The 45,950-nt window shown below is 63.0% G+C and carries 50 protein-coding genes and 1 tRNA gene (1 of these 51 only partly in view); 26 read left to right on the top strand and 25 right to left on the bottom strand.

Annotated elements, in window-relative coordinates; translation table 11 throughout:
* Positions 1-194: 194 nt before the first annotated feature.
* Both secB and NKH04_RS15710 read right to left on the bottom strand, forming a co-directional pair.
* On the bottom strand, positions 195-698 hold the full coding sequence (gene secB, locus NKH04_RS15715; RefSeq protein WP_352453643.1) for a protein-export chaperone SecB: 504 nt from the start codon (positions 696-698) through the stop codon (positions 195-197).
* Between the two features lie 113 nt (positions 699-811).
* Positions 812-1,303, bottom strand: coding sequence for an FxsA family protein (locus tag NKH04_RS15710; protein ID WP_352771329.1), 492 nt, complete (start codon positions 1,301-1,303; stop codon positions 812-814).
* Between the two features lie 198 nt (positions 1,304-1,501).
* On the opposite strand from NKH04_RS15710, the gene NKH04_RS15705 reads away from it, so the two are divergent.
* Genes NKH04_RS15705 through NKH04_RS15690 form a run of 4 tightly spaced genes read left to right on the top strand, consistent with a single transcriptional unit; the run spans position 1,502 to position 4,294 of the window.
* Positions 1,502-2,209: a Tim44/TimA family putative adaptor protein gene (locus tag NKH04_RS15705; protein ID WP_352686562.1), complete on the top strand. Its 708-nt coding sequence runs from the start codon at positions 1,502-1,504 to the stop codon at positions 2,207-2,209.
* Between the two features lie 23 nt (positions 2,210-2,232).
* Positions 2,233-3,339, top strand: a complete 1,107-nt coding sequence (mltA, locus tag NKH04_RS15700; protein WP_353044512.1) for a murein transglycosylase A — start codon at positions 2,233-2,235, stop codon at positions 3,337-3,339.
* Complete coding sequence (locus NKH04_RS15695) at positions 3,336-3,872, top strand: Smr/MutS family protein (RefSeq protein ID WP_352473990.1); 537 nt, start codon at positions 3,336-3,338, stop codon at positions 3,870-3,872. Before mltA ends, NKH04_RS15695 begins: the two co-directional genes overlap by 4 nt.
* A gap of 53 nt (positions 3,873-3,925) precedes the next feature.
* On the top strand, positions 3,926-4,294 hold the full coding sequence (locus NKH04_RS15690; RefSeq protein WP_352473989.1) for a helix-turn-helix domain-containing protein: 369 nt from the start codon (positions 3,926-3,928) through the stop codon (positions 4,292-4,294).
* A 9-nt stretch (positions 4,295-4,303) separates the two neighbouring features.
* On the opposite strand, the gene NKH04_RS15685 is transcribed toward NKH04_RS15690, so the two are convergent.
* The 3 genes from NKH04_RS15685 to NKH04_RS15675 form a co-directional block, all read right to left on the bottom strand.
* Positions 4,304-4,921, bottom strand: coding sequence for a transglutaminase-like cysteine peptidase (locus tag NKH04_RS15685; protein WP_352473987.1), 618 nt, complete (start codon positions 4,919-4,921; stop codon positions 4,304-4,306).
* 212 nt (positions 4,922-5,133) lie between these two features.
* Positions 5,134-6,411 (bottom strand): polyhydroxyalkanoate depolymerase, encoded by a 1,278-nt coding sequence (locus NKH04_RS15680; RefSeq protein ID WP_352771336.1) that lies wholly within the window; start codon positions 6,409-6,411, stop codon positions 5,134-5,136.
* 255 nt (positions 6,412-6,666) lie between these two features.
* Positions 6,667-7,026: a septal ring lytic transglycosylase RlpA family protein gene (locus NKH04_RS15675; protein WP_352473985.1), complete on the bottom strand. Its 360-nt coding sequence runs from the start codon at positions 7,024-7,026 to the stop codon at positions 6,667-6,669.
* Between the two features lie 305 nt (positions 7,027-7,331).
* On the opposite strand from NKH04_RS15675, the gene NKH04_RS15670 reads away from it, so the two are divergent.
* Positions 7,332-7,517: a hypothetical protein gene (locus NKH04_RS15670; RefSeq protein ID WP_352473983.1), complete on the top strand. Its 186-nt coding sequence runs from the start codon at positions 7,332-7,334 to the stop codon at positions 7,515-7,517.
* Positions 7,518-7,576: 59 nt separating this feature from the next.
* Here NKH04_RS15670 and NKH04_RS15665 read toward each other — a convergent pair whose 3' ends face one another.
* The 4 genes from NKH04_RS15665 to tauA form a co-directional block, all read right to left on the bottom strand.
* Entirely contained in the window at positions 7,577-7,765 is a 189-nt protein-coding gene (locus NKH04_RS15665) for a hypothetical protein (protein WP_352453651.1), read from the bottom strand.
* A gap of 19 nt (positions 7,766-7,784) precedes the next feature.
* The gene (locus NKH04_RS15660) at positions 7,785-8,648 is read right to left on the bottom strand and encodes an ABC transporter permease subunit (protein ID WP_352473980.1); all 864 of its coding nucleotides are present in this window, start codon (positions 8,646-8,648) and stop codon (positions 7,785-7,787) included.
* Positions 8,645-9,418 (bottom strand): taurine ABC transporter ATP-binding protein, encoded by a 774-nt coding sequence (locus NKH04_RS15655; RefSeq protein WP_352686551.1) that lies wholly within the window; start codon positions 9,416-9,418, stop codon positions 8,645-8,647. Before NKH04_RS15655 ends, NKH04_RS15660 begins: the two co-directional genes overlap by 4 nt.
* Before the next feature lie 108 nt (positions 9,419-9,526).
* Positions 9,527-10,540, bottom strand: a complete 1,014-nt coding sequence (tauA, locus tag NKH04_RS15650; RefSeq protein ID WP_352995942.1) for a taurine ABC transporter substrate-binding protein — start codon at positions 10,538-10,540, stop codon at positions 9,527-9,529.
* 339 nt (positions 10,541-10,879) lie between these two features.
* On the opposite strand from tauA, the gene NKH04_RS15645 reads away from it, so the two are divergent.
* From NKH04_RS15645 to NKH04_RS15630, 4 genes are all read left to right on the top strand, one after another.
* Positions 10,880-11,071: a hypothetical protein gene (locus tag NKH04_RS15645; protein WP_352458582.1), complete on the top strand. Its 192-nt coding sequence runs from the start codon at positions 10,880-10,882 to the stop codon at positions 11,069-11,071.
* A 147-nt stretch (positions 11,072-11,218) separates the two neighbouring features.
* On the top strand, positions 11,219-11,671 hold the full coding sequence (locus NKH04_RS15640; protein ID WP_023675902.1) for an RrF2 family transcriptional regulator: 453 nt from the start codon (positions 11,219-11,221) through the stop codon (positions 11,669-11,671).
* Positions 11,672-11,720: 49 nt separating this feature from the next.
* A complete protein-coding gene (locus NKH04_RS15635) occupies positions 11,721-13,067 on the top strand; it encodes an FAD/NAD(P)-binding protein (protein WP_352473976.1) in 1,347 nt (448 codons plus the stop codon).
* Positions 13,068-13,395: 328 nt separating this feature from the next.
* On the top strand, positions 13,396-13,749 hold the full coding sequence (locus NKH04_RS15630; RefSeq protein WP_352771345.1) for a winged helix-turn-helix transcriptional regulator: 354 nt from the start codon (positions 13,396-13,398) through the stop codon (positions 13,747-13,749).
* 114 nt (positions 13,750-13,863) lie between these two features.
* Here NKH04_RS15630 and NKH04_RS15625 read toward each other — a convergent pair whose 3' ends face one another.
* Positions 13,864-14,511 carry a cysteine hydrolase family protein gene (locus NKH04_RS15625; RefSeq protein ID WP_353044511.1) on the bottom strand — a complete coding sequence of 216 codons (648 nt, stop codon included), beginning with the start codon at positions 14,509-14,511 and terminating at the stop codon, positions 13,864-13,866.
* Positions 14,508-14,837 carry a hypothetical protein gene (locus tag NKH04_RS15620; protein ID WP_352458586.1) on the bottom strand — a complete coding sequence of 110 codons (330 nt, stop codon included), beginning with the start codon at positions 14,835-14,837 and terminating at the stop codon, positions 14,508-14,510. Before NKH04_RS15620 ends, NKH04_RS15625 begins: the two co-directional genes overlap by 4 nt.
* Before the next feature lie 155 nt (positions 14,838-14,992).
* On the opposite strand from NKH04_RS15620, the gene NKH04_RS15615 reads away from it, so the two are divergent.
* The 8 genes from NKH04_RS15615 (at position 14,993) to NKH04_RS15580 (ending at position 24,783) form a co-directional block, all read left to right on the top strand.
* Entirely contained in the window at positions 14,993-15,391 is a 399-nt protein-coding gene (locus NKH04_RS15615; protein WP_352458587.1) for a RidA family protein, read from the top strand.
* 187 nt (positions 15,392-15,578) lie between these two features.
* A complete protein-coding gene (locus NKH04_RS15610) occupies positions 15,579-17,003 on the top strand; it encodes a pyridoxal-phosphate dependent enzyme (protein WP_353044510.1) in 1,425 nt (474 codons plus the stop codon).
* Entirely contained in the window at positions 17,000-18,181 is a 1,182-nt protein-coding gene (locus tag NKH04_RS15605; protein WP_352458589.1) for a cystathionine gamma-synthase, read from the top strand. The genes NKH04_RS15610 and NKH04_RS15605 overlap by 4 nt, the downstream gene beginning before the upstream one ends.
* A 327-nt stretch (positions 18,182-18,508) precedes the next feature.
* Complete coding sequence (locus NKH04_RS15600) at positions 18,509-19,486, top strand: GlxA family transcriptional regulator (RefSeq protein ID WP_352458590.1); 978 nt, start codon at positions 18,509-18,511, stop codon at positions 19,484-19,486.
* Between the two features lie 326 nt (positions 19,487-19,812).
* The gene (locus NKH04_RS15595) at positions 19,813-21,117 is read left to right on the top strand and encodes a M24 family metallopeptidase (protein ID WP_352539769.1); all 1,305 of its coding nucleotides are present in this window, start codon (positions 19,813-19,815) and stop codon (positions 21,115-21,117) included.
* Between the two features lie 20 nt (positions 21,118-21,137).
* Positions 21,138-21,815: an isochorismatase family protein gene (locus NKH04_RS15590; protein WP_352539770.1), complete on the top strand. Its 678-nt coding sequence runs from the start codon at positions 21,138-21,140 to the stop codon at positions 21,813-21,815.
* Positions 21,816-21,831: 16 nt separating this feature from the next.
* The gene (locus NKH04_RS15585) at positions 21,832-22,824 is read left to right on the top strand and encodes an alpha/beta hydrolase (RefSeq protein WP_352771353.1); all 993 of its coding nucleotides are present in this window, start codon (positions 21,832-21,834) and stop codon (positions 22,822-22,824) included.
* A 318-nt stretch (positions 22,825-23,142) separates the two neighbouring features.
* Positions 23,143-24,783: an ABC transporter substrate-binding protein gene (locus NKH04_RS15580; RefSeq protein ID WP_352771355.1), complete on the top strand. Its 1,641-nt coding sequence runs from the start codon at positions 23,143-23,145 to the stop codon at positions 24,781-24,783.
* Between the two features lie 139 nt (positions 24,784-24,922).
* Here NKH04_RS15580 and NKH04_RS15575 read toward each other — a convergent pair whose 3' ends face one another.
* A complete protein-coding gene (locus tag NKH04_RS15575) occupies positions 24,923-25,324 on the bottom strand; it encodes a hypothetical protein (protein WP_352683973.1) in 402 nt (133 codons plus the stop codon).
* A gap of 761 nt (positions 25,325-26,085) precedes the next feature.
* Between NKH04_RS15575 and NKH04_RS15570 the strand changes: the two genes are divergently transcribed.
* The 7 genes from NKH04_RS15570 to NKH04_RS15540 all read left to right on the top strand — a co-directional run bounded on the left by NKH04_RS15570 (position 26,086) and on the right by NKH04_RS15540 (position 31,982).
* Positions 26,086-26,475 carry a hypothetical protein gene (locus tag NKH04_RS15570; protein ID WP_352614715.1) on the top strand — a complete coding sequence of 130 codons (390 nt, stop codon included), beginning with the start codon at positions 26,086-26,088 and terminating at the stop codon, positions 26,473-26,475.
* Between the two features lie 78 nt (positions 26,476-26,553).
* On the top strand, positions 26,554-26,949 hold the full coding sequence (locus NKH04_RS15565) for a hypothetical protein (RefSeq protein ID WP_353044509.1): 396 nt from the start codon (positions 26,554-26,556) through the stop codon (positions 26,947-26,949).
* Positions 26,950-27,092: 143 nt separating this feature from the next.
* On the top strand, positions 27,093-28,058 hold the full coding sequence (locus NKH04_RS15560; protein WP_353044508.1) for a Do family serine endopeptidase: 966 nt from the start codon (positions 27,093-27,095) through the stop codon (positions 28,056-28,058).
* A gap of 37 nt (positions 28,059-28,095) precedes the next feature.
* Complete coding sequence (locus tag NKH04_RS15555) at positions 28,096-30,408, top strand: lysozyme inhibitor LprI family protein (protein ID WP_352771359.1); 2,313 nt, start codon at positions 28,096-28,098, stop codon at positions 30,406-30,408.
* Positions 30,409-30,508: 100 nt separating this feature from the next.
* Positions 30,509-30,916: a lysozyme inhibitor LprI family protein gene (locus NKH04_RS15550; RefSeq protein WP_352771361.1), complete on the top strand. Its 408-nt coding sequence runs from the start codon at positions 30,509-30,511 to the stop codon at positions 30,914-30,916.
* 115 nt (positions 30,917-31,031) lie between these two features.
* Complete coding sequence (locus NKH04_RS15545) at positions 31,032-31,532, top strand: hypothetical protein (protein ID WP_352614725.1); 501 nt, start codon at positions 31,032-31,034, stop codon at positions 31,530-31,532.
* A gap of 78 nt (positions 31,533-31,610) precedes the next feature.
* Complete coding sequence (locus NKH04_RS15540) at positions 31,611-31,982, top strand: DUF4087 domain-containing protein (protein WP_352473554.1); 372 nt, start codon at positions 31,611-31,613, stop codon at positions 31,980-31,982.
* A gap of 129 nt (positions 31,983-32,111) precedes the next feature.
* Here NKH04_RS15540 and NKH04_RS15535 read toward each other — a convergent pair.
* The 9 genes from NKH04_RS15535 to NKH04_RS15495 all read right to left on the bottom strand — a co-directional run bounded on the left by NKH04_RS15535 (position 32,112) and on the right by NKH04_RS15495 (position 40,798).
* Positions 32,112-32,196: transfer RNA gene (locus tag NKH04_RS15535), tRNA-Leu, on the bottom strand.
* A 73-nt stretch (positions 32,197-32,269) separates the two neighbouring features.
* Complete coding sequence (locus NKH04_RS15530) at positions 32,270-32,890, bottom strand: 2,3-bisphosphoglycerate-dependent phosphoglycerate mutase (RefSeq protein WP_352473555.1); 621 nt, start codon at positions 32,888-32,890, stop codon at positions 32,270-32,272.
* A gap of 59 nt (positions 32,891-32,949) precedes the next feature.
* A complete protein-coding gene (gene dapB, locus NKH04_RS15525) occupies positions 32,950-33,783 on the bottom strand; it encodes a 4-hydroxy-tetrahydrodipicolinate reductase (RefSeq protein ID WP_352683980.1) in 834 nt (277 codons plus the stop codon).
* Complete coding sequence (locus NKH04_RS15520) at positions 33,780-35,639, bottom strand: ABC transporter ATP-binding protein (protein ID WP_352771485.1); 1,860 nt, start codon at positions 35,637-35,639, stop codon at positions 33,780-33,782. The genes dapB and NKH04_RS15520 overlap by 4 nt, the downstream gene beginning before the upstream one ends.
* Positions 35,640-35,758: 119 nt before the next feature.
* Complete coding sequence (locus tag NKH04_RS15515) at positions 35,759-36,784, bottom strand: glucokinase (RefSeq protein ID WP_352771364.1); 1,026 nt, start codon at positions 36,782-36,784, stop codon at positions 35,759-35,761.
* Positions 36,785-36,905: 121 nt separating this feature from the next.
* Complete coding sequence (gene mepA / locus NKH04_RS15510) at positions 36,906-38,003, bottom strand: penicillin-insensitive murein endopeptidase (protein ID WP_502911472.1); 1,098 nt, start codon at positions 38,001-38,003, stop codon at positions 36,906-36,908.
* Positions 38,004-38,059: 56 nt separating this feature from the next.
* Complete coding sequence (locus NKH04_RS15505; RefSeq protein ID WP_352683987.1) at positions 38,060-38,968, bottom strand: SDR family oxidoreductase; 909 nt, start codon at positions 38,966-38,968, stop codon at positions 38,060-38,062.
* Positions 38,965-40,125, bottom strand: a complete 1,161-nt coding sequence (gene queG, locus NKH04_RS15500) for a tRNA epoxyqueuosine(34) reductase QueG (RefSeq protein WP_352683989.1) — start codon at positions 40,123-40,125, stop codon at positions 38,965-38,967. Before queG ends, NKH04_RS15505 begins: the two co-directional genes overlap by 4 nt.
* On the bottom strand, positions 40,106-40,798 hold the full coding sequence (locus tag NKH04_RS15495; RefSeq protein WP_023678968.1) for a glutathione S-transferase family protein: 693 nt from the start codon (positions 40,796-40,798) through the stop codon (positions 40,106-40,108). The genes queG and NKH04_RS15495 overlap by 20 nt, the downstream gene beginning before the upstream one ends.
* Positions 40,799-40,959: 161 nt before the next feature.
* Here NKH04_RS15495 and NKH04_RS15490 point away from each other — a divergent pair, with 161 nt between their 5' ends.
* Both NKH04_RS15490 and NKH04_RS15485 read left to right on the top strand, forming a co-directional pair.
* Complete coding sequence (locus NKH04_RS15490; RefSeq protein ID WP_352473563.1) at positions 40,960-41,766, top strand: undecaprenyl-diphosphate phosphatase; 807 nt, start codon at positions 40,960-40,962, stop codon at positions 41,764-41,766.
* 94 nt (positions 41,767-41,860) lie between these two features.
* On the top strand, positions 41,861-43,111 hold the full coding sequence (locus tag NKH04_RS15485; protein WP_352771371.1) for a flavin-containing monooxygenase: 1,251 nt from the start codon (positions 41,861-41,863) through the stop codon (positions 43,109-43,111).
* 322 nt (positions 43,112-43,433) lie between these two features.
* Here NKH04_RS15485 and NKH04_RS15480 read toward each other — a convergent pair whose 3' ends face one another.
* The 4 genes from NKH04_RS15480 to rsmI form a co-directional block, all read right to left on the bottom strand.
* Entirely contained in the window at positions 43,434-43,670 is a 237-nt protein-coding gene (locus NKH04_RS15480) for a metallothionein (protein WP_352926009.1), read from the bottom strand.
* Between the two features lie 82 nt (positions 43,671-43,752).
* Entirely contained in the window at positions 43,753-44,724 is a 972-nt protein-coding gene (locus NKH04_RS15475) for a complex I NDUFA9 subunit family protein (RefSeq protein ID WP_352614734.1), read from the bottom strand.
* A gap of 192 nt (positions 44,725-44,916) precedes the next feature.
* Positions 44,917-45,294 carry a YraN family protein gene (locus NKH04_RS15470; protein WP_352451879.1) on the bottom strand — a complete coding sequence of 126 codons (378 nt, stop codon included), beginning with the start codon at positions 45,292-45,294 and terminating at the stop codon, positions 44,917-44,919.
* On the bottom strand, positions 45,287-45,950 hold the 3' portion of the coding sequence (gene rsmI, locus NKH04_RS15465; RefSeq protein ID WP_352771378.1) for a 16S rRNA (cytidine(1402)-2'-O)-methyltransferase. 263 nt of this gene lie beyond the right edge of the window; only the last 664 of its 927 coding nucleotides appear in the window; the start codon falls outside the window, past its right edge; it ends in the stop codon at positions 45,287-45,289. The genes NKH04_RS15470 and rsmI overlap by 8 nt, the downstream gene beginning before the upstream one ends.

Raw genomic sequence — 45,950 nt, 5'->3', positions numbered from 1 at the left:
CGCTCCTTCGCTCAACTGCCTCTCCAAAGAATCCTTTCTCAGCCTAAACTCAACCCCAAAATCGCCATATGCGATTCCCCTGCCCCTCGAGGGGGAGATGGCCGGCAGGCCAGAGGGGGGTACTGCCCCGCCGGCGTCTCAAACAAAAAACCCGGCTTCGCGCCGGGTTTTCAAACGCTGCGAGCCAACCAGCCTCAGCTCACCTTGACCTTGGCGGCGGCAGCCTGGTCCTCGGCCAGCTTCTGCTGGAACATCTGCGCGAAATCGATCGGGTCTAGCATCAGCGGCGGGAAGCCGCCGTTGCGTGTTGCCTCGGCAATGATCTGCCGGGCGAACGGGAACAGCAGCCGCGGGCATTCGATGAACAGGATCGGCAGCATGTGCTCCTGTGGGAAGCCGCTGATGGAGAAGACGCCGCCATAGACCAGCTCGACGTTGAACAGCACTTCCTGGTCGAACGACGCTTTTGCGTTCAGCGTCAAATTGACGTCGAACTGCTTGTCCGAAAGCGGGTTGGCGTTGACGTTGACATTGATGGCGATGCCCGGAGCCTTGTCGCGGCCGCGCAACGAGTTCGGTGCGCCGGGGCTTTCGAAGGACAGGTCCTTCACATATTGCGCAAGCACGTTGAGCGAAGGCTGCGCCGCATTTCCATTACCGTTGGCTGCGCCGGTCGGCGCGTCGTCGTTGCTGGCCATAAGCTGTGGTCCTTTTGCCTGGGCAGCGTTGCTGACCGGATTGAAATTCGGGCGTTCGCTATCATGGCCGGCCCGACAAGACAAGTTTGCAAAAGACACCGGTTGCCTTGCAGCTACTCGTCCTTGAGGCGGCGCCAGGGAGAACCCGGTCCGCGCGTATGGTCGTCGGCCCGCGAATAGTCTCCGTCGTCGAGATCGATGGTCTTGCCGCGTTGCCTTGCCCGCAAACCACCGCTGAAATCGGTGGCCAGCACGATGCGGCCTTTCAGCATCCGCCAGGCAAGATCGCGCACCGGCGGCAGGAACAGCAGAAGGCCGAAAATATCCGAGATGAAGCCGGGGATGATCAAAAGGATCGCGGCCAGCACGATCATGGCGCCATGCGCAAGCTGGCCGCTCGGATCACGCCCGGCATCCATTTCGGCACGGATCCTGGCCATCACGCCAAAACCCTGGTGTCGAAGGAGCAAGGCGCCGGCAATGCTCGAGGCCAGCACCAGCCCGACCGTCGCCAGCGCGCCGATCTGGCGGCCGACAATGACGAAACCGGCTATCTCCAGCAGCGGAAGCGCGAGAATGAACAGGGGAAACAGCGAGATACGCAAATCTTGACCGATCGTTTCGATGTTTTGCCGGCCGGCGAGCAATCGCCGCTGGCACCAGAGCTGTTAGATAGGTATGGCTGCCTTTGATTTGAATGATTGCGCCATGCGTTCTATATGCTTTGGATACCGAACGCTATGTGATCGCGGCCCTTGCTTGGCCGCTGGTCCGGCCAAAGCAGGGATTGATTGGCGCAAGATATGGGCTTCTTCGACTTCGGCACGATTTTCTTTCTGATTGCGGCGGTGGTGATCTTCTTCCAGCTGCGCAACGTGCTTGGCCGACGCACGGGCAACGAGCGCCCGCCCTTCGATCCATATACGGCAGCGCGCAAAAACGACAAGGATGCCGCCCAGAAACCCGAGAACGTGGTTTCGCTGCCGCGCAAGCGCCTGACAGGAGAGCCGGCGGCCGACACCTATGTGGCGATCGATGCCTTTGCCAAGCCCGACACCGATCTCAACCGGGGCCTGCGGGCGATCAAGGACAATGATCCGACCTTCGACCCGAAGACCTTCGTCGACGGCGCCAAGATGGCGTACGAGATGATCGTCATGGCCTACGCCGATGGGGACCGCAAAACGCTGAAGAACCTTTTGTCGCGCGAGGTCTATGACGGCTTCGTCGCGGCCATCGGCGACCGTGAGGCGAAAGCCGAAAAGATCCAGTCCTCCTTCGTCGGCATCGACAAGGCCGACATCGTTTCGGCCGAGATGAAGGGCAGCGAGGCCCACATCACGCTGCGCATTGTCAGCGAACTGATTTCGGCGACCCGCGACAAGGCCGGCGCTGTCATCGACGGCGATCCCGAGACCGTCGCCGAGGTCAAGGACGTCTGGACCTTCGCCCGCGACACGCGCTCGCGCGATCCGAACTGGAAGCTCGTCGCCACCGAAGAAGAAGACTGAACTGGACGGCGGCGGAGGCTGTCGTGTCGCTTTCTCGAGCCTTCAGCGAAAAATCCTTTGGCGAATTGCCGGGCTGGGGTGAGGACGACCATCTCCCTGCCTTTGACGCCTTTCGCCGCTCAGCCTTTCATATCCTGAGCAAACCCTACCGCTCCGGCGCGCTCGGCGTCGACTACAATGGCTTTGCCGACGCCTATGCCGAAGCGCGCACCGTTTCGCCGGCGAATCGGTCGCAGGCTCGAAGCTTTTTCGAGCGCCATTTCGTTCCGGCCCGTATCGATGCCGAAGATGGTGGTCCCGGCCTGGTCACCGGCTTTTATGAGCCGGAGGTCGAAGCCTCGCCGGTACGCACGCAACGGTTTTCGGTGCCGTTGCTGGCGCGCCCGGCCGACCTAGTCGACATCGACGACGGCAATCGTCCTTCAGCCTTGGATCCTTATCTCGCCTTTGCTCGTGCGGCGCCGAACGGCCCGGTCGAATATTTCGACCGCGGCGAGATCGAACGCGGCGCGCTTGCCGGAAAAAGGCTGGAAATCGCCTGGCTCGCCGACAAGGTCGACGCCTTCTTCATTCACGTGCAGGGCGCGGCACGCCTCAAGATGACCGACGGCAGGCTTCGCCGCATCACCTATGCCGCCAAATCCGGCCAGCGCTTTACCGGACCGGGCAAGATCTTGAGCGAGGAAGGCGAGATCCCGCGGGAGAAAGTGACGATGCAGTCGATCCGTGCCTGGTTCAAGGCGCATCCGGAACGCGTCGACGAGATCCTTTGGCGCAACCGCTCCTACATCTTCTTCCGCGAGATGGGCGTCGACGACCCAGAGCTCGGCCCGATCGCTGCCGCCAAGGTGGCGCTGACACCCGGCCGCTCGATCGCCGTCGACCGGCTGCTGCATACGTTCGGCACGCCCTTCCATATCGATGCGCCGTCGCTGACCGCTTTCGACGGAAAACCGTTCCGGCGGCTGATGATCGCGCAGGACACCGGCTCGGCGATCACCGGGCCGGCCCGCGGCGATCTGTTTGCCGGGTCGGGCGATGCTGCCGGCGAGATCGCCGGCGTTATCCGCAACGCCGCAGATTTCTATGCGCTGGTCCCCCGGCCGCTGGTTTCAGGAGCAGGCCGATGACCCGGCGCATCGATAGGCTGAGCGAGGACGACCGGGTGCTGTGGAACCTGGTGGCGCACACGGCAAAACCGCTGAAGGGCAGAACCGCCGTCGAAATTCCGCACGTCGGGCCGGAGATCGACGAGACCAGGCAGGCGCCGCCGCCGGCACAGGTCGCGGGCAATGCTGCCACGGCCGCAAAGCCGAAGGCGCAGCATGTCTCCCACGCACTCGACGAACCGACGCTGGACAAGCTGTCGAAGGGCCGGCTGCCGATCGAGGGCCGCGTCGACCTGCATGGCCTGACGCAGGACGAAGCCTATTCGCTGCTGTTTTCCTTTCTGCACCGGGCGCATGCCGGCGGCATCCGCTACGTCCTCGTGATCACCGGCAAGGGCTCTTCGTCGGGCGGCGATGGCGTCTTGCGGCGCGCCGTGCCGTCATGGCTGTCGACACCCGCCTTCCGGCCCCTCGTCTCCAGCCACGACCATGCCGCCCGCAAACATGGCGGCTCGGGTGCGCTCTATATCCGCTTGCGGCGGGCGCGCTCATGAGGAAACGCCGATGAGGGACGCACCTATGAGGATGCACCCATGAAGGTGCGCTTGTGACCCCATTCGGCGAAAAGCTTCGCGTGCTGCGAAACGAGCGCGGCGTCAGCCAGAAGGACATGGCCAAGGCGATCGGCGTCAGCGCAGCCTATCTCTCGGCGCTGGAACACGGCCGCCGCGGTGCGCCGAGCTGGACGCTGATCCAGAAGATCATCGGCTATTTCAACATCATCTGGGACGACGCCGAGGAACTGGCGCGGCTGGCCGAAACCTCGCATCCGCGTGTCAAGCTCGACACGTCGGGCCTTAGCCCGGCGGCGACCGAGCTTGCCAACCTTCTGGCCGACAACATCGAAAAGCTTGACGAAGCCGAGCTTCGCCGCATCATTGCGTCGCTCCGCGCCGCACTGGCACGACCGAAATGAGCTGCCTTGTTACTGGACAGAGCCGACCAGCACCTGCTGGCCGCCGCGGATCGACACCCAGCGGCCGGTATTGTCGATCGCCTGCCGCTTGAGGAAACGATAGCCGGTCTGGTCCCAGGAACGGACCTGGTCGGTCAGATTGTCGAGGATGTAGTCGCCCTTGTCGGTGCGCACCGTCAGCACCGCGTGGCCTTCGCCATCCGGCTTGCGCACGACGGTCATCAGCAGATCGGAAAACGAGACGCCCAGCCGGTTCAGCTCACGGCGCTTTTCCAGGACATAGTCCTCGCAATCGCCGACGCCCTTGTCGGGATAGGCCCAGACCTCGTCCTTGCCGTAGATGTCGAAGTCGCTCTCCGGCTTGACGGCGGCGTTGACCCTTGTCGTGACGCTGAGCAGCTTGCGCCACAGCGAGCCGGTCAGGCTGGCGGGCGACAGATCCTTCGGGCGGATCGAACATTCGGACGCGTAGCTCTTGCAGAAATCATAATGGCCGATCGGCTGCGAGGTCGGGCCACCTGTTATCATCGGGCTGGCTGCCGAGGCCGAACCGGCCCAACCTGCCGCCACAGTAAGTCCGGCCAGCGCACACAGGCGCAGCGTTCTCGCCATTGGTGAGGAAATCATTGTCCCCGCTTGTCCCTTGTTGTTAACGAAACGTTAAGGGGTATTTACAGTCCGTGTCAATTATGAGGATGGATTGATTTTTGCGGCATGGTTACCCGCGTGGCGCCAACGCGACTATTGTGCAACAGGTCGACCGGCCGCACGGCCCCGCCAACCGATGATTTTGGCATTGACCGACCTGATGCGGATTGACGGGCATCATCACTGGTCGCCTATTTCTTGCCGGTCCTGACCAGCTTGGGCTTGACCGCAACACGGTTCTGACGGCCGTAGCTGGTAATGAAGTCGACGATGCGCGGCACGATTTCGGAGCGGAAGCGCGAGCCGTTGAACACACCATAATGGCCGACCGCCGGCTGCATGTAATGGGCGTGCCTGTCGGCCGGGATGTTGATGCACAGGTCGTGCGCAGCCTTGGTCTGGCCGAGGCCGGAGATGTCGTCGTTCTCGCCCTCGACCGTGAACAGGGCGACATTGCGGATCGCCGAAGGGTCGACCGCCACGCCGCGATGCGTCATCGTGCCCTTGGGCAAGGCCTGGCGGACAAACACGGTGTCGACGGTCTGCAGGTAGAATTCCGCCGTCAGATCCATCACCGCCAGATATTCGTCGTAGAACTCGCGGTGCTTCTCGGCATTGTCGCCGTCATGCTTCACCAGATGCATGAAGAAGTCCTTGTGGGCGATGATGTGGCGGTCGAGGTTCATGCTCATGAACCCCGAAAGCTGCAGGAAGCCGGGATAGACCTCGCGGCCGAAGCCCGGCACCGGCCAGGGCGCGCGCATGATGACGTTGCCGCGGAACCAGTCGATGCCCTTTTCCTGCGCCAGCAGATTGACCGCCGTCGGATTGCGGCGCGTGTCGATCGGCCCGCCCATCAGCGTCATCGTCGAGGGCACGAACGGATCACCCTTGGCTTCCATCAGTGCCGCCGCCGCCAGCACCGGCACCGAAGGCTGGCACACCGCCATCACATGGGTGTCGGGACCCAGCGCATGCAGCATGTCGACGATGTAGTCGATATAGTCGTCAAGATCGAAGCTGCCGTCGGCCAGCGGCACCATGCGGGCGTCGACCCAGTCGGTGATATGCACGTCGGCATAGGGCAGCATCGCCTCAACCGTGCCGCGCAGCAGCGTCGCGTAGTGGCCAGACATCGGCGCGACGATCAACAGTTTCGGATCCGGTCGGCGCCCAGCAGGAACCGCCCGCTCGAAACGGACCAGGTTGCAGAACGGCCGCGACCAGACGGTATGTTCGCTGACCTCGACGGTTTTCCAGTCGACCACGGTCTTGGTCAGGCCGAATTGCGGCTTGCCGTAGCGGCGCGTCGTGCGCTCGAACAGTTCGGCCGTTGCCGCAACCGAGCGACCCCAGGACGTGTGTGAGACCGGGTTGAGCGGATTGGAGTAGAACAGGCGCACCGCATCGGCATAGAGGCGCGCCGGCTGCAAGGCGGCGTGGTTCAGTTCGTAGAGCTGGTAGAACATCGAGAACCCCGCTGCCGACTGCGATCGAAGGGCCGACGAGCAGCGCCGAGCCTTGAATGCCTTGCGGGGAAGTTAGCAACAATCTGCTGCGATGCAATACGTCAACTTGCGTGATTTAGGCTCGTTCTTTCGTCCAAGGCGTTGAGAATCCGCCTGGAACGGCAACAGCCGGCTCAATGTGCACCTGCGAAGGCCAGGCAGGCAGCACGGCTATTGGGGACGAGCGTCGGAGGCGGTGTCCGGCCGTGGCGGCCGTTAGACCCGTGCCATGCAGACAGCGGTGTGACCCGAGCTGATGAAGCCAAGCTGACTGGCGGCGCCCTTCGACAGATCGAGCATCCGCCCCTTGATGAACGGGCCGCGGTCGTTGATGCGCACGACGACACTGCGGCCATTGTTGCGATTGGTCACCTTCAGCTTGGTGCCGAACGGCAGGCTGCGATGCGCGGCAGTCAGCGCCGACGGGTTCATGCGTTCGCCGGAAGCGGTTCTGGAATGCAGTGAGTACCAGGACGCACGGCCGCACTGAGCGGCGGCGCTGGCAGTGGATGCGCCGACCATCAGGCCAGCCGCGATCGTGGCCGCGACAAGCGCGGTCTGGTTGCTTTTGTTCATGTGTTGGGGACTGGCTCCGTTGACAGACCCGCAGCGGTTAGGGACGAATGAGGCAGCAAATGCGGCAATGATCTGTCGGTTCCATGGCAATGTTACACGTTTGGAGTCGACGCGAAACAATTTGTCAGAGATTTCCCGCAGCGCGGCACAGCTTCCTTGATGATCTTTTCACCGATCTCCGCATGTCTTGCGCAGGATCAGAGGTTAGCATCTAAGTAGAAGTTGGCGTAATTGGGCTGCTTCTTTTAGCTGTTCCATTTCGGCCGGAATGCGGCTGATGATCGACTTGGAAGGGAGTTCTAGCGATGAGATTGATCAAAAATCTGCTGGCCTTGATTGTGCTCGCCATCGGCGTGCTGTGGTCATTGCAAGGCATCGGTTGGGTCCAGGGCAGCTTCATGACCGGCCAGTCGCAATGGCTCTATGCCGGCATCGTGACCGCGCTGGTCGGCCTGGTCGGTCTGGCCTGGGCAAACCGTTCGCGCGGTTGAGCAGGCGTCCATGCTCAGGCGCCCGCCGGAGCAGCACACAGCGGACCCGTGGCGGCCGCTCACCGCGACCAGTACTGCCAGCCCCAGTAGAAACTTTCGTCGCGCGGCGGCAGGCGGTTGCGCTCGGCATCCAGCTGGACCGGCGTCGGCGTTTTGCGTTCGCCGTCAGGCGGCTGTTTGTCTCCGGCCTTGATCAGGCGGAGCCAATGGCCGAAATGCGCAAACAGTACAGCGGTGGAATGGGGCATCGTCACGTCTCCGGTCCGGTTACTCCCGCCCCGCCCACGGGACGAGAACCCGCTCGATCCTGCGGATGATGAATTCGAGCACGAAGGCAATGGCAGCGATCACCAGTATGCCCATCACCACCACGTCGGTGACGAGGAACTGGGCAGCGGACTGGATCATGAATCCAAGCCCGCGCGTCGCGGCCACCAGCTCGGCGGCGACCAGCGTCGACCAGCCGGCGCCGAGCGCGATGCGCAGCCCGGTCAGGATCGAGGGCAGCGCGCTGGGCAGGATGACGTGCCTGATCACCTGGCGCTGCGTGGCGCCAAGCGAGCGCGCTGCATTGATGCGCTCCTGCGAGACGCCGCGAACACCCGATGCCGTCGACAGCGCAACCGGCGCCAGCATGGCAATGGCAATCACCAGGATCTTGGACGGCTCGCCAATGCCGAACCAGATAATGATCAGCGGCAGATAGGCGAGCGGCGGGATCGGCCGCAGGAATTCGAGCAGCGGATCGAAGATGCCGCGCCCGATCGTGCTGATGCCGATAGCCAGCCCGATGGGAACGCCGACGAAAACGGCCGCGACCAGCGCCGCAAACACCCGCCACAGGCTGGCGGCGATATGCTGGAGCAGCGTTGCGTCGACAAAGCCGTCACGGGCGACGACGACAAATTTGTTCCAGACTGCCACAGGCGACGGCAGGAAAACCGGCGACACCAATTGCAGGCGGGCCGATGCCGTCCACGCCGCCAGCATCATCAGAATGGTGATCGCGCTAACCACGCGGGCCGAAACGCGGCTGCGTCTCGGCCGCGGCCGCGACCATGGCACCGACAGCGCGTCGGCTCCGTCGTCGACCTTGCGCTGCGGCCGCTCGGTATAGGAGGTAACGGTCATGCTGCCTCCCCTTCGAAGATCGCGTCGGTCAGCTCGCCGCGCGCTGCGGCGAAGGCGGGATCGGCCTTGATGCTGCGAATGGCCTCGCCGGCTGCATAGCGCCGGCTGAAGCCGGTCTCGAAGCTCCACACCACCCGGCCAGGGCCGGGAGCGAGCACAATGATACGGGTTGCCAGCACCAGGGCTTCCTCGATGCCGTGCGTGACCATCAGCACGCCGACCTGGCTCGCCGTCCACAGATCGAGCAGCGTTGTCTGCATGCGTTCGCGTGTCAGCGCATCGAGCGCGCCCAGCGGCTCGTCGAGCAGCAGGAATTGCGGCTCGGCCGCCAGCGCCCGGGCCAGGCCGACCCGCTGGCGCATGCCGCCGGAAAGCTCCCAGATGCGCTTGTCGCCGGCGCCGTCGAGTTTCACCAGCGCCAGAAGGTCGTCGGCAGTCCGCGCCCGTTCCGCGGCCCTGACACCGCGCAGCCTGAGCGCAAAGGCGACATTTTCCCGCGCGGTCAGCCACGGAAACAGCGCGTCGTTCTGGAACACGACGGCGCGGTCAGAGCCTGGCGCCGTGATCGGCCGGCCGCCAATCGTGGCGCGTCCGCGCACAGGCTCGACCAGGCCCGCAGCGACGTTGAGCAACGAGGTCTTGCCGCAGCCGGAGCGGCCGACCAGGACAACGAAGTCATCCTTGGCGATCTCAATCGACACATTTTCGACCGCCGGCGCCGGCTGACCGTCATAGTGGACCGAGACCTTGTCGAGCACGAGATGCGTCATGGGAACCTCGCCGATATTCCGAATCTGTCTGCCCCGAAGCCGCTCCTCGCAAGCGGTTCGGGGCAGGGAGCACGCGGCGTCAGGGAAGGAGAACCGCGCGCGTTGGCGTCAGTTCGAGGCAAGCGCTTCGCTGACATATTTCGACGATACGTATTCCGAATAATCCGGCAGCACGGCGTCGATCTTGCCCTGCTCCTTGAGGAAGGCCGATGTCGCCTCGACCGCTTTGACCGTGCCGCCACCGAGGAACTTGTCCGAGGCTTGCTCCTCGAGCGTCGGGAAGACATAGCCCCTCAATAGTTGCGGCACGTCCTCCAGCTTGGCCCCGGTGATCGTGGCGATCTTCGCCGCTTGCGGCGACGTCACCGACCAGGCGTCCGGCTTGGCCAGGAACTCGGCATAGGCCGCGCCCGTCACCTTGACGAAGTCGCGCACCGCTTCCGGGTTCCTTTCGGCGAAATCGGTGCGCACGATCCAGGCGTCGAAGGTCGGCGCGCCCCAGGCGGCGACCTGCGAGGAATCCAGCACGACCTTGCCCGAAGTCTTGATCTGGCCGAGTGCCGGATCCCAGACATAGGCGGCGTCGATGTCGCCGCGCGCCCATGCCGCCGCGATCTCCGGTGGCCGCAAATTGAGAATATCGATCGACTTCGGGTCGACACCCTCATGCTTCAGCGCGGCAAGCAGGCTGTAATGCGTCGTCGAAACGAAGGGCACCGCCACCTTCCTGCCGGCAAGGTCGGCGGCCTTCTCGATGCCGGCGCCGTTGCGGGCGACAAGGGCCTCGGATTCGCCGATCAGCCCGACAATGAAGATTGTCTGGATTGGAAGCTCGCGGCTCGCCGCCGCCGCCAGCGGGCTCGAACCGACATAGCCAATGTCGACCGATCCGGAAGCGATGGCGGCGATCACGTCGGCGCCGGAATCGAATTTCCGCCAGTCGATTGCCGCCTTGGTCGCGCTCTCATAGGCGCCGTCGGCCTGCGGCACCTTCGAGGGCTCGACGACCGTCTGGTAGCCGATAGTGATCTTGAGGTCCTGCGCATCGGCTTGGCCGAGAAAGGCGGCGCCAGCCAAGGCCGCCGAGGACAAGAGAACGATACGTCGCGAAATGGTGGACATGAAACGCTCCTTGGAAACGAGGAAAACCCGGATTGCGTTTCATAGTCATCTAACTCTATCGTTCTTGTAGAGTTAAATCCTTCCAATCGGTGCGGTCTTGTTAGAAAAAGTCATCTGGCTATGGCAGTTCGCGCGCTTCTGGGTGACGGCTCGGGTGAGAACCATCGTCCTTGCCCGGGAACCTCTTCCACGTCGTCCTTGCGCGCAACAAGGATTTTCCCGTTTTCGCCCCTGCATCGGCAAATCCATACTGTGGATAGCCAAGAAATTGGAAACAAGTTCCCTGTGTTCGCGGTTAAGTCTAGTATCCTTATCGACATTGAAGGATTGGAGAGGACGATGAGCGACGCCACCCTCCTTGTTGCCGCGCGCGGCATGCTTTGGCCTTCAAATTCAGGGGCAGAAGCTGCTGTTGGTATTCTCGCCGATCGGGACATTCCTGCCGCCGGCCAGTTTGCCGGTGTGTCATTCGCGGTGGCTCCTGTGCTCGCAAGAGCACAAGCCCCGGCCAAAATGGCCATTGCGGCGTGAAAACGAAGCAAAATCAACGTTTCTCGGCTTGTATATCATGTCACTAGAATTTATCTGTAGTGACAGCTTGGACGCGGCGGGGAGGCACGCCAGGCGTTTCGCAACCGGTGGCCTTGCGCCATCGCATGACAGAGAAACGTGCGGGTTATGCTCACGAAAAAAGGTAAATACGGCCTCAAGGCGCTCGTCCATCTGGCGCGCCTGCCGGTTGGACAGCTCGCCTTCGTCAACGACATCGCCACAGGAAACAATATTCCGAAGAAGTTCCTCGATGCCATCCTTGGCGAATTGCGCAATGCCGGTTTCGTTCAGAGCCGCAAGGGCAAGGAAGGCGGCTACCGGCTGGCACGCCCAGCGGACGAGATCAAGGTCGGCCACGTCGTGCGCGTGCTCGACGGGCCGCTTGCCCCCATTCCTTGCGCCAGCCGCACCCAGTATCAGCGCTGCGAAGACTGCAACGAGGCGACATGCCAAGTCCGACACCTGATGCTGGAGGTCCGGCAGGCCATCGCCGAGGTGCTGGATCAGCGCAGCCTCGCGGAAATGCGCGACATCGCCGGCGACGAGGATTTTTCGGCGGCGTTGAAAATCCAGGCCTGAACCAATCTCTCCTGAGCCGGCGACGATCGCCAGGACAGCTGGTGTGCGCATGACCGGGCGCGCTACGCCAAGTTCGATCATCATTGTCGGCGGCGGCGCCAGCGGTGTCGTGCTTGCCGCTCATCTGCTGAAGTCGCCCAATCCCGATCTACGTGTCAGCCTGATCGAAAAACGCCCGCATTTTGGGCAAGGCATGGCCTATTCAACGCTGCTGTCGGCGCATGTGCTGAATGTCAGCGCGTCGGGCATGAGCGCCTATGCCGACGATCCCGGCAATTTCTCGCGCTGGCTGCTTGAACGCGGCCTGGCAACGCCGGAACAGGCGCCGGTCTATGCGCCGCGCAGCGTCTACGCCCGCTATCTCAAGGAGTTGCTCGACGAGCTCGAGGCGCGTGAGCAGCAGACGGGCCGGCTGCGCTTGATCCGCGAGGAGAGCCTGTCGATCTCGCCGACCGCGTCAGGCGTCGAAGTGGCGCTGGCCAACGGCACCAGCGTGGTTGCGCATCTTGCCGTGCTCGCCACCGGCCACGACGAAGAGCCGGGGGCGGGGCAGGGGCATGCGATCAGGATGGGATCCGAGGCGGACACTGCGCTCGACCCCGAAGCCCGAGTCCTGGTGCTGGGCACCGGCTTGAGCATGGTCGATGCCTTCCTGTCGCTCGAGCAGCGCGGCCACCGCGGCGCGATCGTCGCGGTGTCGCGGCGCGGCCTGCTGCCTTCGCCGCATCGCAAGGGCAATCCGATCAAGCTCGACGTTGCCGACATTCCGCTCGGCACCCAGCTTTCCTATTTCGTCGGCTGGTTCCGCGACCTGATCCGGGAAAACCAGAAGGCCGGCATCGACTGGCGCGACGTCGTCGACGGTCTGAGACCCTTCAACCAGAAGATCTGGCAGAACTGGCCGTCCTCGGCCAAGCGCCGCTTCGTCGAGCACACCAAGGCCTGGTGGGACATCCACCGCCATCGCATGGCGCCGGAAGTCTACGCCCGCGTTGCCGAGGCGGTGCAAGCGGGCCGCATCCGCCTTGTCGCCGGCCGCGTCGTTGAGATCGCCGCCGGCGACGGCTTCAGCCTACAGGTCCAGTCGCGCCACACGCAGCAGCTCGAAAGGTTCGACGTCACCCGCATCTATGATTGCACAGGCATCGCCAGGGACATCTCGACCACCTCGAACAGCGTGGTGCGGTCGCTGGTCGAGCGTGGGCTGGCACGGCCGGATCCGCTGCGCCTCGGCCTCGACGTGACCGCGAACTGCGAGGTCATCGCCGGCGACGGCACGGTATTCGCCAATATCCTCGCCGTCGGTCCACTGACGCGCGGCACCTTCTTCGAAATCGACGCCATTCCCGATATTCGCGTGCAGTGCGCGCGGCTGAGCAAGCGCTTGCTCGGATGAGGCCGCCTCTGTCTTGACGCGATCTCGGATGCAAGACCGCTGTCGCCGGGTGAAAAGATCTCGACCGCATAGCCGCGTTCGGTGAAGGCGAACCAGGGTGCGGGAGCTCGCTCCACCAGAGCCGACCAGCAGCCTGTGGTGGTCGAGACAGCCAGGCGATGACGCCACACGTTTCGGCCGTCTCGCATCGACCGGATTGATGTCGCGCACGCTCGTCTTCGTTCTCCTCCATGGATTTTGTAGTCGGCGAGGCCGTGAGCCGCGACCCTGGCCAGATGGCCGGGCAAATTCTGCTTTCGTCGTCACCGTGCCTTGCCTACCATGGCGCATGACCCAACGCGGAAGACTCTACGGCTGTCCGGTCGAGTTCGCGCTCGACGCGCTCGGGGGCAAATGGAAGACGGTGATCCTGGCGCGCATCAAGGAACAGCCGATGCGCTATTCCGACCTGCGCCGGCTGATTCCCTCACTCTCGGACAAGATGCTGACGCAGCGCCTGGCCGAGCTTGTCGAGATCGGCTTCGTCACGCTCCAGACGTCGCCCGACGGCAAGGGGCGCTACGCCTTGACCGGGCGCGGTGAAGATCTCGCCGCCGCGCTCCAGGCGCTCTACGACTGGGGCAGCGTGCACGGTCGCGCCGAGGGCGTGCGTTTTCGCACCGACAGCGCAGCCACCATCTAGATCAATTCCGGGAAAGGCGCGGAGCGGTTTTCCGTCCGTAATGTGTGAAGACAAAGCGATGGAGCGGTTCGGCGTTGCCGTGAAACGGTAGGTCGCGCGGCAAGCCGATTGCCCTCAACCCGCGCCGGCAAGCGCGCTGCAGAAGCTTGCGACGTCGGTGACGACGGCTTCGCCGAGGAAGCGTAGCGTTGCCATCGAGCGGTCGCGCGCTTCGCGGTTGCCGAAGCCACAGGCATCCTCGATTACCACGGCGACAAAGCCATTGTCGGTCGCCTGGCGAACGGTCGGCTCGATGCCGATCTCCATGGCGATGCCAGCGAGCGCTATCGTGCGCACGCCGCAATCGCGCAAGGCAAAGCCGAGCGCGGTGGAATCGAACGCCGACATCGTGAGCTTGTCGAATACCGCCTCGTCCGCGCGGGGGTCCAGCTCGGGCACGATCCGCGTCGCTTCGGCGTCGCGCGGGAACCACGGCTCGACCGTGTCGGGGCTGTCGCGCCGCTGCCAGGCCATGGCGGTGCGCAGCTGCGTCGCGCCCATCCATTTGCGCGGCAGCGACAGGTGGCGCGTGAACGCCACCCGCATTCCGGCCCCGCGCGCCGCTTCTAGCACCGTACCGGTACGCTCGACGATGGTCGCGGCGCCGGCCACCTGCCGGCAGATGCCGACCTGCATGTCGTAGACCACCAGCGCCGTGCGGCGCGGATCGCCCCACTCAGCCAGGCTGGCCGGGATTTCGATCCCGTCGCTCGACCGGATCATGCCGCAGTCCGGTCCCATGGCTTGGCGATATCGACCGTCGGATCGAACAGGAATTCCAGCGGCAATGGCGCGTCGAAGGCGATGAAGTGCCATTCTAGCAGCCCGGCCTTGGACAGCGGGAAGTCCTCGGTGTAGCGCCGCGCTTCCGCGACGCTGTCGAGCTCGAAGACGATGATGACGCCGCCAATATCGGCGCGCGCATAATTCTCCCGCACGATCCCCGCCTTCCAGAGCCGCCAGACATTCGACACTTCGTCGCGCAGATAAGGCCGCAAATCGTCGAGCGTGACGCCGGGCTTGAAATTGTCATAGGCAAGAATCTTCATCGGCCGTTCCTTGCATTGCTGTTCGCCCAGCGCCGGGTAGCATGGCGGAATCGGCGGCCGCAACGAACGAGATGGTGCGTTGAAACGCCCGCACGATTGCCGTTGATCCTATGGGCGGCCGCAGGATAATTTTTGCTGAAGAGGAGAAAAGCGCGGTGACCATCGAAAGGCTGAACCCCGAGGGCATGCACAGCAATCCGGCCTATTCGCACGGCGTGTCGCTGCCGGCATCCGCGCGCATCGTGCTGGTCGGCGGCCAGAATGGCGTCGACGCGCAAGGCCGGACCGTCGCCAGGGACGATCTCGCTGCACAGACCGCTCAGGCGCTTTCCAACCTGGCAAAGGTGCTGGAAGCCGGTGGGGCAAAGCCTGAAGACCTCGTCAGCCTCTCGGTCTATATCGCCGGCGACCTGGACATAGGGCCGGCCTTCGGCGCCTGGATGGCGTTCTGGGCAAACCGTGGCGCGCCGCCGATCATCAAGGTGCTGCGCGTCGCCGGCCTCGGCAATCCGGATTTTCTGATCGAGATCGAAGCCCAGGCCGCGATCGCCTGAACCCTAAGCGGGTTCTGCAAATCTTTTGCCCCTGCCTGCAGGCCGACGAAGCTTTCGCGAAATTCCATTCCCCTGCTGGCGGCCGGATTGGCACGATCTATCTTCTTTCCAACTGCAAACGGCTGGAAAAGACGGTAGGTTGCCGTCTTCCAGGGCGGTTGCTCATTCTGGCAACGGAGCATCTGACATGAGCAAGCACAAGATCGTGACATCGGACGATGCATCGTCCCGCCTGCGCCCGCCTTATGCCTCGGTTCTCGACCTGATCGGGCAGACGCCGGTCGTCGAGCTGACCAAATTCGACATCGGCAAGTGCCGGCTGTTCATCAAGCTCGAAAGCCAGAATCCCGGCGGCTCGATCAAGGACCGCATCGCGCTGTCGATGATTGCCGCCGCCGAAAAACAGGGCAAACTGAAGCGCGGCGGGACGATTGTGGAGGCGACCGCCGGCAACACCGGTCTTGGTCTCGCCCAGGTCGGCATCCCCAAGGGCTACCGCATCATCCTGGTCGTCCCCGACAAGATGTCGCGCGAAAAGATCCAGCATTTGCGGGCGCTCGGCGCGGAGGTGCGGATGACGCGTTCCGATGTCGGCAAGGGTCATGCCGAATATTATCAGGACATGGCCGAAAAGATCGCCGCCGAGCTGCCCGGCGCCTTCTATGCCAACCAGTTTGCCAACCCGGCCAATCCGCTGGCTCATGAAACCACGACCGGACCGGAAATCTTCCAACAGCTCGAAGGCGACGTCGATGCGGTTGTCGTCGGCGTCGGGTCCGGCGGCACGCTGACCGGGCTCGGCCGCTACTTTGCGAAAGTCTCGCCAAAGACCGAGATGATTTTGGCCGATCCGGTCGGCTCGGTGCTGGCGCCGTTGATCAAGACCGGCAAGATGATAGAGGCCGGGAGCTGGACCGTCGAAGGCATCGGCGAGGATTTCGTCCCGCCCAATGCCGATCTGTCGCTGGTCAGGAAGGCCTATTCCATCCCCGACAAGCAGAGCATGCTGGCGGTGCGCGACCTGCTTTCGAAGGAAGGCATCCTCGCCGGCTCGTCGTCCGGCACGTTGCTTTCGGCAGCGCTCCGCTATTGCCGCGAGCAGACCGTGCCGAAGCGCGTCGTCACCTTCGTCTGCGACAGCGGCAACAAGTACCTGTCGAAAGTGTTCGACGACTTCTGGCTGGCCGAGCAGGGCCTTGCCGAGCAGGAGCAGCATGGCGATTTGCGCGATCTGGTGATGCGTTCGCACCGCACCGGTGACACCGTGTATGTCGGTCCGGACGAAAGCCTGCTCAACGCCTATGGCCGTATGCGCCGCTCGGACGTCTCGCAGCTGCCGGTGCTGGACGAGGGCAAGCTCGTCGGCATCATCGACGAAAGCGATATCCTCGCCAAGGTCGAAGGCCCCTATGACAGCCGCTGGGACCGCTTCAAGGCTCCGGTCAGTACGGCCATGACCTCTACCCTGCACACGCTGCAAGCCAGCCAGACGCTGGACGCGTTGCTGCCGGTGTTTGATCGCAACGAGGTCGCCATCGTCTTCGACGGCGACGAATTCATCGGGCTGATAACACGCATTGACCTGATCAACCATCTGAGGCGCGCCCGATGACCGTCAAAGCCACCGTATCGGGCAAAAACCGCCTCGCCTTTTCGACGCGCACCATCCATGGCGGCCAGAGCCACGACCCGACGACGGGCGCGGTGATGGTACCGATCTATGCCACTTCGACCTACGGTCAGCAGAGCCCGGGCGTGCACAAGGGCTTTGAATATGCCCGCAGCCAGAACCCGACCCGCTTCGCCTTCGAACGCGCTGTGGCCGATCTCGAAAGCGGCACAGCCGCCTTCGCCTTCGCTTCGGGGCTGGCAGCGATCGCCACTATTTTCGAACTGCTCGATTCCGGCGCCCACATCGTCGCCACCGACGACATCTATGGCGGCACGTTTCGGCTGCTCGAGCGGGTGCGCAAGCGCTCCGCCAACCTCCAGGTCGACTTCGTTGACTTCACCGATCTTGCCGCGGTCGAGGCGGCGATCCGCCCGGAAACCAAAATGCTCTGGGTCGAGACGCCGACCAACCCGCTGCTGCGTGTCGTCGACCTCGAAGGCGTCGCAGCACTTGCCAGGCGCAAAGGCGTGCTCTCAGTCGCCGACAACACTTTCTGCAGCCCCTATCTGCAGCGGCCGCTGGAGCTCGGCATCGACATCGTGGTCCATTCGACGACAAAATACCTCAACGGCCATTCCGACATGGTCGGCGGCGTCGCCGTGGTCGGCGACAACAAGGATCTCGCTGACCGGCTGAAATTTCTGCAGAACGCCATCGGCGCCATTTCCGGGCCGTTCGACAGTTTCCTGGCGCTGCGCGGACTGAAGACGCTGGCGCTGAGGATGGAGCGTCATTCGTCGAACGGCCAGAAGATCGCGCACTGGCTGGAAAGCCGTCCCGACATCCGCCGTGTCATCTATCCCGGCCTGCCCAGCCACCCGCAGCACGCCATCGCCAGGCGGCAGATGCACGCCTTCGGCGGCATGATCACGGTCGAGCTCGACCGCGACCTCGCCGGCACCAAACGCTTCCTCGAACATACGCAACTGTTCACGCTGGCCGAAAGCCTCGGCGGCGTCGAAAGCCTGATCGAGCACCCGGCGCTGATGACGCACGGCTCGATCCCGGCGAAAAAACGCGCCGAGATCGGGATTTCGGATTCGCTGGTAAGGCTGTCGGCCGGGATCGAGGATGGCGACGATCTGATCGCGGATCTGGATCAGGCGCTGGCGAGCTGAGCCCGCCAACAAGAACCTGCGAGACGTCGGCAGGACAGTGCCCCCCTCTGCCCTACCGGGCATCTCGGCCACGAGGGGGGAATTTGGCCGTCATCTTGCGCTTTCGCCAACCTCCAACGCTGAAACACGCACGGGACGGCGAAGCTGCCGATCTCCCCGCTTGTGGGGGAGATGTCCGGCAGGACAGAGGGGGCGTGAAGGATCGCGAACGAGCGGCGCTTATTCTGCACCCATATCCATGTGTCTTACATTCTATTCCGTTGACCTTGGCGCCATCTGGCAGAATTGTAGCTTCCAGATCCACCTTGCTGCCTGGCTCCGGAAGCTATGAACAACCGACAACGCAACCAACCGACGGCAAGCGATACCCCGCTCACCTTCGCCATCCTGGTCTTCCCAGGCTTTCCGATGATGGCGTTCAGCTCGGTGATCGAGCCGCTGCGCGCGGCGAACGTGCTGGCCAAGCGGGACTGGTACCGCTGGATCATCGTCGGCGCCGCCGAAGGCCCCGTCGAGGCCTCGAATGGCGTCGTCATTCAGCCCGGCTTTTCCGCCCATGACGCGCCGAAGGTCGATCGCATCGTCGTCTGCTCAGGCGGTGACGCCGATCATCTCGTCGCCGAGGATGCCGTGAGCTGGATCCGCAAAAGCCTGCGCGGCGGTGCCCATATCGGCGCGGTGGCGGATGCCGCCTTCTTCCTAGCTCGGGCCGGCCTGCTCGACGGTCATGCCTGCACCTTGCACTGGACCAGCCAGGCTGCCTTCACCGAAGCGTTTCCGGACATCGAGCTGAGGCGCGATCTCTATGTCATCGACCGCAAGCGCTTCACTTCGGCCGGTGGCGTCGGCAGCCTCGACATGATGCTGGAGATCATCACCGGCGATTATGGCGCCGAACTGGCCGCCGGCGTCGCCGAATGGTTTGTGCACAGCCCGCTACGCTCCAGCGTCGACCGCAAGCTGATGCCGCTCAGGCTGCGGACCGGCGTGCAGAACGAACTGGTGCTGTCGGCCATCGCCATCATGGAGGATGCGGTGGAGGAGCGGCTCGGCATGGCGGAACTGGCGGGGCGACTTGGTATCTCCTCCGATAAGCTCGAACGCAATTTCCGCTCCGAACTCAGTATCTCGCCCAACGGCTATTACCGCCGCCTGCGGCTGAAGCGTGCCGCCGACCTCCTGGCGCATTCGACGCTGATGGTGCGCGACGTGGCGCTGGCCTGCGGCTTCGCCTCGATGTCGAGTTTTGCGCGGGCGTTTCGGGAGGAGCATGGCCATGCGCCGAAGGTGATGCGCAGACATTAGGTATTTCGGATGTTGGCGGGACAGCGCCCCTCTCTGCCCTGCCGGGCATCTCCCCCACAAAGGGCCACAAAGGGGGGAGATTGGCCGTCGCCTCCGCTTTCGCCAATTGCCAACATCGCGTGCCAACATCGCGAGAGTAGCGCCATCGGCGAAGCTGCCGATCTCCCCCCTCGTGGTCCCTCGTGGGGGAGATGTCCGGCAGGACAGAGAGGGGCGCGAAGGATCGCCGGCGCGTCGGGGCTGCGGCATCCGGCACAACATCTGCGGTATCGCGCACAGCCTCTACGCGGCGCATGGCCCATCCTCGCCGCTTCCAGGAGGCACCCATGAGCATCGTCGTTTTTGACCCCGACAGCACCGAGGATGTCGACTTTAGGGATCGCATGCGCCATCCGGCGGCGGCGGATCCGGCCGGCGGTATGTGGCTGTCGGACACCGAGCCGTCCTTCATCGACGCCGACGCGCTGCGCAAGGGCCGGCTTGCCAGGCTGCGCGCCTGGATGCGCGAGGCCGGCTATGGCGGCGTCGTTTTGTTCGATCCCTACAACCAGCGCTACGCCACCGGTTCGCGCAACATGTTCGGCTATTTCCTGCGCAACTCGACGCGCTATTTCTTCATACCCACCGAAGGGCCGATCGTGCTGTTCGAATATCCGCAGAGCTACCATGTCTCGATGGTGCTCGACACGATCGACGAGGCGCGTCCGTCCAAGCTGGTCTGGTCGTCGGTGTCAGGCCGCGACGACGAGACCGCCGGCCCGTTCGCCGATGAGATCGCCGAATTGCTCAAGGTGCATGGCGGCGGCTCGATGAAGCTCGGCCTTGACCGCTGCAGTCATCTGCAGGCACTGGCGCTCGAAAAGCGCGGCTGCGAGGTGCGGGATTGCCAGGGCGAGATTTTGGCGGTGCGCGCGGTCAAGACGCCCGAGGAAGTAAAATGCCTGCAGGTGTCGATGGCTGGTGCCGAGGCTGCGGTCTATGCCGTGCGCGAGGCGATCAAACCTGGCGTTTCCGAAAACGAGCTGTTCGCCATCATGTATGGTGAGGTCATCCGGCAAGGCGGCGAGTTCATCGAGACCCGGCTGCTGACCTCGGGCCAGCGCACCAATCCGTGGTTCAACGAGGCGAGCGGCCGCAAGATCAGGCCGGGCGAACTCTTGGCGCTCGATACCGATACGATCGGCTGCTACGGCTATTATTCGGACTTTTCGCGCACCTTCCGTTGCGGACCGGGCAAGCCGACGGATTATCAGAAGTCGCTCTACCGCATGGCGCACGACCAGGTTCAGCACAATATCGGGGTCGTCAAGCCGGGCATGGCGTTTCGCGAGATTGCCGAAAGGGCCTGGAAGATACCGGACCGCTTCGTCGACCAGCGTTATACCTCGGTCATGCACGGCGTCGGCATGCATGGCGAAACGCCGTTCATAGCGCACGCCATGGACTACGAGACCTATGGCCGCGACGGTTTCATCGTGCCCGGCATGGTGGTCAGCGTCGAAAGCTATATCGGCGAGAAGGGCGGCCGCGAGGGCGTCAAGCTGGAAGACGAGATCCTGATCACCGAGACCGGCACCGAGCTCCTGTCGCGCTTCCCCTATGAGGATGATTTCCTTGACAGACACGTTTGAGTGCTGACAGGCAGTTTTGCATGAAAAGCCCGATCTCGATCAAGCGCGGCAAGGCGGCGGCGGTGTTTATCGATCTCCAGGAGGAGCATCGGCGGGACAAGCGCTATCTGGTCGAAGGCTATGGCGATATCCTCGCCAACGTCCAGCGCCTGCAGACAGCAGCACGGGCCAATCATGTGCCTTTGTATCACTGGGCCTATATCGTCGATCTCGCCACGGCGCGGCCGTTCCACCCGGTCGAGGCCAGCGGCAAGTCGGCATTTTCCGACAAGGACGATCCGCTGACTGCGATCTGCGCGGAAGTGGGCCCGGCGACAGGCGAGATGATGTTGGTCAAGACCGATGCCAGCGCCTTCCGCGCGGGGCCTGCCGCCGAGCGGCTGAAGGCCGATGGCATCGAGTGGCTGGTCGTTGCCGGCGTCTGGACCGAGGCCTGCATCGATGCCACCGTCAAGGATGCGGTGGCGCTCGGGTTTCGAGTGCTGCTGGTCAAGGATGCCTGCGGCAGTGGCAGCACGGCGATGCACCAGACGGCCATCCTCAACCTTGCCAACCGGCTCTATGGCGGTGCCGTCACCACCACCGACGGCGCCTGCCGGCTGCTGGCAGGCGAGACGGTCGAAGCCTGGCAGGTCGAGGGCTCGGTGCCGCTGCGCTTCAGCTATGAAAATGCTGCCCGGCTCTACGCCGAGCTCTGAGCGGGATCGCGCAGCGATGATCACCGAGGCCGAGCGACCCGGAACGAGAGGGCGCGGAAAATACCAGACGCTGCTCGATCCGGAGCTGTGGGCCTATATCGATCGGGTCAACGAGTGGTATCCGCCCGAAATCGTCTACATGCCGATCGACAGGCAGCGGGCGGTCTATAATGCCATGTGCCGGACGTTTCGCGAGCCCTATCCACCTGGTGTCAAGGCCAGCGACAGCGCGGTTCCTGCCGGCGACCGTGCGATCCCGGTCCGACGTTACCAGATGGCGGGCACGGCGCCGCAGGCGATGGTTGTCTATTATCACGGCGGCGGCTTCGTCCTTGGCGGGCTCGACAGCCATGACGACATCTGCGCCGAGATATGCGCCGGCACCGGCTTTGCCGTGCTGTCCGCCGATTACCGGCTGGCGCCCGAGCATCTGCATCCGGCCGCCTTCGACGATGCGCTGGCCGTATTCGAATGGGCGACGGCGACGGCCGGCCTGCCGATAGTGCTCTGCGGCGAAAGCGCCGGCGGCAATCTGGCCGCTGCGGTGGCACAGGCGACACACCGTCATCCTCGCCATGCGATCGGCCAGGTGCTGATCTATCCCGAGCTCGGCGGCCCGGAACCAGTTGGCAAAGAGAGCGCCGGCTCCTGTGTCGAGCACGCCGAAGCGCCGCTGCTGACGTTGCGCGATATCGAATTCTATCGCAACGTGCGCTCCGCAAAGGCACAGTCGCCCGACGATCCGACCTTTTCGCCGCTCCGAGGCAGCAATTTCTCCGGCCTGCCGCCGACCTTCATCATCACGGCCGAGTGCGATCCGCTGTCCTCCGACGGCGAGGCCTATCGCGACTGCATCCTCGCCGCCGGCGGCCGCGCCTGGTGGCGCGAGGAGCCGCGTCTGGTGCACAGTTTCCTGCGCGCCCGCAAAACCGTTCCGCGCGCCGGTGAAGCCTTCGCCCGCATCATTGCGGCCATCGCCGCGCTTGGCAAAGGCGACTGGCCTTACTGAGGTTGCGAAGGCCCCCTCATCCGGCGGCTTCGCGTCCACCTTCTCCCCGCTGGCGAGAAGAGCCTGGCATCAACGCAGGCGACCTCCTCTCCCCCGGGGGCGAGGTCGGATTGCCCCGAACTGCCCTTCGCAATTCGGTTGGCAATCCGGGTGAGGGGACCTCCCGCTTGCGGAACAGCGCACAAGAACTGCGGAAGTCCGAACACTCCCCCACGGGCGCTCGCCCTATCATCCCCAAGGCAATGGCGCTCCGGCGATCGCATCCGTCCCCCGCGTTTGGCGATCGGCAGAGGTGCCAACAACAGGGGAATGACGACAATGAAGTTCATGCTGACCGATCGAAAACTGCATCCGCAGGCCGAGCCCGTCGCCGATGGCTTCAAGAAAGGCCAGATGAACCGGCGCGAATATCTCGCCACCATGGCTGCGCTCGGTGTCAGCGCTGCCGGCGCGCTGGCGCTTGGCGGGCTTGCGCCGTCACCGGCCAGGGCCGAGGAGGCGAAGCGCGGCGGCGTCTTGCGCGTTGCCATGAACGTCAAGGGCTGGAAGGATCCGCGCACCTTCGACGGCGTCGAGATGTCCAACGTCGCCCGCCAGTGCAACGAATATTTGGTGCGCTGGAAGCGCGACTTCACCTTCGAGCCATGGCTGCTCGAGAGCTGGGAGACCAGCGACGACGCCCGCGTCCTGACGCTGCATGTCCGCAAGGGCATCACCTGGTCGAACGGCGACACCTTCAACGCCGACGACGTGATCCACAATCTGACGCGCTGGTGTGATGCGTCCGTCGCCGGCAATTCAGTCGCCGCGCGCATGGGCGCACTGGTCAACGCCGATACCAAGAAGCCCGTCGACGGCGGCATCGAGCGCGTCGACGACGTCACCGTGCGGCTCAATTTGCCGAAGCCCGACATTTCGCTGATCGCCGGCATGGCCGACTACCCGGCGCTGATCATGCACCGCAGCTATGAAGGCGACGGCGATCCGCTGAAGGCATTGGCGATCACCACCGGGCCTTGCGAACTCGTGGCATGGGACGCCGAGGTCGGCGCCGAAGTCCGCCGCAAAGACAAGCCATGGTGGAAGGGCGAGTTCTACCTCGACGGCATCAAATGGGTGGACTACGGCTCCGACCCCAATGCGATGCTGTCGGCCTTCGAATCGGGCGAGATCGACACCGATCACGAAACCGCCTCCGACACGGTTGCGCAGACCGACTCCATGGGCCTGAGCAATTCGGAAATCGCCACCGGCTCGACCATCGTCGCGCGGTTCAATATCGGCAATCCGCCCTATGACGACATCAAGGTGCGCCGCGCCGCCCAGCTCGCCGTCGACAACGCCGCCGTGCTGAAGATCGGCATGGACAACCGCGGCAAGCCTGCCGAGAACCATCATGTCGGGCCGATGCATCCCGAATATGCCGATATCGGCCCGGCCGTCCGCAACATTGATCAAGCCAAGGCCCTGCTCGCCGAGGCCGGCAAGGCCGACCACGAATACGAACTCATCTCGGTCGACGTCGACTGGCAGAAGAGCTCCGGCGACGCCATCGCCGCGCAGATGCGCGAGGCCGGGCTGAAGATCAAGCGCACCGTGCTGCCGGCCGCGACCTTCTGGAACGACTGGAGCAAATATCCTTTCTCCTGCACGGAATGGCTCGGCCGGCCGCTCGGCGTCCAGGTGCTGGCGCTCGCTTATAAGTCTGGCGCCGCGTGGAACGAGACCGCCTACGCCGATCCGGAATTCGACAGTCTGCTCGACAAGGCGCTGGCGATGCCCGATCCCGGCGCCCGCAAGGAGCTCATGGCCAAGATCGAACAGAATCTGCGCGATTCCGGCGTCATCATCCAGCCCTACTGGCGCTCGGTCTACCGCACCTACCGCAAGGGCGTGCATGGCTGCGAGCAGCACCAATCGCTCGAGCAGCATTTCGAGAAGGTCTGGCTCGAGGCGTAGCCTTGCAGACGACCAATTGTCGGGGCCAGCGCCGCTCTTTCTTCCTTCTCCCCTTGTGGGAGAAGGTGGATTGGCGCGCAGCGCCAAGACGGTTGAGGGGTGCGGACGGAGTGCCGTCAGTATCAAGCTGGAACACCCCTCATCCGGCCGCTTCGCGTCCACCTTCTCCCACAAGGGGAGAAGGAAGAGCCACGCCAGGCCTTGAAATCTCCAGTCCAAGCCGCACGGTCTCCCGCACCAGCAGGTCCAGATCGTCGCGCCGGGTGCGGTGGTTGTTGATCGCCACCCTGAGGCTATGCTGGCCATGCACCGTCGTGTCGGAAATGGCGGCGATGCCTTCTTCCTGCAGCCTCAGCATGATCTCGGTATTGAGCGCTTTCAGGCGCTCCCCGCCCAGTCCGTCCGCGCGGTAGCGAAAGCACACGATGTTGATGCTCACCGGCGCTACCAGTTCGAGTGCCGGTTCGGCCGCGATCAGCGCGCCGAGATAATGCCCTTGCGCGATGTTCTGGTCGATCAGCCGGCTCCCAAAATCGCGCAAGCTGTGTGCGCTGCTCGCCTATCTGGCGCTGGCGCCGCATCCGGTCGGCCGCAGCCGCCTCTGCGAGCTTTTGTGGGATGTGCCGCCCCCACTGTGCCTCTATTTGGCACTCCGCAGCGTTGAAAAGTCGGGCAAAGGGCACGTTTCTTTCGGCCCTCGCAAGGGTTGGCTGGGTTCGAAAAAATACCACAATAGATCGCGATTGGGGTGGGTTCGTCGCGCCCTTTTTGTAGAGCTGGCGCAAAATTCACAACAGCATAGAATATTGCTTGTACTAACTCGGCTTAATGAGAACAAACCTAAGGAAGCATTCCGGAATCTTGCTGCTGGTCACATTTCAGTATCTGCTAAGATAGCCCGTGCTGATTCCGAATTATTAAGCATTTGCAAAATTCAATCCTGCGATATTGGGATTTGTCCTTGTCATAGGCTGACTTGGATGCATTTCTTGGAAGCACAGCCGCGTCAGCGGATCGTTGAAACATGCTTGGGCGGACGGGGCACTAAGCATGGAGAGGAATATTGACACTCGCTAATGCGGCGGCCCCGGCCGGGAGCGTTCGACCCGACGCAAGAGACTACGGCAACCGTCGGCTAAGTCGTCGAATGCATCGCCCACAGCCTGGCTCTCGTTTGATGGCCGGCGAAGCTTTGCCCTCCTCCGATTGGCGCCAGCCTTCGCGGCAAAAGCGGGGATCGCCGCCTGCAATGGCCTTCCGATATGGACGATGTCCGCCGCCAGCCAGTCGGAGGAATGAATCATGAAATTCGTAATCTATGCGACCTTGGCCACTGCTTTGATGGCGATCGCCGGTTGTACCACCGACGACTACGGCGGTTGTCGCGGAAAGGGCTGCCTGGCTGATCGGCCCCATAAAGGTGGCCGACAGATTGACTATCGGCCGCAGTTCGACAGGAACGGCAATCCCAACTTCGATACCAGGGGCCGTTACATCGGCTGCCATGGGCTCGGATGTAAAGTCGACGATCCTGATGACGGGGATCAAAGTATCGACGACAGACCGCAGTACGACAGAGAAGGCAATCCCAACTTCGATACGCAAGGCAACTACCAAGGCTGCCGCGGCATCGGCTGCGAGGTCGATACACCGGACGATGACAATTCATCCGACGATGACGATTCCGATTAACGGACTCGGGGGCGAACAAGGAGGAAGCCAATCATGTCTGAATTCAGCGGCCTGGTCCGGCGACATGCCAAAATCGTTATGGTCGGCCTTGCGGGGTTGGGAATGGCGCTGACGTCCGCTTTCGCTGCGAATAACGCCTGTGACGGTATAAAGGTCGAAGTGACGAAGGCGCGCAAGCAGGAATATGCCCCTCTCGTCGTCTCGGCGATGACCAATAAGTTCAAGCCCGCTCAGGCAAAGTTCTTCACGATCATGGAGAGCGGCAGCTGGAGCGCCGCCTACGTCTCCACGCCGGTGAGCGACGACGGCGTGATGTTCTTCCAGACAGTCGACGGAAAGAAGCAGTTTCGCGACGTGTGGGGCGGCTATGCCGAGCCGTCGGAAAAACCTGAACTGGTATCCTGGGCGAAGAAGCTCGGAGCGCCGCAAGACCTGGCAAAGTGTTTTGCCGAGGAAGTTACGGAACGACGGTGATGATCGCTGGAAATTGCCGCTGACCGTTGGTGCAGGGGGAGAATGATTGGTGAGCGCTCCGGGGCGCCGGGGCTCTGAGATCGACTCCAATCATCAGCTGCAGGATGTGCAAAATGCAAACCGTTCGAAAATCCAGACTGATAATGCAGCTCGCCCGTGCATTGGCAACTTCAGTGAAAATGACGGCTGTTGTGAGTGTAGCTGTCCCGCACACGATCAATGTTGCGTATGCCAGCAAATATGATCTGCCGAAACCCTATGTTTCCCGGGCTCTTAACGCGGTTCTGATACCGATCAATCACGCCTCTCGGCACCGCTACCAGATCCCGCCCAAGCTTCGCGGCGTGTATGTCCTGGCCGTTGCACCCCACGGTGTTGCCGCGCGGCAAGGCATCCGACCGGGTGACGTGCTTGCCACAGTGCGGCATCAACCGATTTCGACGCCGCGCGATGTCGATAGGTTCGTTTGGGCCGCCCTTGCCGCGAGTGCCACCAGTTTCCTGTTTGGCGTGAATCGCGGGACAGAAGTCGCAGATGTCGTCGAGGTCAACACCAACATCACCGTCAACAACTTCAACACCAACATCTCGGTCAACAATATCTCCCAATGGACGAGCGTCGACAATCGAGAGGAATGGACGCAGATCGTCGATGAGTATGACGAGGAGATGGAGACGGGCCTCAATGACACAAGCTATCGCGGGGACGAGTCGCTGCCCGGCGACGCCAGTCCAGACGCAAATGTGTCTTCTCCCGATGCTGACGACGACGATACCAGCACCGACACTGACGACAATAACCCGGCCGACAGTACCGACGACAACAGTTCCGATCAGGACGATTCGAGCGATCAGAACGACGATGAAAACTCAACAGACGGTGATGATGACAAGAACAGCACCGACACCGACGACGATAGCACGGATGACGATGCGTCGGATGACAGCACTGACAACAATGATTCCGATGATCAGGACGATTCCAGCGATCAGAATGACGATGACGACCCGTCGGCAGATGGTGAAGACGAAAACAGCACCGACAGTAATGACGACACGTCGGATGACAGTAACGACGCTGACGGATCGGACGATGACAATGCCAACTAGCGGCGACCGTGCCGGCAGTTCTAGACCGAGGACATCGATGAAAACCGCGATGCTGACCGCTGCCATCGTTCTGGCCATGCCGGCTTTCGCATTTGCCCAGGACAAGTGCAACGACGCAGCCAAGGATCAGTCCGCCCCGAACGAGTGCGCCGATGCCGCGTCCAGGAAATCCGACAAGAAGCTCAACGAGCTTTACAAGCAGATCGAAGCCCGCCTGAACGACGACGCGGATATCAGGACGCTTCTCGTTCAAGCACAGCGGGATTGGGTCAAATTTCGCGACGCAGAGTGCAGTTTCCAGACCGCAGGAGCGGCCGGAGAAAGCGCAATTCCAACGCTCATCGCGGAGTGTATGGACGGCCTGACGCAATCCCGTGTCAAAGATTTCGAGGGTTACCTGCAATGCAGGGAAGGCGATGCGAGCTGCCCCGTTCCGGCAGCGAACACATCACATGCCGTACCTGCCGTGGCCGAGGAGAACGGCCAGACCGGCCTTGCCCAGGCTGCCGACCCGATACCCATTCCATTGCAACATGTTGTTGGGCACCTCGGAACCGGCAGCGATGAAGTCATCTACCACAAACTCGGGATTGCGTTGGGCATCAATGGTGCCAAGCCTCGTCTGTTCGAATTCGACACCGGGTCGGATGAGTTCAACGCTGAGATCGATTCGAGTGTCCCTGGCGTAGAGCCGGTGCGCGGCAGCAAGCCCGAAATGTACCCTTATGGAAACGGCACCTATGGAGGTTGGGTACAACAGGCCCGGGTCGACAGCCTGTCCTATTACGATCCAGATGATCCCTCGGAGCCTGCCGTAACCTTTGACGGCGGCTTTAGCGTAGGTCGGGTGGTGGATTACGTCTTCACCAAGGATTTCGGCGACTTCGAGGATGCGAATGTGACGCAAAAGCCCGTGGGCCACCATGGCGATACGCCGGTTTATGCGGATCTTGATGCGCGCAAGAGCATGAAGAATGGCGAACCCGGTAACGAGGCGCCGTTTTACGGCGTCTTTGGAGCCGGCGATTTTATCGATAAGGGGGACCAGACCGCCGCTCCTGGCAGTCAGACGCAAAGCGGCTATGTGGTCTCCGCCAATGCAAATCTTGGAAAGAGGACGACACCGGGCTGCGCTCCCTGCCTGACGCTGAATTTGTCCCCCAGTCTGAGATCCCAGTTTACGGCCCTGATACCGTGGGGCGAACTGGATTACGAATTCCTCCAGAGACGATTCCCGCGATCAGGCGCGAATGCATCCAGTCAGTACGAAGGGTCTTACCGTTATAAAATTTCCTTTGATCATAAGGGAAAGAAGCAATCGGTTGATTTCAGTGGACCTGTTTTATTGGATACAGGCACGACAAGCTTTATTTATATTACAACGGAATCTATTTTGAATAAGCTTCAGTCGAGAGGATTTCATATTGCTGAATTTGGTGATGAGATAGTCGACTTCAAGTTTTTTGGATTCGATGATGGTATAAATAACCGTGAATATGATGATGTCGACATTCTCCGCCAAAGCGATGAGATGAAAGTCGGCGGTCTCATTCTCGGTCTGCCATTCTTCGAGTCCAATTCCATAATGAATGATCTGGAAAACAGGACGACCGCATATTCACCCTATTTTGTCAGCGCTGCTAACTTTACGACAGACGCGGCTGCCAAGGATCAAGTGCAGTTGAATCGCGCGACCAGCGATGCTGGAAGCAACGGATGGCTCGGACTGGCCGGCATCGTCTCCGGCGCCGGCGACTTCACGATCGAGAAGGACGCGGACGTGCGCATGACCGGGGCCAATACCTATACCGGCACAACCCATATCGCGGCCGATGGGTATCTTACCCTGGCCGGTCCGGCCAGCATCGAGCATTCATCGCGCGTCATGGTCGACGGTGTGCTCAACCTCGACCAGAAAGGAAACCAGCTGAAGCCCTGGGGGGTGGCGCACTCCCTGAACGATACGGCCATTCGCAACCTTGGCGGTAAAGGCGAGGTCTATCTGGGCGCGGGCAGACTGATCCTGACAGCAGCCGACGGGCAATTTGATGGAACCATCGCGGACTTTGATGACGCCGGCGACAGCGGCGGCCTCGTTGTTGCCGGTGGCAAGCTGACGCTGAGCGGCAAGAACAAATATTCGGGCATGACGGAAGTGGTGGCGGGAGCGGAGTTGCACGTGACCGGCTCTTTGACCGGTGACGTTTCCGTCTCGGGACTGCTTGTCGTTGACGGAGAGGTCTCCGGCGAAGTCATGGTCAAGGAGGGCGGCACGCTGACCGGCTCAGGAAAGGTCGGCAACGTCACGGTCGCCGAAGGTGGCAAAGCTGATCCAATGAAAACCAGATAATCGGGCCATGGGCCGATCGTGGCAATAACGGACAGCTGACGAGAACATAGGGCGGGGCTGAGCAACTTAAGAGCTTGACTGCAACCGGAAGGGGAAATCGATGAAAATAGCGATATTGACTGCTGCCGTGGTTCTGGCTGCGCCGACATTCGCCCTTGCCAAGGACAAGTGCGCCGATGCCAAGGATCAGGCCACCATGAATCAGTGCTTCGGTGCCGAGTTCCAGAAATCCGACAAGAAGCTCAATGAGCTTTACAAGCAGATCGAAGCCCGCCTGAAGGACGATGCGGATACCAAGAAGCTTCTTGTTCAGGCACAGCGGGATTGGGGCAAGTTTCGCGACGCGGAGTGCAGTTTCCAGACCGCAGGCGCGGCCGGAGGAAGCATGATGCCAATGCTCATCGCGCAGTGCATGGACGGCCTGACACAATCCCGTGTCAAAGCCTTCGAGGGTTACCTGAATTGCAAGGAAGGCGATCTGAGTTGCCCCGTTCCGGCCGCGAACTGACACGTGCTGCAACTTATTTGATCATGATCAAGCCGGCGGCGAGCATGACGTCGCTGCCAGATATGAACAATGCGAGGGGCATCATCACTGCGTGGGGACTTGAAGGAGGTGGATTGTGAAACGCTGCGGATCATCGCTCGCAATGGCGATTGCGGCATCTGTGCTGCTGGCATCTGCCGTGCCGGCAACAGCCCAGGATGACATGGGCTTCGACGTCAACGTCACGCTGTCCAAGAAAGCAGCCGCCAAGCTCGCGGCTGAAAAGGAGGGAATCGTCGTCTTCGCCTCCTATTACGGCGACCCCAAGCCGAGCGCCGCGAAGCACGCCAACGAAGTCGGCCTGATCGATCTCACACCGCACGACGAAGAGGTGGAGATACCGGGCACAGGCGGCCACGCCCGCATCAGCGGCGCCAAGGTCGACGCAAAGCGTCTCGACTGGCTTGCCGGCCCTCCCGATGTCAACGTCAACGTTGCGTCGGCGCGCAAGAGCAGCTCGGTCAATCTGCTCGGCTGCGATTTCATCGACGGTCCACTCAGCAACGTCCAAAGGGCGCCCGTGACGCTTCATTGCGGATTGATCGAAGAACATGTGGACACGAAGTTGAAGCCATAAGGCTCGCAAAAGTCATGCGCGTCTCCGGCGCCAACGGATCGGCGGCACGACCTGACCTACTTCAGGGAGGAGATATTCATGCGCCCACTGTTCGCTATCTGTGTCTGCCTGGCTATCATGTCCTTGTCTGCAGCCGCCCATGCCGAGCGCCGTTGTGGCTGGTACTCCAGCCCGACCCCCGGCAACCTCGTCCTGACCGACAGTGACGGGGATTGGTGGATCCAGATGCAGGGACGCCCGGATCCCAAGGGCATCGACAATGTGCCGGCCTTTGACGAGCGGCAATTCGTCGAGACCAATGTGCCTGGTTCGGGTCACGGCTACGGATGTGCGTGCATGAACGTCGTAACCAACGCCAAGCAACAGAAGATCACCAGAGTGATCTCGGGCCAAATCCTTCCGCTGCTGCGCTGTCGCAACGACAGATCGCTGCCTAACCCGGACGGATAATTGTTGGATATCTTGTGGATACCATGGCTGACGGTAGGCAGCTTAGAGCATTGGATCAAGAAAAAGCCCGGCAAACCGGGCTTTTTCTTGGGTCTCTGAAACCGCATCAATCGGTTCGAAACGGGAATTTGGTGCCCAGAAGAGGACTCGAACCTCCACTCCTTGCGGAACACGGACCTGAACCGTGCGCGTCTACCAATTCCGCCATCTGGGCTGGTGCGCGCTCATTAAGCGGGCGAGGGATGAGTGTCAACGCGCTTTTTTGAAAGCCGCGTTCCTTCTCCGGCTCAATGCTCCAGCACTTCCTTCGACGCCACCGTGGAATCGGCGTTGAGCGTGTAGATGATCGGCACACCGGTGCCGAGCTCGAGCTTGACGATCTCCTCGCCCGATTTGCCGTCCAGCGCCATGATCAGCGCGCGCAGCGAATTGCCGTGCGCCGCCACCAGCACGGTGCCGCCGCGCAGCACATGCGGTTGCAGATCGTGCAGGTAATAGGGCCAGACGCGCGCGCCGGTGTCCTTCAGGCTTTCACCGCCGGGCGGCGGCACGTCATAGGAGCGGCGCCAGACATGCACCTGCTCCTCGCCCCATTTCTTGCGCGCATCATCCTTGTTGAGGCCGGAGAGATCGCCATAGTCGCGCTCGTTCAGCGCCTGGTCGCGAATGGTCTCGAGGTCGCTCTGGCCAACGGCGTCGAGAATATGCTGGCAGGTCTTCTGCGCCCGGATCAGCGACGACGTGAAGGCGATGTCGAACTTCATGCCGCGCGCCCTGAGCTTGGCGCCGGCCGACTTGGCCTCGGCATGACCCAGTTCGGTCAGGTCGACGTCGCGCCAGCCGGTAAATAGGTTCTTCAGGTTCCATTCGCTCTGGCCGTGGCGCACGAGCACGAGAGTTCTCGACATATTTGCTCCTTCAAATCTTGTGGATCAGCCAAATCTTGTGGATCAGCCAAATCTGTGGATCAGCTTGTCAGGCCGAGCACGTCCCGCATCGAATAGAGGCCCGGCTTGCGGCCGCGCGCCCACAGGGCTGCCTTGACCGCGCCGCGGGCAAAGATCGCCCGGTCCTCGGCATGATGGGCAAGCGTGATGCGCTCGCCGGTACCGGCCAGCACCACACTGTGGTCGCCGACCACCGAGCCGCCGCGCAAGCTGGCGAAACCGATCGAGCCTGCCTTGCGCACGCCGGTATGGCCGTCGCGCACGCGAACATCGTTGCCGGCAAGTGCTACGCCGCGCCCGGCAGCGGCGGCCTCGCCGAGCAGCAGCGCCGTGCCCGACGGAGCATCGACCTTGTGCCGGTGGTGCATTTCCAGGATCTCGATGTCGAAATCGTCGGCATCGAGCGCGCGCGCCGCCTGCTCAACCAGCACCGCCAGCAGATTGACGCCGAGGCTCATATTGCCTGACTTGACCACCGTCGCGTGCCGCGCCGCCGCCGCGATCCTGGCATTGTCTTCAGCCGAGCAGCCGGTGGTGCCGATGATATGGACGATGCGCGCCTGCGCCGCATAGCCGGCGAATTCGACGGTCGCTGCCGGCGTGGTGAAATCGAGCACGCCGTCGGCCTTGGCGAAGGCCGGCAGCGGATCGTCGCCGATCGCCACGCCGAGCCTGCCGACGCCGGCCAGCTCGCCGGCATCCTTGCCGAGATGTGGCGAACCGGCCGGCGCGATGGCGCCGGCGACACGCGCGCCCGGTATCGTGTGGATGGCGCGGATCAGCGCCTGGCCCATGCGGCCAGCCGCGCCCACCACCACCAGGCCCATTTCACTCACGGTCGGCGTGTCGCTCATGAATGTCTCCCGACCGCCTTTTTCGCGTGATCATTTTGCGCCGCAGTCTGGATTGGCTTGGCGTCATCGACAAGCCCCAGCCCTTTCCTGCCTTGCACCCGATGGAACCGCGCATAGACGCTGTGCGGGTCGGCCATCAGCGAGGCATGCGTGCCCTGTTCGACCAGCCGGCCCTGCTCCAGCACGATGATATGATCGGCATTGACCACCGTCGACAGCCGGTGCGCGATGACAATGGTGGTGCGCCCTTCCATGACATGGGTCAGCGCTTCCTGGACGCGGGCCTCGGCCTCGTTGTCGAGCGCCGAGGTGGCTTCGTCGAGCAGCAGGATCGGCGCCTGCCGAACGATGGCGCGTGCAATCGATACGCGCTGGCGCTGGCCGCCCGACAGCGTCACGCCGTTCTCGCCGACCGGCGTGTCGTAGCCTTGCGGCTGCTGGCGGATGAAATCGTGTGCCGCGGCCTGTTGGGCGGCGCGTTCAATCTCTGCGTCGGTGGCGCTCAGCCTGCCGTAGCGGATGTTGTCACGGATGGTGCCTTCGAACAGATAGGGCTGCTGCGATACATAGGCGATCGAGCCGCGCAGCGAATGCTTGGTTACCTTTGAAATGTCCTGGCCGTCGATTTCGATGCTGCCCGACTCGACGTCATGGAAGCGCTGCAGCAGCGCAACCAGCGTCGTCTTGCCGGCGCCCGAGGCGCCGACGATGGCGGTCACCTTGCCGGCGGCGGCGACAAAGGTCAGATCGTGCAGGACCGGCGCCTCTTCGACATAGCGGAAGGACACGTTGTTGAAGCGCACTTCGCCAGAGGTGAATTTCGCCTCGGCGGCTGCCGGCACGTCACCTTGCTGCGGCTCGAGGTCGAGAAGCTCGTAGATCATGCGCGCATTGACCAGCGACTTTTCCATGCCGACCTGCATACGCGCCAGCCGCCTGGCCGGATCATAGGCAAGCAGCAGGGCGGTGAGGAAGGCAACGATGGCGCCCGGCGGCTGGCCGCCGACGGTCGCCCGGTAGCCGGAATAGGCGATGACGCCGGCGACGGCGAAGCCGGCCAGCATGTCGGAGATCGGCGTCAGCCGTTCCGAGACGCGGGCGATCTTGTTTGCCCGCTGCTCGGCGCCGGCGACGAGGCCGCCGATGCGGCGCGACAGCTCGTCTTCCAGGGTGAAGGCCTTGACGATGGCGATGCCTTGCGTCGCTTCCTGCATGGCACCGATCAGCCGCGAGTTGATCTGTACCGATTCGCGGGTGATGCGACGCACCCGGCGCATCAGATAGGTGACACTGTAGATCAACGGCGGCCCGATCAGCAGCGACATCGCCGAGAGCACCGGGTCCTGCCAGATCATGACGCCGACCAGCGCGACAAGCGATACCGCATCGCGCGCCAGCGATGTCAGCGTCATCGACAGGAGATCGCGGATGCCGTTGACGTTCTCGTTGATCTGCGCGGCGAGCCGGCCCGAGCGGGTGTCGTTGAAGAAGCCGACGCCGAGCTTCATCAGATGGTTGAAGATGCGGCGCTGATAGCGCGCCACCAGATTGTTGCCGATCTTGGCCAGCGTCACTGCCTGGCCGTAGCTGGCCAGGCCGCGCAGCATGAAGGCGGCCAGGATGGATACGCTGATCAGCGCGATAAGATCGCCGCGCTGCTTGTAGAAAATCTGATCGACGACGTCCTTCATGATCCAGGCGGTGAAGGCGGTCGTCGCCGCGATCGTCACCAGGCACAGCACGGCAAGAGCATAGTACCAGCGATAATCGCGGCTGTTCTCGGCGATGATGCGGCGGATCACCGCCACGATCTCGCTGGGACGGACTTTCCCTTTGGTTGGTGCTGGAATTGTCACGTTGGAGCGCTTTGTGGTTTCGGTTCGGCCGGACTGCAATTCGGCAACCTCTTAACGCCCCGATGGCGGCTTGCCTATGGCCGGGGACGGCGAAACTTCGTCGCGGCGCAGCTTGTGTCCTAAACCCGCCAGCGCCGCCCCGCCGTCTGCACGCCGAACAGCGACGGATTTCTGGCATAGGCGGCCAGCCCTAAAAGCGCCGCAAGCGGATGGGTGATGACGTAGACCGGCATGCCGCGCATCAGGGCGCTGTGCGGCGCCTTGTCCTCGAAGGCGGCGCGGAAATTGCCGGTGCGCAGCGCCGGCAGGATTTTTTGCGCGATGCCGCCGGTGAGAAACACGCCGCCGCGGCTCATGAACACCAGAGCGAGATCGCCGGCGGTGCGCCCCAGGCAAGTGACGAAGATCGACAGCGCCTCTTCGGCCACCGGATCGTTCTTTGCCAGCGCCGCGGCGGTGACCTCGGCAGGCGTTGTAAAGGGCGACGGCTTGCCGTCCGCCCTGGCCACCGCCCGGTAGGCATTGACCAGGCCGCGGCCGGACAGGATCTGTTCGCCGGAGATGCGGCCCTCGAGCTTCTCGATATGCGGAAACACCTGGAAATCGCGCGGCGAGCGCGGGCCGATATCCATATGGCCGCCCTCGCCGGGTACCGGTATCCAGTGATGCAGCGCATAAACCAGCCCGGCGACACCGAGGCCGGTTCCCGGGCCGAGCACCACCCGCCCGGAATTCGGTTCCGGCTCGTCGCCGCCGATCTTCTCCATATGCTCTTCGCCGAGCGCGACGACAGCCAGCGCCTGTGCCTCGAAGTCGTTGAGCACCACGACGTCGCTGAGACCGAGACTGGCGAACATCTGTCTCGGCTTGACGATCCATGGGCAATTTGTAAGCGGGATCTCGTCGCTTTCGACAGGACCGGCTACCGCCAGCACAGCTGAATTCGGCCGGACCGACGAGCGGTCGAGCACGGCCGACTGGATCGCCTCGTCAATCGTATTGAAGTTGGCGGTCTGGACGATGGTCGGCTCGCCGGCCTCGGAATTCGCGTCTAGTACGATCGAGAAGCGCGCATTGGTGCCGCCTATATCGCCGATCAGGATCGGAAATCGCAACAGAGTGTCGTCGTCGCTTACGCCTGGCATGCTCTCGTCCGTTCCCGACGCGTATCGCCGTTCTCTCGTTGACTAGCGCATGACCGCAAAAAGGGAAATCGGTTTTCGAAGTGGAGATGCACGGATGCAGACAGCGAACACGCTGCCCGCATCAGTGCCCCGGTCGTGGCCGCGGCAGCGGAATGCCGATCTCGGGCGTCGCCACAAAGGCGTTCGCCGAGGCCGGAAGCGCTGCCGCGCCGGCTGCGACCGTTGGCTGCGGCGCAAGCTCGGCTGCGAGAGCGGGTGCGGTGGCCGCGATCGGCACGCCGTCGCCATAGTAGGTGACTGCTTCCGCCGACGGCGGAGCTGGCGCGTCGAGCACGAATTGGCATTGCCTGGGCAGGTTCGCCATCGTCATCAGGTCGCGTGCCTTCGGCTTGTCCGGGTTCTTGTTGGGGCGCCACGGCTCCTCGGTGAACCACCAGGCCAGCGCCTGGTCGCAGCCATCGCCTGGCGCCGTCGCTTCCTGTGCCTTGCAGTCGGGTGATCCAGCCTGGCAGCCGATGCGAATGTGGAAGTGGTAGTCGTGGCCCCAGAACGGCCTGACCTTGCGCAACCAGCTACGGTCGCCTTTGACCGTGTCGCAGAGCTTCTTCTTGATCCCGGGATTGACCAGGATGCGCTCGACTTCGGGATAGCTCGCGGCGCGCTTCAACAACCGCGTGTGCATCGGCGTCCACAGCCCGTCCTTCACCAAATGGGTCTTTTCATCGACCATCAAGGTAGCGCTGATGTTTTCGCGCTCTTCGGCCGAGAGCTTACGGTCGGGCATCGGCGTCAGCCAGATGTCGGCGTCGAGGCCGATCTGGTGCGAGGCATGGCCGGTCAGCATCGGACCGCCGCGCGGTTGCGAGATGTCGCCGATCAGCAAGCCCGGCCAGCCGTCGGCAGCGGCATCGCGCGACAGTTTCTCGATCAGCGCGATCATTGCCGGATGGCCCCAGCGACGATTGCGCGACGGTCGCATCACCTCCCAGTGCCGGCCGTCCATGGGTAGGGCGACGCCGCCGGAAAAACAGCCTTTGGAATAAAAGCCGATCGATTGCGCTGCTGCGAGTGCCGGCAGCTTTTTGGCGCCGAACAGGTCCTTTGCCCGTTGCTCGGCGCTCCCTGGCTGCGTTGCAAGCGCCGCCAAGCCGGCGATGGCCAGTACTGCCGTCAGCAGCAGCGTTTTGCCCGGCAAGGCTCGCGCTAACGTCTTCCCCAAGCTGGACCCCTCCGCGATTTGAACCGCATCATACCATAGCCCGCGCAACGTATCGATCATGACCGTTTCATCGGGCTGCGCGCCTCGCCGTCGCGCCAGTCGCCGCTCGCCCACATGGCATCGAGCGCCGAGCGATAGTCGGGAAAGCGAAAGCCATAACCGGCCGCCTTGATTGCCGCGTTGGCGACACGCTTGTTCTCGCCGTAGAAAGACCGCGCCATGGGCGAAAGTTGGGCGGTCTCGAACGGAATTTCGGGCGGCGGCTCGATGCCCATCAATTGGGCGGCATAGGCGACGACGTCCTGCGGCGGCGCCGGCAGGTCGTCGGTGACGTTGAAGATGCCGCCGCGATTGCCCTCGGCGAGATGCCAGAGCGCACCGGCAATATCGTCGCAATGGATGCGGTTGAACACCTGGCCCGGCTTGACCAGCCGCCGCGCAGTGCCGTTTTCCAGGTTGACCAGGGCGTTGCGGCCCGGCCCGTAAATGCCGGAAAGCCGCAGGATCGCCACCGGCCGGTGGATGTCATGGCCCAATTGTAGCCAATCCTGCTCGGCTGCAACACGCATCACCGACCGCTTCGACAACGGCCGGCATTCGGCGGCCTCGTCCACCCAATTGCCGCCACGGTCGCCATAGACGCCGACGGTGGAGAGATAGGCGATCCATTCGAGCTCCGGCATGTTGGCCGCGATCTCCTCGCGTGCCGCGCCCAGCATCGGGTCGCCGGCCTTGTCCGGCGCGACTGAGACGACGAGATGGGTTGTCTTCCCAAGGGCATCGCCGATTTCGGAGGTCAGCGTGCCATCGAAACGCAGCGGCACGATACCGGCTTGCCGCAGCGCCGCGAATTTTTCCAGCGACCGTGTTGTACCGAAGATCGTTGTGTCGGCATCCCTGTTGGCGCGGGCGAAGGCCCTGCCCGAATAGCCGGCGCCGAAGATGAAAATCTGCTTTTTTGTCATGTATGCGCCTCGATCGGCTTTGGCAGGGCCAGAAGCCATTCGCCTCTCACCGCCTCGTCATGTTCTGCTTGCAAAGCGGCTGCGGCACGTTCGGCGAACTCCCGACCCGGCACCAGCCGCGACAGCGCCCATACCGCAGCTCCGCGAACCAGGGGCGAGGCGTCGTCGAGCAGCGCGCGAACGGCGCCGGCCAGCGACAAGTCCTGGGAATTGCCGGCCGCTATCAGCACGTTTCGGATAAAACGGTCGCGGCCGATGCGCTTGATCGGCGAGCCCGAAAAAAGCGTGCGGAAGGCAGTGTCGTCGAGACGCAGCAGCTCGGCGAGCGGCGGTTCGCGCAAGTCCGCGCGGGCGGCAAGCTTTGCCTCCGAAGCGGCTTGGGCGAACTTGTTCCACGGGCAGGCGGCCAGGCAGTCGTCGCAGCCATAGATGCGATTGCCGATCTTTTCCCGGAACTCATGCGGGATCGGTCCTTTGTTCTCGATGGTGAGGTATGAAATGCAGCGCCGCGCATCGAGCCGGTAAGGCGCCGGAAAGGCGTCCGTCGGGCAGGCGTCGAGGCAGGCCCGGCAGGAGCCGCAATGATCGTTCTCAGGCGCGTCCGGCACCAGCTCGGCCGTCGTGAAGATGGTGCCGAGGAACAGCCAGGAGCCATGCGCGCGGCTGACCAGGTTGGTGTGCTTGCCTTGCCAGCCGAGGCCGGCCGCCTCGGCCAGCGGCTTTTCCATCACCGGCGCGGTGTCGACAAACACTTTCACGTCCCCGCCGGCGCGCGCCACGATCTTGCCGGCGATCTCCTTCAGCCGGCCTTTCATCACGTCATGATAGTCGCGGTTCTGCGCATAGGCCGAGATCGCGCCGCGGTCGCGCTTTGCCAGGATGTCGCGTGGGTCGTGGTCGGGGCCGTAATTCATCGCCAGCACGATGATCGAGCGGACCTCTGGCCAAAGCGTCGTCGGTTTGCCTCGCCGCTCGAGCGTTTCGGCAATCCAGCCCATCGAGCCGTGAAAGCCGTCGGCAACGAATTCGGCCAGCCGTTCCGGCGCCTGCGGAATCGCATCGGGCGTGGTGACGGCAACGGCGTCGAAGCCGGCATTCCGCGCCTCGCGGTCGATCAGCGCGCGCAGCTTTGCCGTATCAGAAATCGAGGTCCGCATAATGTGACACCGGCGACAGGCCGCGCACCCGGTCGGACAGAAGCGGCCGGAACGAAGGCCGTGATTTCACCCTTGTATACCATTCGCGCGCGGCGCTGTGTTCGCGCCAGTCGATCTCGCCGAGATAGTCGAGCACCGACAGTGCCGCCGCCGCCGCGAGATCGGCATAGGTGACCTTGTTGCCGGCCAGCCAATGACGGGTGCCGGCCAGCCAGTTGGTGTATTTCATGTGCTGGCGGATATTGGCGCGGGCGGCGCGGATCGCCGCCGAATCGGGCGAGCCGCCGCCTGCCGTTTCCGGCATGACCGGCTTCAGGACGCGCTCGCGCACTAGGTGCCGGGTAACCTCGCTTTCCGCCTTGTTGAGGTACCAATCGGTCAGCCGTCGGATTTCGGCGCGCTCCATCGGATCCTCGGCGAACAGCCGCTTGTCGCGCTTGAGTACCCCGCGCGTCTCGTCGAGATATTCGGCAATGACCACTGCGCCAACGATCGGCACGTCGCCTTCGGCGAGCAGGATCGGCAGCGTGCCGGCCGGGTTCAGCGCCAGGAACTCCTTGCGCCGCGTCCACGGCTTCTCTTCGATCAGCGCCAGTTCCTCGCCATACTCGCCAAAGGCGAGGCGGACGAAGCGGCAGCTGGCGAACATCGGATGGTGGAAAAGCGTCAGCATGGTCCCGCGATAATAGAGCGCACTGGCAAATCGCCGGCTGCGCCGGTAAGTCTTGGCCGCCCGATTCAGGGGCTGTCAGGGTGCTGCGACCTATAGGGGGAGTTCCGCGCCGTGACAAGCAAGCCCTTTTCTCACGCCCTCACTCCAACGCCGAGGTTGCCATGGAAAGCCAGACCGTCGTCGAAGCGCTGCTGCTCGGCATGCTCGAGGGCCTGACCGAGTTTATTCCGGTGTCTTCAACCGGTCATATCCTGCTTGCCGGCCATTTCCTCGGCTTTCATTCGACCGGCAAGGCCTTCGAGATCCTGATCCAGCTCGGCGCCATATTGGCGATTCTCAGCGTCTATTTCCGCCGTCTCTGGAAGATGCTGCTCGAGCTGCCCTACGATCGGCTGACGCGGCATTTCGTCCTTGGCATCCTCATCGCATTCCTGCCGGCGGCCATTATCGGCGCGCTGGCGCACGATTTCATCAAGACGGTGCTGTTCGAATCGCCGCGGCTGATCTGCATCATGCTGATCATCGGCGGTGTCATCCTGCTGCTGGTCGATCGCATGAAGCCGAAGCCCTATTACCACGATGTCGAGCGGTTTCCGACCAGGCTTTATCTGCAGATCGGGCTGTTTCAGTGCCTGTCGCTGATCCCCGGCACGTCGCGCTCGGGTTCGACCATCGTCGGCGCGCTGCTGCTCGGCGTCGACAAACGGGCGGCGGCGGAATTCTCCTTCTTCCTTGCCATCCCGACGATGGTCGGCGCCTTCGCCTTCGACCTGTTCAAGAACCGCAATGTGCTGAGCAGCGCCGACCTGCCCATCATCGCCGTCGGTTTCGTCGCCGCCTTCGTCACCGCGCTAATCGTCGTGCGCTTCCTGCTCGACTACGTCTCGCGCCATGGCTACGCGCTGTTCGGCTGGTGGCGGCTGGTCGTCGGCATCGTCGGCCTGGCGGGGCTGGCCATCTGGGGATGAGCCGGCGCGGATAGCGCAATCCCAGCCGGAACTCTATTCTTGCCCGAAGTCGAGCCATACGATCTTGTGGACGTATGGTTGGCAGGGGGAATGCGTGAGCGAAGTTCTTGACGCCCTCGTTATTGGCGCCGGTCCGGCGGGACTCGGCATCAGCTACTTCTTGAAACGGCAGGGCCGCGACCACCGTGTACTCGATCGAGGCCGGATCGGCGAAACGTGGCGAACGCAGCGGTGGAACTCGTTTCGACTGAATTCGCCGACCATTCGCTCCATCTTACCCGGTGATTCCTACGAGGGGCCCGAGCCGTGGGGCGCGATAACCCACCACGAATTTGTCGCGTATCTCGAAGGCTATGCCGAGCGGCACCGCCTGCCGGTAAGCACCCAAACTCCGGTGCAAGAGCTGACGAGAGACGACGGGATCTTTCGCATCACCACGACGGACGGGGCATTTCTGGCGCGCAATGTGGTGATCGCCGCCGGCGACCAGAATCGGCAGGTCCGGCCAGCAGGGTCGGCGGATTTGCCAACCGCAATTCGCCAAGTCGATTCCTCGGCTTATCGCAACCCGGCCGAGTTCGAGAGTGGCGCGGTGCTGGTGGTCGGCAGCGGTCAGTCGGGCGGCCAGATCGCCGAGGATCTGGCGCTGGCCGGACGTGCGGTCTTTTTGGCGACCAGCCGCAACGGCCGTTGGGTGCGGCGCTACCGCGGGGGCAACATACTTAAATGGCTGACGCTGTCCGGTTTTCTCGACGTTCCGCGCAAGGAACTCGTCCTCCCCTCCGGCAAGCTGCAGGCCCGCGCGCTGGTCGGCGCGACCCATACGATCAGCCTGCAATCGCTGAGTGCACAGGGCGTGGTGCTGCTCGGCCGCTTTAGGGGTGTGGAGAACGCCAACCTCGTCTTCGGCGACGAGCTCGACGACCATATGCGATTTGCCGACGAGGTCTCCGCGAATGCCAAGCGCCTGGTTGACGAGTACATCGAGCGCGCCGGCCTCGATGCGCCACTGGCCGAGGATGATCCAGCCGAGACGATTGAACCGCGCTTGCCCGATCCTCCGATCCGCTCCCTCGACTGGACGGCGAGCGGCATCAGATCAGTGATCTGGTGCACGGGCTTCACTGGCGATTTCTCATGGGTTCGGCTTCCCGGCGCGCTCGATGCCGCCGGCCAGCCCGTCCACGAGGATGGCGTCGGCGCTGTTCCAGGTCTCTTTTTCGCCGGCCTCGATTTCGGATCGACGCGGAAGTCGGGCACCATACCGGCCATTCCAGAGGAGGCGGCCGCCGTCGTGGAGCGACTCGTCCAAGTGGGAGCCGACTTGCCACGGAACGGCGTCTAAACGAGCGCGTCGAACGCGGGTTCTTGAACGTACAAGAACATGACAGCTCTGGCGCGATCAAGACGACGCACGCTGCCTTCTGTCGAAGCGCACCGACAATTTTCCGTAGTCCATTGGTGCGACAGCCAGAAATCGCCGGCACCTTCGATACGGTGCTCCAATTCGCGGCCGACTGCATCCATTGCCTCCGTCAACGTGCGGCGGCCTTGACCTCGGCGTCTTGACCTCGGCTGGTCGTCGTCGTGCTGACAGCACTGGCAATATGGGATGAGCCGGCGCAGTCGTTCGGAATGGTCGCCCTGGAGACGCCAAAGAAGGTGCATCAAGGCGCGCGATCGGTCAGCGCGTTCGCACCTTCCTCCGCGGCGCAATGTGCGCAGCAGTAGATGATGTCATCCTGTTCGACGCCATGTCCGATGATCCGGCATCCGCAATGCGGACATATCGGAGCAAGTTTCTGGACCGCGCATTCGAAGCTGTCGAACGTGTAGGTCTCCTCGGCCATCGTCACTTTGAAAGCCTTGTCGTAGTCATTCCCGCATTGATCGCATCTGGCCATAGTTCGTTTCCTTCTTTCACGGCTTCAAGCTCGACCAACCTGTCGCGCGGCGATAGGTTCCCGCCAGCATCAGGGGGCCGTCCTAAGGCGGAGACGAGCGCGAGCCTACGCCACGGCGCTGTTCGATCGCACGGATCACCTCGTCGATATCCCGCGGCTCGATGTCGAGTTCCTTCAGGCCAGGCGCGTCGATTGCTGCCACATTGTCCTGACGCATAAGATCGATCTGGTTGCGCGTTATGGGGGCAGCCGGGAGGAGTTCCGCGACGCCAGCCAAGGCGTTCCATACCGCAAACGGCACCGGCATCAGCTTGACGTGCGTATCGAGTTGTCGGGCGATCTCCCGAAGCAGTTCCTTATAGGTATAGATGCGCGGGCCACCGAATTCGAATATGGATGAACCCGTGTGGGTTCGCCCGTCGATCAGCCGGCTCACTGCTTCGGCGACGTCTGCCACATAGACCGGCTGAAGCCGTGTGCCACCATCGCCGAACAGCGGATAGACCGGCAGGAGGCGTATCATCCTCACAATGGTCGTGAGGAAAGCGTCGTCAGGTCCTGTCATGACGGCGGGACGCACAATGAAAGCGCCGGGAAATGCGCTTTCCACGGCACCTTCTCCGCGCCCACGCGCCCTTATGTAATTCGAATCCGATTGAGGATCGGAGCCGATCCCTGAAATCAGGACGAACTGGTCGATCGCGCGGTCGCGCGACGCGGCAGCCAGATCGGCCGCGGCTTTCACATGCACGCGTTCAAAGGTCTGGACGCCGTGCTCGATGTAAAGACTGACAGCATTCACGACCGCCTGTGATCCGGTAATGGCCGACCCGATCGAGGACGCATCCAATATATCCGCCTCGACTGCCTCGGGCATCCTTGTAATCGAGGAAAAGACCAGGGCCACGCGAGCTGGATGGCGAGATGCAGCGCGCACCGTGAAACCTCTTTCCAGGAGCCGCTTCACGATCCTGCGCCCGAGAAAGCCGGTTCCGCCGAACACGGTGACGATCCGTACCGGGTTGAGATCGTCGGGATCCATTTGCCTCGCCATCCCTTTGTCCTCGCATAGCTGCCACGAGGATTGCCCTGGCCGGCATTTGAACCAGCCCGTCGAACATCAGGACGATTGGGGAACAACGCAGGAACGCTTTTGTTCCAGTCAGCGCTGGGCGGATGCTTGACAGATCGGCAAACCATGATCTGAACCGCAGGCGCAGCAAAACGGCCCCACTTCGGGAATAGCCTAGTTCCGCCCGTAGAAAACGTTCTCGACATGCACCGGCCAGCGCCACGGCAGCACCGCCACCATGTCGAAGCGCACCGATAATTTTCCGTAGTCGGATTGGCGCGACAGCCAGAAATCGGCGGCGCCTTCGATGCGGCGCTCCGATTCACGGCCGACTGCTTCCATTGCCTCCATCAGCGTGCGGCGCGCCTTGACCTCGACGATCAGCACCAGATCGCCGCGCCGCGCGATCAGGTCGATCTCGCCGAACCTGGTGCGGTGGCGGCGGGCCAGAATTCGGTAGCCTTTCAGCATCAGCGCCGCCGCCGCCAGCCATTCGCCGTGATGGCCGCGCCGGTAGGCCTTTTGTCGGCTGGCGCTCGGCCGTTCAGCCATCGCCGTCTCCGCCGGTCCCGTCTCTTCCGGCATTTTTGAGGTCGAGGAGCCGACGATAGAGCGCCTGCTTCTGGCCACCCGTCATCTTGGCGGCTTCCGCCGCTGCCTTGGAGGCCGGCATCTCGGCGGCGAGCGAAAGCAGCAGCCGGTCGATGTCTTCTGGCTCATCAGCGACCGCATCGGCCGGGCCGACGCAGATGACGATTTCACCCTTGGGCGTATCGGCTCCCGCATAATGGCTGGCGAGCGATTGCAGGGTGCCGGTCCGCATCTCCTCGAAAGTCTTGGTCAGCTCGCGGCCGATCGCCGCCTTGCGGGCACCGCCCAGCACCTCGACCATGGCACTGAGCGTCTCGGCCAGCCGGCGCGGCGATTCGAAGAAGATCAACGTTGCCGGCACCGCCTTCAGCGCTTCCAGCCGCGTCAGCCGCTGCCCGGTCTTCACCGGCAGGAAGCCGGCAAACAGAAACGCGTCCGAGGGCAGGCCGGATGCCGTCAACGCGGCAAGTGGCGCCGACGGTCCGGGGATCGGCACGACACGAATGCCGCGATCCAGCGCCTCACCAACCAGCCGGTAGCCGGGGTCGGAGATGAGCGGCGTGCCGGCATCCGAGATCAGCGCTACGCTTTGGCCGGCCAGCAGCGCCGCGATCAGC

It is taken from the genome of Mesorhizobium sp. M1365, assembly GCF_040317865.1.
Lineage (GTDB): Bacteria > Pseudomonadota > Alphaproteobacteria > Rhizobiales > Rhizobiaceae > Mesorhizobium.
This window is presented reverse-complemented; position numbering and strand designations above follow the sequence as displayed.

What these genes read in the sequence shown, in the direction of transcription:
- secB (WP_352453643.1), bottom strand. Translation starts at nt 698, where the DNA reads ATGGCCAGCAACGACGACGCGCCGACCGGCGCAGCCAACGGTAATGGA.
- NKH04_RS15705 (WP_352686562.1), top strand. Translation starts at nt 1,502, where the DNA reads ATGGGCTTCTTCGACTTCGGCACGATTTTCTTTCTGATTGCGGCGGTG.
- NKH04_RS15695 (WP_352473990.1), top strand. Translation starts at nt 3,336, where the DNA reads ATGACCCGGCGCATCGATAGGCTGAGCGAGGACGACCGGGTGCTGTGG.
- NKH04_RS15685 (WP_352473987.1), bottom strand. Translation starts at nt 4,921, where the DNA reads ATGATTTCCTCACCAATGGCGAGAACGCTGCGCCTGTGTGCGCTGGCC.
- NKH04_RS15680 (WP_352771336.1), bottom strand. Translation starts at nt 6,411, where the DNA reads ATGTTCTACCAGCTCTACGAACTGAACCACGCCGCCTTGCAGCCGGCG.
- NKH04_RS15675 (WP_352473985.1), bottom strand. Translation starts at nt 7,026, where the DNA reads ATGAACAAAAGCAACCAGACCGCGCTTGTCGCGGCCACGATCGCGGCT.
- NKH04_RS15670 (WP_352473983.1), top strand. Translation starts at nt 7,332, where the DNA reads ATGAGATTGATCAAAAATCTGCTGGCCTTGATTGTGCTCGCCATCGGC.
- NKH04_RS15665 (WP_352453651.1), bottom strand. Translation starts at nt 7,765, where the DNA reads ATGCCCCATTCCACCGCTGTACTGTTTGCGCATTTCGGCCATTGGCTC.
- NKH04_RS15660 (WP_352473980.1), bottom strand. Translation starts at nt 8,648, where the DNA reads ATGACCGTTACCTCCTATACCGAGCGGCCGCAGCGCAAGGTCGACGAC.
- NKH04_RS15655 (WP_352686551.1), bottom strand. Translation starts at nt 9,418, where the DNA reads ATGACGCATCTCGTGCTCGACAAGGTCTCGGTCCACTATGACGGTCAG.
- tauA (WP_352995942.1), bottom strand. Translation starts at nt 10,540, where the DNA reads ATGTCCACCATTTCGCGACGTATCGTTCTCTTGTCCTCGGCGGCCTTG.
- NKH04_RS15645 (WP_352458582.1), top strand. Translation starts at nt 10,880, where the DNA reads ATGAGCGACGCCACCCTCCTTGTTGCCGCGCGCGGCATGCTTTGGCCT.
- NKH04_RS15640 (WP_023675902.1), top strand. Translation starts at nt 11,219, where the DNA reads ATGCTCACGAAAAAAGGTAAATACGGCCTCAAGGCGCTCGTCCATCTG.
- NKH04_RS15635 (WP_352473976.1), top strand. Translation starts at nt 11,721, where the DNA reads ATGACCGGGCGCGCTACGCCAAGTTCGATCATCATTGTCGGCGGCGGC.
- NKH04_RS15630 (WP_352771345.1), top strand. Translation starts at nt 13,396, where the DNA reads ATGACCCAACGCGGAAGACTCTACGGCTGTCCGGTCGAGTTCGCGCTC.
- NKH04_RS15625 (WP_353044511.1), bottom strand. Translation starts at nt 14,511, where the DNA reads ATGATCCGGTCGAGCGACGGGATCGAAATCCCGGCCAGCCTGGCTGAG.
- NKH04_RS15620 (WP_352458586.1), bottom strand. Translation starts at nt 14,837, where the DNA reads ATGAAGATTCTTGCCTATGACAATTTCAAGCCCGGCGTCACGCTCGAC.
- NKH04_RS15610 (WP_353044510.1), top strand. Translation starts at nt 15,579, where the DNA reads ATGAGCAAGCACAAGATCGTGACATCGGACGATGCATCGTCCCGCCTG.
- NKH04_RS15605 (WP_352458589.1), top strand. Translation starts at nt 17,000, where the DNA reads ATGACCGTCAAAGCCACCGTATCGGGCAAAAACCGCCTCGCCTTTTCG.
- NKH04_RS15600 (WP_352458590.1), top strand. Translation starts at nt 18,509, where the DNA reads ATGAACAACCGACAACGCAACCAACCGACGGCAAGCGATACCCCGCTC.
- NKH04_RS15595 (WP_352539769.1), top strand. Translation starts at nt 19,813, where the DNA reads ATGAGCATCGTCGTTTTTGACCCCGACAGCACCGAGGATGTCGACTTT.
- NKH04_RS15590 (WP_352539770.1), top strand. Translation starts at nt 21,138, where the DNA reads ATGAAAAGCCCGATCTCGATCAAGCGCGGCAAGGCGGCGGCGGTGTTT.
- NKH04_RS15585 (WP_352771353.1), top strand. Translation starts at nt 21,832, where the DNA reads ATGATCACCGAGGCCGAGCGACCCGGAACGAGAGGGCGCGGAAAATAC.
- NKH04_RS15580 (WP_352771355.1), top strand. Translation starts at nt 23,143, where the DNA reads ATGAAGTTCATGCTGACCGATCGAAAACTGCATCCGCAGGCCGAGCCC.
- NKH04_RS15570 (WP_352614715.1), top strand. Translation starts at nt 26,086, where the DNA reads ATGAAATTCGTAATCTATGCGACCTTGGCCACTGCTTTGATGGCGATC.
- NKH04_RS15565 (WP_353044509.1), top strand. Translation starts at nt 26,554, where the DNA reads ATGGTCGGCCTTGCGGGGTTGGGAATGGCGCTGACGTCCGCTTTCGCT.
- NKH04_RS15560 (WP_353044508.1), top strand. Translation starts at nt 27,093, where the DNA reads ATGCAGCTCGCCCGTGCATTGGCAACTTCAGTGAAAATGACGGCTGTT.
- NKH04_RS15555 (WP_352771359.1), top strand. Translation starts at nt 28,096, where the DNA reads ATGAAAACCGCGATGCTGACCGCTGCCATCGTTCTGGCCATGCCGGCT.
- NKH04_RS15550 (WP_352771361.1), top strand. Translation starts at nt 30,509, where the DNA reads ATGAAAATAGCGATATTGACTGCTGCCGTGGTTCTGGCTGCGCCGACA.
- NKH04_RS15540 (WP_352473554.1), top strand. Translation starts at nt 31,611, where the DNA reads ATGCGCCCACTGTTCGCTATCTGTGTCTGCCTGGCTATCATGTCCTTG.
- NKH04_RS15530 (WP_352473555.1), bottom strand. Translation starts at nt 32,890, where the DNA reads ATGTCGAGAACTCTCGTGCTCGTGCGCCACGGCCAGAGCGAATGGAAC.
- dapB (WP_352683980.1), bottom strand. Translation starts at nt 33,783, where the DNA reads ATGAGCGACACGCCGACCGTGAGTGAAATGGGCCTGGTGGTGGTGGGC.
- NKH04_RS15515 (WP_352771364.1), bottom strand. Translation starts at nt 36,784, where the DNA reads ATGCCAGGCGTAAGCGACGACGACACTCTGTTGCGATTTCCGATCCTG.
- NKH04_RS15505 (WP_352683987.1), bottom strand. Translation starts at nt 38,968, where the DNA reads ATGACAAAAAAGCAGATTTTCATCTTCGGCGCCGGCTATTCGGGCAGG.
- queG (WP_352683989.1), bottom strand. Translation starts at nt 40,125, where the DNA reads ATGCGGACCTCGATTTCTGATACGGCAAAGCTGCGCGCGCTGATCGAC.
- NKH04_RS15495 (WP_023678968.1), bottom strand. Translation starts at nt 40,798, where the DNA reads ATGCTGACGCTTTTCCACCATCCGATGTTCGCCAGCTGCCGCTTCGTC.
- NKH04_RS15490 (WP_352473563.1), top strand. Translation starts at nt 40,960, where the DNA reads ATGGAAAGCCAGACCGTCGTCGAAGCGCTGCTGCTCGGCATGCTCGAG.
- NKH04_RS15480 (WP_352926009.1), bottom strand. Translation starts at nt 43,670, where the DNA reads ATGGCCAGATGCGATCAATGCGGGAATGACTACGACAAGGCTTTCAAA.
- NKH04_RS15475 (WP_352614734.1), bottom strand. Translation starts at nt 44,724, where the DNA reads ATGGCGAGGCAAATGGATCCCGACGATCTCAACCCGGTACGGATCGTC.
- NKH04_RS15470 (WP_352451879.1), bottom strand. Translation starts at nt 45,294, where the DNA reads ATGGCTGAACGGCCGAGCGCCAGCCGACAAAAGGCCTACCGGCGCGGC.